Origin of the sequence: Alkalihalobacillus sp. BA299, from assembly GCF_017745675.1 — a bacterium.
Classification (GTDB): Bacteria; Bacillota; Bacilli; order Bacillales; family Bacillaceae_F; genus Alkalihalobacterium.
On record NZ_JAFLJM010000001.1, the window covers coordinates 115,344 to 173,014 of the forward strand.

Consider the following 57,671-nt stretch of genomic DNA (forward strand, 5'->3'; position numbering starts at 1 on the left):
TGTAACCCTGATGAATTACTAGAAAATAAAGATAAATTAAAAGCGTTTCAGAAAGCAATAGAAAATCGTGGATTAATGATCAGTGGGTTAAGTTGTCATGGAAATCCGTTACATCCCAATAAAAAGGTGGCGGTAGATGCACATGATACGTGGCGAAAAACCGTTTTACTAGCTGAGCGACTTGAAATCCCTGTTATTAATGGTTTTACTGGCTGTCCTGGTGATAGCATAAACGCTCAATACCCAAACTGGGTAACGTGTTCGTGGCCACCTGAATATATGGAAGTTCTAAATTGGCAATGGAATGATATCGTCATTCCTTATTGGAAAGAAGAAGCAAGCTTTGCGAAAAGCCATGGAGTAGAGCAAATTGCCTTCGAAATGCACCCTGGATTTGTCGTCTACAATCCCGAAACGTTGTTGAAATTAAGAGAGCATGTCGGGCCAAGTATAGGAGCTAATTTCGACCCTAGTCACCTCGTTTGGCAAGGAATTGATCCAGTCGAAGCGATTAAAAAGCTAGGTAGAGAAAAAGCGATTTACCATTTCCATGCGAAAGATACGTATTTAGATAAAGCTAATATTAATGTAAATGGTGTTCTAGATACGAAACATTACAGTGAAATTCTTGATCGATCATGGACTTTTAGATCGATTGGGTATGGCCATGATGAGAAGATGTGGAAAGACATCATCAGCATGCTTAGAGCTGTAGGATACGATTATGTTCTTTCAATCGAACATGAAGATATGCTTGCTTCAACGGATGAAGGCTTGAAAAAAGCGATTGCATTGTTAAAGCAATCTTTATTTAAAGAAGAAATTACTGAAATGTGGTGGGCATAAGTCCACTACGAACAATGTAGAGAGAGGGAGCTAACCTCTCTCTATTTACATTTAAATCCAAAATCTAAAGTATAATATTCTACGCCATTCACAATATAATACAGACCAAATTTCGCTGGAATTATTAGATTAGTTATATTGAAAATAGGTGATTAGGATGGAAGCAAGCTGGTTTTCGATTATTCCCTTTTTAGTTGTAATCCCAGTAGCAATCTATACAAAACAAGTGTTACCCGCTCTTTTTCTTGGTTTATTGGTTGGCTCTTATATTATGGAACCGGCTATCATTGGTGGTGTAAAAACATTATTCGTCTACATCGTTCAAGCATTAATTGATACGAACAATATCAAAATTATTGTCTTTTTATATGCATTTTCTGGCCTTGTTGGCATGATTAAAATGACTGGTGGAATTAGGGGATTTGTTGAAAAGGCCTCAGAAAAAATACAAACAAGAAAGCAAGCTTTACTTTTAACTTATGTATCAACAATTGGAACATTTGCTGCTCCTACTTTTCGTTTTGTCACTATTGCTCCGATTATGAGAGCGTTACTAAAAAAAGTTAAAATGACAACAGAAGAGCTTGGCTTTGTCATAGAGACAACGGCAACTCCGATTATTGTATTAATTCCTGTTGCCACAGCTTTCGTAGGGTATATGGTTTCCATTATTCAAATCGCCATTGAAAATCAAGGGATTGAACTAGATCCATATTCACTCTTTATTCAAAGCATCCCGTTTAACTTTTTTTCAATCGTTACGATTGTATTGGGTGTCTATTTAAGTTTTTTTCATCATTCCAAAACAAAGTCTCATGCGCCTACATATATCGCTGAGAAACCGGGAGAAGAGGAGGAAGAGGATTGGCATGATTGCCATCCTGCTGTCGCAAAAGAGTTACCGATTAAACCGTGGAATCTCCTTCTTCCATTAGTTTTAGTTATAAGTCTTACACTGTTTCTCACCTGGTGGGACGGTCATGTAAAAGGTTTTGGTTTTTTTCAAGCCTTTATTAAAGCCGATGTCCTTGATGCAATGGTCGTAGCGTTACTTATTACTGTACTTATGTCTATTATTTTTTACTTATTGCAACGCTTTGAACTTCGTAAGCTAATTACTGGGTTTATTGACGGTGGCAACGAATTAATGTCAGTAATTTTATTGTTATCTGTCGTGTGGGGATTGTCGTCTATTACGGATGATTTAGGTTTTTCAAGCTTTGTCACTGCTCATTCAGGTTGGATTCCGCAGTTATTCATCGCACCATTAATATTTGTATTTGGCGCAGCCGTATCGTATTTTATTGGGTCTGCCTGGGGGACATGGGGGATTTTAATGCCTCTTGGTATATCACTTGCGAATGTAGGTGGCGTTTCTCTACCATTAGTTATTGGTGCTGTCTTTGCAAGTGGCTCTTTTGGAGCATTTGCCTCACCTTTAAGTGATGATACAAATACGATTGCAAAAATATTAAAGCTCTCCGTAATCGACTATGCTAAATATAAGTTAAAACCAGCTCTAATTGCGGCTGGTATAACAATTGTATTATATTCGTTGGTGACTTTTTTTTATTAAAAATTTTTAATTGACAATAGGGAAAGACCCACTTATGATGAAGCTACAAACTTTATAATTCTCCTAAAGGGGAGTAGCTTTTACAGCATGGTCGTCATTTCGGAGTGACTACTCTCGGCTATGTTGGCAACCTAAACAGGTTGTTAGCAAGACCTTTACGTCAGAGTAAGGGTCTTTTATATTATTAAGAACCTTTACTACGGTAAAGGTTTTTTAGTTTTTTGAATGGTTCAACAGCAAGATAATTTTTTGAAGAAAGACTTTTAGATTAAATAAGGAGTTTTGTGTGATGGATATTTTTACGCTACTTAAAGCAATTATTCTTGGCATGGTAGAGGGATTAACAGAGTTTGCCCCGGTTTCATCAACTGGACATATGATTATTGTTGATGATATGTGGTTACAGTCAGAACAAATTCTAACAAAATATGTTGCTAATACTTTTAAAATCGTCATTCAGCTGGGCTCGATATTAGCTGTCGTTGTCGTATTTAAAGACCGATTTGTTGATTTATTAGGTTTAAACAAATTCAATAAAAAAACGATTCAACGTACAAAGCGTCTGAAGCTATCACATGTCATTGTTGGACTTATTCCAGCAGGCGTGCTAGGAGTATTTTTTGAGGATTATATTGATGAATATTTATTTTCCTTAACGACTGTGTTAATAGGGTTAGTATTAGGTGCAATATTAATGCTAGTCGCTGATCGATTCAGCCGTAAAAACCCTGTAATACTGACAATTGATCAAATCACATTTAAACAGGCATTTTTGGTGGGATGTATTCAATGTCTGTCACTCTGGCCTGGGTTCTCAAGATCAGGGTCGACCATATCTGGTGGTGTTTTACTAGGGATGAGTCACCGTACAGCTGCTGACTTTACATTTATCATGGCGGTTCCAATCATGTTAGGTGCCAGCAGTATATCACTGTTAAAAAATTGGCAGTACTTTACGTTAGAAGCATTACCTTTCTTCATTGTAGGATTTATAAGTGCATTTATATTTGCATTAATATCCATCCGGTTTTTCTTAAAGCTAATTAATCGAATAAAGCTAGTTCCATTTGCTATCTATCGAATAGTATTGGCATTTACGATTTATTTAATATATTATTAACTCGTTTCTATTTTGAATTCACTAGAATAATCAAAAGCTTGACATTTACAAGCTATATAAATAAAAAGAAAAAAATACATCAATTACCTTGATGATTGAATATGCCCTTTTTTTGTTTTACGATAAACTAGAAAAATATAAGGAGTATTTTTTTATAAGTCACTCTGATTTAAAGGAATTACAGGATGTTTATCATCCCTTAATGGAAGCATGGAATAATTGTTTCAAAATACTCCAGCTCAATTTTACGGGAGACCAGAGTTAGTGGAGCAAATGACTGAAGAGTTACGACAGCTGTTGTAGTAGTGCTTATAGTATAATAAAGTGTGAAAGGAGTTTGATAATAAGTGGAATATCGTACAGTAGGAAAGAGTGGATTGTTAGTATCCAACCTTTGTTTAGGAACAATGACTTTTGGGAAAGCGACAAGTGAAGAAGAATCGATCTCCATGATTCACCGTTTCCTTGATTATGGGGGAAATTTCATTGATACAGCGGATGTATACGTGGAAGGAGCTTCAGAAGAAATTGTCGGTAAAGCGATTCAAGACAGGCGTTCCGAGGTCGTATTAGCGACAAAGGTTAGAATGAAAGTTGGGCCGCATCCAAATGATGTTGGTTATTCTAGAAAACGGATCATGGAAGGTGTTGAACAAAGTCTTCGTCGCTTGAAAACAGATTACATCGACTTATATCAGTTACATGTTTGGGATCACCTTACTCCTATAGAAGAGACATTAAGAACTTTAGATGATCTCATCGCATCCGGCAAAGTGCGTTACATAGGCTGTTCTAATTTTTTAGCTTGGCAATTAATGAAATCATTATCCATTAGTGAATTTAGAGGCTATGCCCGATTTATTTCCATTCAACCTCAATATAGTCTAGTAAGTCGTGAAATGGATCGAGAAGTGCTATCGTTATGTTTAGAGGAAAACGTGGGGGTACTCCCTTGGGCTCCACTCGGAGGGGGCTTTTTATCAGGAAAATATAAATCGGTGGCTGAGCCTTCTTTCGGTCGTTTTTCCCAAGGCTTAACTGGAGAATATGAATGGAAGAATAAAGCTCTTGATAAAAATTTTAACATCGTGGCAAAAGTTGAAGAAATTGCTCAAGAAATCGATAAAACACCTGCGCAAGTTTCTTTAAATTGGCTTCTATGTAAAGAAGGTATTACGTCTCCAATCTTTGGAGCACGTACTCTTGAACAGTTTGAAGAAAACATGGGAAGCATTGGGTGGCATTTAAGTGCTGAACATATACAAGCTTTAGATGAAGTGAGTGCACTTCCTGTTGAATATCCAAATCGTTTTATTGAAAAATTCCGTCGTTCGATTTAAGGGTGATTTTGATTAAGTTTTTTTATTAGCGATATTTTAGTAAAAACCTTTTCAATCTTATTTCATAGGAGATGAATGTATCTTGCAAAAACTACCGATAAGTTACAACGGGCTAGATGCCAGTCAATTAATTTTTGGCTGCATGGGGCTAGGCGGCGGATGGGACCGTAATGCGATACAACCAGAACATGTAAAGGAAGCGCATGAAGCAGTAGAAGCAGCATTGTCTTCAAATATAAATATGTTCGACCATGCAGATATTTATGCTTTCGGTAAAGCTGAATCTGTTTTTGGGCAAGTATTAAAGGAGAGACCGACGCTTCGTGAAAATATCATTATTCAATCAAAATGTGGGATTCGTTTTGCAGATGAAGAGTTAGGAATTCCTACGCGTTATGATTTTTCTAAATCGTATATTATCGCGAGTGTTGATGGAATACTTTCAAGACTAGGAATTGAATATTTAGATATCCTAGTGCTACATCGTCCGGATGCATTAATGGATTCTCGCGAAGTTGGTGAGGCATTCCATCAATTAAAGGCTTCAGGAAAGGTTCGGTACTTTGGTGTATCCAATATGAGTGCTGGTCAAATTCGATTACTGCAACAGCATTGTCATGAAAAGATCATTGTTAATCAATTAGAAATGAGTTTACAAATAATAGGATGGCTTGAAACTGGTGTTCACGTAAACCAATTGGCAGCTCGTGATAATATTTTTCCTGAAGGTACGCTTGAATATTGCCAAATGGAGAACATTCAACTTCAAGCGTGGGGTTCACTCGCACAAGGCTTGTATTCTGGCCGAAATATTGATAACGAAAGCGAGCAAGTGAAAGCAACTGCTCAACTTGTACAAAAATTAGCAGAAGAGAAACAAACGTCAACTGAAGCTATAGTTCTATCATGGCTCATGCGCCATCCAGCAGCGATTCAACCCGTGATTGGAACAATAAACCCAACTCGAATTAAGGCATGTGCTGAGGCTACAAATCTAACACTAAGCCGTGATGAATGGTACTCTCTATATGTTAGTTCTCGAGGAGTTTCATTACCTTAAGTTAAGTTTTTGATGTTCGTCATTAAAAATTGAAGGAAAAGAATAGAAGTACCAGTTTCTGTCCAAAACTGTAATCCACACAGAATTGAGCAGGAACTGGTTTTTATTATTGATGAAATTGGAAGAAATGGCAGTGCTGATTATGATTATAAAGTGATTTTTCTTCCTTCTTTTGCAGACACGCGTATCGCATCCAAAATGAGTTGCGCCTCGTGACCATTTTCAAACGTTGGAACATGCGGATGAAGGGTATTCTCACGAATCGTTTGCGACATTGCGTCTAACATCGGGTAAAAGGGTTGGTAATACGCTAATGCTCGATCTGAAAGGTTTGTTGGTTCCTTGAGTTTTTCAGCGAGTTTGACTTTAGTGAGTTTGCCATCCTCAATCGCAATTTCTACACGCTGATCATCAGTCATAACGAGCGTTCCGTTTGTGCCAAATATTTCTAAACGCCACTGATTGGTTCGATGAAGTGTGGCAGACGTTAACTCAACGGTAAAAGAAGTTCCCGTTTCTAAAGTACCTATTGTTTGAAATGAATCTTCAGCTGTGCGTACTTCGGTTTCACCATCCTTTGTGATCGAAGGAATATGAATTGGAAGTTGCCCATAAATGTCTTTCACGGATTGTCCTGTCCACCATAAAAGCGAATCAAACATATGCGAACCAATCGCACCAAGCATGCCACCACCGAATTGTTCTTGACCAAGCCAACCACGTTTATTATTTTTAAGCCTCTTGTATCCATTGAAGTTACTTTTATAATGTATGTGTAAAATTTCTCCGAGTTGACCGCTTGCTAAGATTTCTTTAATCTTTTGTCTAGCGGGCAAAAAACGAAATTCAAAATTAATGAAGCCAAACAAACCTGCCTGATTTTTGAACTCAAGCATTTCTTTCGATTGATTTGCATCAAAGGCCATTGGCTTTTCACAATAAATATGTAGGTTGCGTTTCAATCCTTCCATCACCATATCAAAATGTAAATAAGGTGCCGATGCAACAGAGAGAAGATCTAAAGATTCTCGTTCGAGCATCTTTCTCCAGTCATCATAAACCGCATTAATACCTGTTTCACCTTTTACTTCGTTTAGACTGCCACGATGAACACTTGATATTGATACCACTTCAAAATCGGGATGGTTTTGCATGATCGGCGCATGCACCTTTGCCCCAAAGCCTGTTCCAATAATTCCAACTCTGATTTTATCGTTTTTCATGAAATGCCTCCTCTTTTTTTTTAGAAACCTCTTTTTAATAATATTAGTAGAAGTGTTCTTTTTGTCCAAATAATGCCAGTTTGCAATAAAGAACGATAGCTTTAGAATAGCATAAGTTGTAGGAGGAATATAAATGATTGGTTTTAAAGTTAATAAAGTTGTAGGATAGTACCATAGATTTAAAACTGATTTTAAAATAGCAGCAATCTGCAATAAGTAAAAGCGTTTTATGATACTGATATCAAACTATACAAAACATAAAGTGATTTATAAAAGGACTATATCTTTTGGTAGTGTGAAAACACTATTAATTCTGTTATTATAGAAAAAAGTATGTAAACGCTTTCAAACGAATAGAAACAGTACATAAATCTTCTCTTTACTCTATTAAAATTTAAATTTTACAAAGGAGATGATGAAACTGGAGATGAAAGCACACCATCTACTTTTTCAAAATTCCATCGATGTTAATCCGAGAATGGGGACGATTAAACTCAATGAAAAAAGAATGGCATTAATGTCAGTTGAGGCGCTTGGTTTCTTGCGTAGAGACTTAGTGGCGACTTTAGGTATGGAACGTGCTAAAGGTTTCTTGCTCCGCTATGGTTGGACAAGTGGTTACAATGATGGAGAGTCAATAGAAAAAATGTATGATTGGAAGTCAAAAAAGGAACTGATTCTAGCGGGCCCAGCCATTCATACGTTAGAAGGTGTTGTTACTGCAGAACCAGATGAACTGGAGTTTAGTGATGATCAATTGTATATGTCTGGTTACTGGCGTTATTCATTTGAAGCAGAGGAACATATTCGTCATTTCGGGTTTAGTGATGAAACGGTTTGTTGGATGTTAGTAGGATACGCAACAGGGTTTTTAGAAAGAGTTTTTGGAAAGAAAGTCGTCATATATGAAAAAAGTTGTATAGGAAGAGGAGATGAAAGCTGCTATTTTGTAGCTCAAACCGTCGAACACTGTCAACCAGAATATCGTGAAATATTACGTTATTATGAAGAAGAGTCACTTGTTACTGAATTAGATAAAATGTATAAAGAAGTTAATTCATTAAACCATGCAATCATTCGTTCACAACAATTTAATAAACATTTAACAAGTTTATTATTAGAAGGTAAAGACCTATCCTATTTAATCGATGTTATAGCTAATGCTTTAGAAAAAAGTGTAGTGATTGATAGAGAAGGAATAAACAATCCACTTGAATCAACGTTTATTAATGAGGCTGATTTTCTGAATTATCAAAAATGCAAGAGAAAAGAAAGCTTCTCCCATGAATACATGCATATATTTAAAATTATGTCTAATGATATTTGTCTTGGTAGATTAATAGTAATCAGTTCAGAACCGATTACTAAAGAAGAGCGAATGATTATTGAAAGCGCGTTGTCTGTACTGTCTATTCAGATGTATACACAACGATCTATTGCTCAGTCACTATGGCAGAAAAAAGTAAACTTTTTTGAAGAACTAATTGATAATAAATACGATACGAAACAGCAATTACAAAAAGCAAACCATCTATTTGAATTTAATTTTGAAAAGAAAAATCGTGTCATTGTGATTAGAAGTGTACATGAATATAATAATGAAGATATCCGTCGGTTATTGACAAAAGCTTATCCTCACTTTGAAATTTTTATGAAAGCAGAATACGTCGTTATGATGTTTCAACAGAATTCAGAGGATGATTTGTCTGTGACTCAGTTTTTGTATAAAATTAAAAATTTAATTGAGAAGAATATAAATCATATTCATTTTTATATGGGGGCAGGGAGAGTTTCAGATTCTATTAATGAGATAGGAGACAGTTATAAAGATGCATTTCATATAAGTAACTTTTTAAATCTTGCCTATCCAATGAAAAATAAAGTAGCAGCTTATGAACAGCTAGATCCGATCATGTTATTTTTAAACAGTATGGAACCGAAGGAATTGTTAAACTTTTGCAGAAAAACACTCGGAAGATTAATAGAGTATGACAAAAATAGTGATTCAAATTTAATTCAGACCTTAAAAAGTTATTTAGATAATAATGGTAATTTAAATCAAACCGCAAACGAATTAAATTTATCTATACCTGGTCTTCGCTATCGGTTAGATAAAATAAAGTCATTGTGCGATATAGATTTTAAGACAGGGCAAGGCAGTTTTCATGGTCAGATTGCGATTCAAACTTTTTATGCTATTGAGGCGCTGAATTCATAAGTTGGTTGAAATAGAGATAAACAAAAAATAGAGCAACTCAATGAAAAAACGAGATGATTTCTCGTTTTTTTTTGCTTTTAAAAAATGGAACTCAATATAGGGTTAGTATTTAATGGATGCTCACCATTCTTGGCATTGTTCAATTACTTTCTAGTTTTGATAGTAAAAAAGTAAAACTCCATATTTTTAGATAATTATAAATATTCAATCAAAAATGTATTATTGAAAACAAGGAACGAGACATCGAATGTTTGTAAGCGCTTTAAATGAGGTTCCATATTTATTATTTAAAAAGTTGAAGGAGGTAGTTGATTTGGCGGTAGAACAAAAATTGAGGAGACCATTAACGGGGGAAGAATATTTAGAAAGTATAAGAGATGGTAGAGAAATTTGGCTCCATGGAGAAAAGGTAAATGATGTTACGACTCATCCAGCGTTCCGAAATGCGGCCAGGTCGATTGCTAGATTGTATGACGCACTTCATGACGATGAGACGAAAGCGGTGTTAACAACAAAGACAGATACAGGAACAGGCTCTTACACACACAAGTTTTTTCGTGCACCTAAGACTCCACAAGATTTAATTGAGGATCGCGATGCCATTGCAGCTTGGGCAAAATTAACGTATGGCCAAATGGGGCGAACACCTGATTACAAAGCATCATTTCTTGGGACATTAGGTTCACATATTGATTTTTATGCTCCTTATGAAAATAATGCAGCGTTCTGGTATAAGGAAGCACAAGAGAGAAATTGGTTTTTCAACCATGCGATTGTAAATCCTCCAATTGATCGAAATAAACCTGTTCATGAGGCAGGAGACGTGTTTATAAAAGTCGAGAGAGAGACGGACAAAGGCATAATTGTTAGTGGTTCGAAAATGGTTGCGACCAGCTCAGCGCTTACACACTATAATTTTGTCGGTCATTATGGAGTTCCAATACAGAAAGAAGAATTTGCGGTTGTATTTATTGCAGCAATGAATTCGCCGGGCATCAAGTTGATCAGTCGTAGCTCCTATGAAATGAATGCAGCTGTGATGGGAAGTCCATTTGATTATCCTTTAAGCAGTCGATTTGATGAAAATGATGCGGTACTCGTGTTCGAGAATGTTTTCATTCCGTGGGAGAATGTCCTAATTTACAAAAATATTGAGAAAGTAAATCAATTTTTCAATGTGAGTGGCTTTGTCAATCGCTTTACATTTCATGGCGCTACAAGGCTCTCAGTAAAACTAGATTTAGTTGCTGGAATTATGCTTAAAGCGATAAAAACGGCAGGTACAGATACTTTTAGAGGAGTGCAGGCAAACGTTGGGGAGATTATCGCTTGGAGAAATTTATTTTGGGCATTAACAGATGCCATGGCCCTTAATCCTGAAGAGGGACCAAATAATACTGTAATCCCAAGACTAGAGGGCGGAATGGCCTATAGAGTATTTATGACAGAAGCTTGGCCGCGAATCAAAGGCATTATTGAACAAATAGTAGGGGGCAACTTGATCGTACAACCTTCTAGTGCACTCGATTTTAAAAATGAAGAACTGAGGCCAACGATCGATAAGTTCTATCGTGGCTCCTATGGAATAAGTGCACTTGAAAAAATTAAAGTCGTTAAATTGCTATGGGATGCCATTGGAACCGAGTATGGTGGAAGACATGAACTATATGAACGAAATTATGCAGGAAACCATGAAGGAATCAGGTTAGAGACATTGTTTGCTGCCCAAGGATCAGGGAAAGCGGCTGAATTTGAAGCGTTTGCAGAACAATGTATGAATGACTACGATTTGGACGGCTGGACAAATCCGACTTGGATCAACCCTGACGATGTGAACTTTATTAATAGTAGTAAGTTTAAATCACTTTAAATTTGAATTTGTTCAACCTACTAAATATCCTTAATCGATGATTACCTTTAAGCAATCTATTAAAGGTTAGAAAACTAAAAAATATAAAAATATCGTTTATAAACAGGAGGTTTTCAATATGTCCAATTTTGATGTAGCGCAATTAGCCCATGTAGAGTTATATACGCCTAAACCAGAAGAAACGTTAAAGTTCTTTACTCAGTTTCTAGGTTTACAAGAAACAACGAGAGTGGGGCAGTCTGTATACCTCAGAGCGTATGAAGACTTTTACCACCATACGTTAAAAATTACAGAAGCGAAAGAAGCAGGTATGGCACATACGGCTTGGAGAGCAAGTTCAGAATCAGCACTTTATCAAAGAGTTCAATCATTAGAAAAGAGTGGTTATGGCAAGGGCTGGATCGAAGGTGACCTGGGTCACGGTCAAGCGTACCAGTACCAAACACCAGACGGTCATAACATGGAAATTCTTTGGGAGGTGGATTATTATCAAGCCCCAGCCGATCAGAAGACACTCTTAAAGAGCCGTCCACAAAAACGGCCAAATGTTGGAATTCCGGCACGGCGCTTAGATCATATCAACTTAATGTGTAGTGATGTTACGAAAAATAAGCAATTTATGCACGATGAATTAGGGTTTAAACTTCGCGAAAACATCATTATGAATGATGGGACAGAAATCGGTGCATGGATGAGTGTAAGTCCACTCGTTCACGAAGTGGCACTTATGGGAGATCAGACGGGTCAAAAAGGTCGTTTCCATCACATTGCTTACTGGTACGGCTACCCACAACATTTAATGGATGTTGCCGACTTACTTGTTGAAAATGGTATTCAAATTGAAGCAGGTCCTGGAAAGCATGGTGTGAGCCAAGCGTACTTTATGTATGTGTTCGAGCCAGGTGGAAATCGTGTCGAGTTATTCGGGGATGCAGGCTATCTTATTTTTGATCCAGATTGGAAACCAATAACTTGGAGAGAGGATGAGCTTGAGAAAGGGATTATTTGGTACGGCTCTCCACTTCCTGAAGAATATTTCTTATATGGAACGCCACACAAAGCACCTGTTAAAGGTTAAACAATAAACTTCAGGTATGAAAGAACACTAGGAAAACAGGTGGGGGGCTCTCCACCTAAGTTAGAAACTTGAAAGGCCCAACAACTATTTAATGGAAAGTAGGTGAAATTCGTGCACATCCATCAAGCTGGAACACTTTCATTGAGTGCATCCATTATAGCTATTGGTGCTTTTGATGGTGTTCATCTTGGTCACCAAACGATTATCCGTGAAATGGTTGAGCAAAGTAAACACCTAAACGTTCCTAGTGTTATCTATACTTTTGACCCACCTCCACGGGTTTATTTTAAAAACGCTACACCACTAAGTTCAATAGAAGAAAAGTTCGATAAAATCGTGAAGCTTGGAGTTGACCATGTCATTGTGGCCAATTTCAATGCGCAATATTTAAACCGAAGTGTACAACATTTTATGGAAGAGCTCTCTTCTTTAAACCCTCAAGAAATAATCGTAGGTAACGATTTTCGTTTTGGAAACAATCGAAGCGGTAGTATTGAACATTTAAAGCGTTCGTTTACGGTGCGGGTCATTGAAAAAATTTGTTGTGATAAAGGAAGAGTCATCTCATCGACTCGAATTAGGGAGCTGTTATTAAATGGAGAAAACGAAGAAGTGCACACGCTATTAAATGGGTAGAAAGCGTATTCCTATCAACTTTATAAGCAAGCTTAGTAAGTGCTAGCAAGATGGTAAGGATGAGAATTCAGTTGTATTTTTAACGAGGGTAAATTAAGGAGGATGATCATGGAGGATAAACAGTTTAGGAATGCAATGGGAAAGTTTGCGACTGGTGTCACGATTATTACGACAGAAGTGGATGGTGAGGTTCATGGCATGACAGCAAACGCGTTTATGTCTGTCTCACTCCAACCGAAGCTTGTCGTGATTTCTATTGATGAAAGAGCAATGATGTTAGAAAAAGTTAGAAAGAGTAAAACGTACGCAGTGAACATTTTGTCTTCTGGCCAACAAGATTTATCAATGATCTTTGCTGGACAAATAAAAGAGAAACGAGAAGTGAATTTTTCAACATTAAATGGTTTACCGGTACTAGATGGAGCACTCGTACAATTATCGTGTGAGGTAGTGAATGAACATACAGAAGGAGACCATACACTTTTTATTGGAAAAGTGACAAACCTTCAATTAGTAGATGGTGAACCCCTTCTATATTATAGCGGCAAGTATCGGACGTTACCTGTTCAAGAGGAAGTACGATAAATCAAAATGGACGAATGGAATTGGAAGAAGGTGAAGAAGTGAACACAAAAGAGATAGCTAGTCGCTTATTAGACGCAGAAGAAAACAAAACACCGATCGAGCCATTAACTGAGACTTTCCCGGAAATCACTGTCGACGAAGCCTACGATATTCAACTACAACAAATTGAAGAGAAAGTAAAAAGGGGCGCCATTATTGTTGGTAAAAAGATAGGACTAACAAGTAAAGTGATGCAAAAGATGTTTAATGTGAGTGAGCCAGATTACGGACATTTACTAGACGATATGGTGTATGTAGAAGGAGATACGGTTCGGTTAGATGAACTGCTTCAACCGAAACTAGAGTTTGAAATTGCATTTGTTTTGAAAAAAGATTTAAAAGGACCTGACGTCACGTTCCTTGATGTAGTGGAGGCAACGGATTATATCGTACCTGCTTTCGAAGTGATTGACAGTAGAATAAAAGATTGGAAGATTCAGTTTGAAGATACGGTTGCTGATAATGGATCTTCTTCGAAAATGATTATTGGTGGGAAGCCAACCCGACTAGAAGATGTCGATCTTCAGCACATTGGCATGGTTGTTTATAAGAACGGGGAATATTTAGATTCGGCTGCAGGCGCTGCTGTTATGGGGAATCCGATTCGCGCAGTTGCATGGCTTGCTAACGCACTTGCGAAATATGACATTTCGTTAAAAGCAGGTGAAATCGTTTTATCAGGAGCGTTATCAGCAGCTGTACCGATTGAAGACGGTGACACGTTTACAGCTGAATTTGCTCATATTGGCTCGGTCTCCGCCTCATTTGAATACAAGGAGGATTAAATAGTGGGGAAATGTAAAGTAGGAATTATTGGTTCAGGAAATATTGGAACAGACTTAATGTATAAAATCGAACGTAGTGAACATTTAGAAATGAAGATGATGGTAGGAATTGACCCACATTCAGAAGGCTTATTACGTGCGAAAGATCGAAGCTATGAAATTACCGATCGAGGTATCGATGGATTATTGGAAATGCAGGAAATGGTAGATATTGTATTTGATGCAACAACAGCGAAGGCACACATTCGTCATAATGAACTGCTTGTCCCTTTAGGAAAAAAAGTCATTGATTTGACACCAGCTGCGATCGGTCCTTTTGTTGTCCCATCGGTAAACTTAGGGGAACATTTAGACGCTGAAAATGTAAATATGGTGACTTGTGGAGGTCAAGCAACGATACCGATCGTTCATGCAATCGATCAAGCTTGCTCTGTTGAGTATGCAGAAATCGTTGCGACAGTAGCGAGTAAAAGTGCAGGACCTGGAACAAGAGCCAATATTGATGAGTTCACGAGAACAACTTCCCGAGCGATTGAAAAAATTGGCGGTGCAAAGAAGGGAAAAGCAATTATAATATTAAACCCTGCCGAACCACCAATCATTATGAGGGATACCATTCACGTGCTAGTACAAGAACGCGGTAGGGAAGATCAAATTATTGCATCGATTGAAAAGATGGTCGAGTCCGTGCAAGAATACGTGCCAGGTTATCGGATGCGCGGAACACCTGTATTTGATGGAAACAAAGTATCTGTTTTTATTGAAGTGGAAGGTGCAGGAGACTTCTTTCCTCCGTACTCAGGAAACCTAGACATTATGACAGCAGCTGCTGCAAAAGTAGGAAATGAGATCGCAAAAATGCAAAATCAATCTAGTTTTGTTCCACCTTTCATGAAATAAAGCTGCTGCAAAGGACTAGTAAATATGACATCAATTTTTTAGCAAACCATGCTGTGTTTCTATCAAAATCGTAAAGTGAGGAGTAGAGCAATGAAACGTGATCTTCAAATTCTTGATGTGACCTTACGAGACGGGAGTCATTCGATGAGGCACGCGTTTACAGAAGAACAAGTACGTCAAGTAGCGAAAGGATTAGACAATGCAGGGGTGGAATACTTTGAGGTTTCCCATGGTGACGGTTTGGGTGGGTCCTCCTTGCAATATGGTTTTTCAAAAGTGAATGAGTTAAAACTCATTGAAGCGGCAACAGAAGAATGCAGCCAGGCAAAAGTATCAGTTCTCTTGCTTCCAGGAATTGGGATCAAAGAAGATCTTGAAGATGCAAAAAAAGCAGGCGCAAAAATGGTTCGTGTCGCTACGCATGTAACGGAGGCCGATGTAGCGAAACAACATGTGGAGCTTGGAAGGAATCTAGGATTGAAAACGGTCGGTTTCCTCATGATGGCTCATATGGCTCCGATTGAGAAATTAGTTGAACAAGCGAAATTGTTCGAGAGTTATGGAGCAGAAGTCGTCTATATGACTGATTCTGCGGGTGCTTTTCTACCTCACGAAGTAAAAGAGAGAATCCGTGCGCTTAAAGAAAACTTATCATGTGAGATCGGTTTTCATGGTCATAACAATTTATCACTAGCAATGGCCAATACGATTACCGCCGTTGAAGCAGGGGCAACGTATATCGATGGAAGCTTACGCTGTCTTGGAGCAGGAAGTGGAAACACGCAAACCGAAGTGATGGCAGCTGTATTTGATCGAATGGGGTTTAATACAGGAATCCAGTTGTTTTCAATCATGGATGTAGCCAATGATGTCGTTGCAAAATTCATGCCTCGCCCACAAGAAATTACAGGCTCGAGTTTAATTATGGGTTACTCAGGCGTATATTCTAGCTTCTTATTATTTACTCAAGATGCAGCTGAAAAGTTCAATGTCGATGAACGAGATATTTTAATAGAACTAGGTAGAATGAAAGCGGTTGGTGGTCAAGAAGATCTCATTTACGATGTAGCGAGACAAATCTCTGAAAAGAAAATCTCGGTTTAGATATACGATGAAGAGGTGATGTTAACGATGATAAAAACGGATGTCATTAATCAAATAGCGGATGAACTGTACAAAGCGGAAAGAGATCGTTTTGAAGTAGATAAGTTCGTTGATCGTTTTTCAGAGCTTGATATTGAATTAGCCTATCAAGTACAAGAAAGATTAATTGAAATCAAGTGTCAGGAAGAAAAAACGAAAATTGCAGGGAGAAAATTAGGTTTAACAAGCCGGGCGAAACAGGAAATGATGGGGGTCCATGAACCGACATACGGCGTCCTGCTTGAAAATATGCAATTATTCGAAGGTGAGCAAGTTACATTAGAGTCTTTTATTCATCCAAAAATCGAACCCGAAATTGCCTTTATTTTTGATAAAGAAGTAAAGGGACCGATCATTACGGTAGCTGACATTTTAGCGGCAACAGCATTTATCACTCCGGCAATGGAAATCATTGATAGTCGCTATCGTAACTTTCGCTTCACCCTTCCAGATGTAGTAGCGGACAACTCGTCTTCATCACGTTACTTGATTTCAGAAAAACTAATCCCTGTCGATCATATTGATTTACGTTTAATGGGAATGGTGTTTAAAAAGAACGGAGAGATTGTCGCTACAAGTGCAGGTGCATCTGTCATGGGTCATCCCGCAAGAGCGGTTGCCTGGATGGCTAATCAATTAGTTAAAAAAGGTCAAAGTATAAAGGCAGGTGAAGTCGTTTTAAGTGGGGCTCTTTCTGAAGCGTTTACGATTACAAGTGGAGATCATTTCTCAGTAAGCTTTGATAGAATGGGTTCACTAAAAGCAAGCTTTACAAATTAGGAACAACATCCATGAGCGTTTACTCTCAACCAAGGATGGATATGGACATGATGCGTTAAAGCTACACAAAGCTTAATGAAGGCGGTATAGACGTAGGGACTTCGTGGGTTTTTCCTCTTTGTTCCGAAGCTCTGTCCCCCTTTCCACAGAAATAAGAGGCAGAAAGGAGTTTTGCAGATGCCATTTATCCAAATTAATATTCTCGAAGGGCGCACCCCGGAGAAAAAAGAGCAATTAATTCAAGAAGTGAGTCATTTAGTTGCCGATGTATTAGATGCACCGATTGAAAATGTCCGTGTCCTCATTCAAGAAATGTCGAGTGACCATTGGGGAATAGCAGGAGAATCAGTTACAAAACGAAAGCAAAACATGAGGAAGGGGTGAACGTGATGCAAGACATACAAACGAACATAAAGGAAGTAAAGCTTTTTATTGATGGAAAATACATGGAATCTAGCACAAATTCAACCTATGAAGTCAAAAACCCGGCAACACAACAGGTCATCGCCCGTGTGCATGAAGCTTCGTATGAAGATGTGGACGCTGCTTGCCGTGCTGCTAGGAGAGCATTTGAACATGGTCCGTGGCGGACGATGTCATTAGCAGAGCGTTGCTCGAAAATACGCCGAATGGCTGAGATTATTTTAGAACGGAAAGAAGAACTAGCACGCTTAGAAGCGATGGATGTCGGAAAACCGTACCCTGTTGCCCTTGAAAAAGAAATTCCAAGAGCTGCCCACAATTTAAAGTTTTTTGCAGACTTCATGGAAAAACAAGGTGGCGAAGTTTACCCAATGGGAGAGGAATTTTTAAATTACACACGATATGAACCTGTTGGCGTTGCTGCATTAATTACCCCTTGGAATTTACCATTTATGCTGACCACTTGGAAGCTCGGGCCGTGCCTTGCAACTGGTAATACCGCTGTTATTAAACCAGCCGAGATCACGCCATTAACCGTATCATTACTTGGAGAAATTGCAAAAGAAGCAGGGATTCCAGACGGAGTCGTTAATATTGTCCAAGGATTTGGTCCGAATTCAACTGGCGAATATATGACGAGTCATCCAGATGTCGATCTCATTTCGTTTACGGGGGAGACATCAACTGGAAAGGCGATTATGAAAAATGGTGCAGATACGTTAAAGAAAGTGGCCTTTGAGTTAGGTGGAAAAGCCGCCAATATTGTTTTTGAAGATGCGAATCTCGATAAAGCGATTCCCGTTTCGATTCAAGCCGCTTTTCTAAATTCAGGGCAAGTATGTCTAGCAGGTTCACGTATATTGGTCCAACGCTCTATTATGAATGAGTTTGTTGAGCGCTTTAAGAAAGCGGCTGCTGAACTTAAAGTAGGAGACCCGCAAGACATCTCTACGAGTATGGGGCCAGTGGTGAGTGCTGAACATTATAAAAAAGTGACGAGCTATATAGAAATTGCAAAAGAAGAAAATTCTACGCTAGTCTATGGTGGAAAGCGACCAGTGCTTCCTGCTCACTTAGAAAAAGGCTACTATTTAGAACCAACAATTTATCTCCAAGCGAATCCCAATGCTCGTATTTGCCAAGAAGAAATCTTTGGTCCGATTGTCACGCTTATTCCTTTTGACACAGAAGAAGAAGCATTAGAAATAGCCAACAATACCGATTACGGGTTAAACGGGGTTGTTTGGACAGATAATTTACAACGAGCTCATCGCATTTCGCACCATGTGCGTGCAGGAACGATTTGGGTAAATTGTTGGTTTGTTCGTGACCTCCGCGCCCCATTTGGTGGTTTCAAAAAGAGTGGAATTGGTAGAGAAGGAGGACATCATAGTCTAGAATTCTTTACCGAAGCGAAAAACATTTGTATTGCTTTAACTTAATTCTTATTAATAATAAAAGGCACAAAATCCGTAATGGGGGATTTTGTGCCCTTCATTTTTCAAAATCACTTCTGTTTCCTCAAAAAGTTGCAGCTTTAATGATTCGTCTCATTAACCTAGTAAATATCAAATATGTAAAGGTATTGAAAATTACATAAATTACTAGATATTTCTAGCAATCTATTCCTTATCATGAGAAAATAAAAGTATTAGTCTTGTAAATAACCTTGCTGGAGGAAAGAGATATGTGGCACTGGTTACGAAAATCATTTTTTGTTCTCATCACAATTTTAACGTTAGGAACTGTTGTACCGCCTTCCCATCTTAACTCGAATGCATCGGATACAAAGTCACCTTCAGACTCAGAAATTAGGCAAGATGATCAAGAGTCAGATGAAGCACAAATAGAAGCTAAGCTAGAAGAAGATATAAATTCCAATAGTTCGGTACAGCTTCCGTGGCAAGAAATTGCAAGGGAAACCGAAAGTGAAGTGCTTTTATCCAAGTGGGTGGATTACACACTTTATCAAGCTGATATACAAATGATGAATAAATTCGGTACGAGGATTAAATCAAAAGTAGAAGAGGAATATCGTCAAGTGATTTTTCCTAAGCTTGAAGAAACCATTACAACTATAAGTATGAACGCTGATGTAGAGACTCTTAGAAATTTTTCGATAACGAGTGACCCTGCAGCAGGTCTTGGGGAAAAGGTCTTTCATGTATTCGATATTAGAAATGGAGAGGAATTATACCGTTTCCATGTCCGTCGCGATCACCCACCAAACCAAGGATATTGGTTTGACTTTCATTACCATACTTATAAGGATAATTTTGAAACCCATCATGACCTTGGTAAAATTTATTGGGATAAAAATACGCCACCCAATTGGATGTCTTCCTAAGTTTCATATTTAATAAATTGGACGAGCAGTCATATTCCTGATTAGGGAAAACTTTTTTTCTACATTAAGAAGCGGCAATTACTCTAAAATTATATAAAATATTCATAATTTGGCTGTTGAACATTAATGGAGAATTTGTTAAGATAAGATCAAATCTAAAGGCTATGTGTAACTGGCGAAACGCGGATAACCGTGAGGGAGCACATAGTGTCGTAGCCGTTCGCCTGGGCAGAGGTAAGGGATTAAAAGCTCCCTTACCTCTTTCTGCTTCTAGGAGGGGATATTCTAGTATTTTACTTTTAATCCATTATTATAGTAATAGCGATTTCGTAAACTGAAATAGTGGCAAGTTCCCTTAATGAAATGTGTAAATCATAAAAATTAAAAACTCTCATAAAAAAAGGAGAAATGAAAATGAGCACAATTACTTTAGATAAAATCAAAACTATTAAAACTTTAAATAATATTGCAGAGCGTGGGTTAAACGTTTTTGATAAAGAAAACTTTAAGATTGACAATGATAGTGAAAATCCAGATGCTTTTGTTCTTCGAAGTTTTAACATGCATACTATGGAATTTGGTGATAATTTAAAAGCCATTGCACGAGCTGGAGCAGGAGTTAATAATATTCCAGTTGACAAATGCACGGAGCAAGGAATTGTTGTTTTTAATACTCCAGGTGCTAATGCGAATGCTGTAAAAGAAATGGTACTTACTTCATTGATGGCTTCATCTCGAAATCTTTTTGCTGGTGTCACATGGACAAAGTCATTAGAAGGTGAAGGCGATCAAATCCCGAAGCTTGTAGAAGCAGGTAAAAAGCAATTTGTCGGAAAAGAAATTAAGGGCAAAACGTTAGGAGTTATCGGTTTAGGTGCCATCGGTGCGCTTGTAGCAAATGATGCGCTTGATTTAGATATGGATGTTATCGGTTTTGACCCGTTCATTTCTGTTGATACAGCATGGAGTTTGTCTCGCAATGTGCAGCGTGCGATGTCAATAGAAGAATTGTTTGCTAACTCTGATTATATTACAGTTCACGTTCCTTTAACTGATGACACAAGAGGCATGTTTAATCAACAAACGTTTAGTATCATGAAGCCAGGCGTGCATATTTTGAATTTCTCACGTGGTGAGCTTGTGAATGAAGCGGATATGGAAGTTGCACTTGAAAATGGAACAGTAGGGAAATACATTACTGACTTCCCGAATGAAAAGGTGTTAAAAATGAAAAACACAGTTCCAATTCCACACCTTGGTGCATCTACTAAAGAATCTGAGGAAAACTGTGCGATAATGGCAGCTCGTCAAGTGAAAGAATTTTTAGAAACAGGAAACATCAAAAATTCAGTGAACTTTCCAAATGCTTCTCTTCCTTATACAGGAAAGAAACGGGTAGCAGCGTTCCACAAAAACGTTCCTAACATGGTTGGACAAATCACAATGGCAATTTCTAACTATGATTTAAATATCGCAGACATGGTAAACAGAAGCCGTGGAGAATACGCATATACGATGGTCGATATTGATAATAAAGTAAACGGTGATATTATTCCTGGATTAGAGGAAAAACTTAAACAAATTGAAGGTATGGTTACAACTCGTATTATTTAATTAATATTCGTTAATGGAATAACGGAAAGGTTAGAAGGTTGCTGTTAAATAGAGACAGCAACCTTTTATATTTTTGATATGAAATTTTAGAAGGATATAAAACTACGACGTTTAGGTAGATTAGAACAGGGTCAAAGATTATAACGCAGCAGAAAATTGTTGAATATCGTCATTTGATGTCGAGAAATCGATAAATACGGCAAAGTTGAAAATAAATGGGCAGAAGTTGAAAATAGAAGTCCCATAGTTGAAAATAATTGCGGCAAAGTTGAAAATAAAAGGCCAGAAGTTAAAAATAAAGGCTGTCACACTCAAAAGAAAAAGCCCAAACTTTAAAATAAAGACTCAAAACATCAAAATAAAACAGCTAACTATAAAATTAACTGCCTCATTCCCACCAATTGACGGTGAAATGTACATAAACTTACAAGCTTAAGTCAGGAATAATAGAAAGTTCATTAAATAAATAAACGAAATAAAGAATTGCGGAGCAGTATCTACTCGAAATCACTAATAATTGTAGAGAATTATCACTAGTGTATAATTTTTACTATTATGTTGTTGCTCAGGAGTGTTTTTTCAAGTTAATTATTTATTTATTTTTTATTATTAGACAAAATGTAAAATAGAATCGGAAAAAAATTTACTATTATGTCTAAATGGTTTCTCTAGTTTTAGTAGAATGTTATATATTAACAATATTTTGTAAAAGGAGATGGATTATGAATAAAATCGATCAAAATGATCCAAGATTTAAGATTGCTAATCGTGAAGCGTTAATTGGTGTTGGACTAGTTATTTTTAATTTTCTTTGGTGGTTTGGCTTTGCCTACGGTATGGGTTCTTCTCCAGTTGAAGAATATTCTTATGTGTTTGGTATGCCTGCTTGGTTCTTCTATAGCTGTGTTCTAGGGTTTCTAATCATGGCAGTCATCGTGATCGTCATGGTAAAAACATATTTTGTGGAAGTAGACTTTGAGGATGAACAGGAGGGATCTGAATGAACTGGCCTGTGATTATACCACTTATCATTTTCTTAATTGCGATATTTATTGTTGGTTTTTGGTCATCTGGACATTTAAAAAAATCAAATGATTTTTTACAAGAGTACTTTTTAGGTAGCCGTGAGCTTGGAGGCTTTATATTAGCAATGACAATGATCGCAACCTATGGAAGTGCTAGTAGTTTTATAGGTGGACCAGGTGTTGCTTATACACAAGGTTTAGGCTGGGTTCTACTAGCTATGGCGCAAGTCGCTACAGGTTATTTTGTATTGATGGTTCTTGGGAAGAAGTTTGCGATTTATGCACGGAAATATAAAGCGATCACCCTCATTGATTTTTTACGTAAACGATATGACAACAGTAAATGGGTCGTATTATTATCCGCTTTTAGTATCATTATTTTCCTTTTTGCCGCCATGGCTGCTCAATGGGTCGGTGGAGCACGGCTAATTTCTTCATTAACAGGCTTAAATTACACGTCGGCTTTATTCATTTTTGCTGTCGCTGTTCTTATGTACGTTATTATCGGTGGTTTTAGAGCTGTAGCCGTTACAGACTTACTGCAAGGAGTGGTCATGTTTGTCGGTACATTAGTTATCTTAATCGGTACGATCATCGCGGGTGGCGGGATTTCTAATATTATGGCTGATCTCGTTGCCGAAAATCCAAATCTAGTAACACCGTATGGTCATGATGGTGGTTTAACACCAGCATATGTTTCCTCATTCTGGATCCTAGTAGGTGTTGGGGTTTTGGCCTTGCCACAAGTAGCGGTTCGTGCGATGTCCTATAAAAACTCAAAGGCTATGCACCGTGCCTTGATTACAGGAACAATTGTTGTTGGCTTTATTATGCTTGGAATGCATTTAACAGGGGTATTTGCAAGAGCTGTTATGCCAGGAATCGAAGTAGGCGATACGGTCATGCCAATGATTGCGATGGAAGTGTTACCTCCTTGGCTTGCTGGGATTGTATTAGCGGCGCCAATGGCAGCGATCATGTCAACCGTTGACTCGTTATTACTACTAGTAAGTTCGGCAGTCGTTAAAGATGTTTACTTAAACTATGTCAAGCCAAATGCGACGATGCAGCAAGTAAAACGCGTTAGTTTTGGTGTAACAACGGTTTTAGGAATACTCGTTTTTACAATGGCTTTAAGTCCTCCTGATCTATTAATTTGGTTAAATCTATTCTCGTTCGGCGGGCTCCAAGCAACATTTATTTGGCCTGTAATCATGGGACTTTATTGGCAGAATGGGAATAAGAACGGGGCTATTGCTTCTATGATCGTTGGGATAAGTGCGTATATTATTATTCATACTTACTTTCCGAATGTATTTGGTGTTCATACCGTTGTCTTCCCGATCATCTTTTCATTAATTGCTTTTGTAGCTGTTAGTTTATTAACAAAAAAAGCATCCATCTCTAGTTCTAATGTAAGTGAATTTCGAGCTTAATAAAAAATCGAGGAGGTTCTAAATGCCACAATCATTAGAAAATGTAGAAAAAAGAAGATTAAGAGACCGTCAAGAAGTCATCGAGTTGACACAAAAACTAGTTCAGATTCCTAGTGTCTATCGCCCGGGTGTGGAAGGGGGCAATGAAGAAAAGGTAGCTTATTTTGTTGCTAATTACTTACAAGATTTAGGGATTGAAGCTCATGTTCAAGAAGTGGAGCCTGGTCGCCCTAATGTGATTGGAATTATAGATTCAGGTAAACCTGGTCCAACGCTTCTTTTTGAAGGTCATACAGATGTCGTAACAGAAGGAGACCCGGACGCATGGGATTATGATCCATTTGGAGCAGTCATCGAAAATGGACGAATGTATGGCAGAGGAACGAATGATACGAAAGGAAACTTAGCCTGCATGATAACGGCTGTTCATTCAATTTTAAGAGATCAAGAAGAGTGGACGGGGAAAATTATCCTTTGCATTCCTTGTGATGAGGAAGGATTGATGATTGGAATCAAACACTTTATTGACCAAGGCTGGGCAAAGGATGTGGATGGTGCGATCATTTGCGAGCCAGAAGAGAACCAGCTTTGTATTACCCAAAAAGGTGCAATGCGAGTTGTTATCCGCGTTCATGGGAAAATGGCCCATGGCGCGATGCCACTTAGCGGTATTAATCCGAACACTCGTATGGCTAAAATTATTTGTGAATTGGATGAATACGAGAAACGTGAAAAAAGAAGGTTAGGACGTCACGAACAGCTCGGGTGGCCAAGCATTACACCTACGATACTTCAAGCGCCAGTAAAAGGTGACCCGCAAATCAATGTCGTTCCCGATCAATGTATGACGACATTAGATATTCGAACGATTCCCGGACAATATCATGATGAAATTGAAAGAGAAATTCAAGCGATATTGGATGAGCTAGCAAAGGATGACCCTGACTTTTCCGCTGAATTTGAAGTCATTGAAGATCGACCTTGGACAGAAACAAACAAAGAGGAACCGGTTGTAAAAGCGCTAGCTGAAGCTTATAAAAATGTGACGGGAAAAGAACCGATTTATAATGGTGTTCCAGGAGCAACAGATGGGACGTTTCTTCACTTAGCAGGTGTACCAATCGTTACGATTGGAGCTGGAGATCGTGAAGTTCCACATCAAATCAATGAATATGTCGATATAGAAGAATTAGCAGAAACAACGGAAATCTATCGTACAGCAGCACTCATCTTTTTAAATGGAAACCAAAAATAGAGAAGATTAGACGCTATATTGAAGATTAGATAAACCAATATTCTTAAATGAAAGAGGGGACGAAATGAGATTAAACGGAAAAACCTTTCTCGTTACTGGAGCAGCTGGGGGGATGGGGCAAGCGACCGTAAAGCGTTTTCTAGAAGAAGGAGCCAATGTCGTTGGTTTAGATATAGAAATGACTTCTTTACCAGAGCAAAATGAAACGTTTTTGCCTGTAAAGTGTAATATCACAAATGAGGCCGAGATCGTTGCAGCAGCAGAGCACGCATATGAAATGTTTAATAAAATAGATGGGCTTGTGAACATCGCTGGAATTGCCCAAAAGTCTACTTCTGTTGTTGAATTATCCTTATCCGACTGGGAACGATTGATGGCTATCAATTCAACCTCTTTATTTTTAACGACAAAAACGATTATCCCATATTTAAAAAATCAAAACGGTGTCATCGTCAATGTGGCTTCAATTTCAGCAGTGCGGCCACGCCCAGGCTTGAGTGCTTACATCGCATCAAAGGGTGCAGCTGTTGCTTTTTCACAAGCTTTAGCGATCGAGTTAGCGGCTGACCAAATTAGAGTCAATGTCATCCACCCAGGGCCGAGTGATACGAAGATGCTTGGCCAATTTACGGGAGATGGTGCTGATGTGGAGCAGATGAAAGATACAGTATTTAAGAACAGCGTTCCCCTTGGTGAGCTTATTCAACCAATAGACATTGCTAATGCAGCAGTTTATCTTTGTTCTGACGAAGCGAGAATGATCACAGGTGAAATTCTTCATGTAGACGGTGGAAGAGGGTTATAGGAGGTGTAAAGGTTGGAAAAACTACAGATGTATATTAACGGGAGCTGGGTAAGTGGAAGTTCAAATGAATCAATGCTGGTGATTAATCCGGCGAATGGTGACGTACTTGCAGAAGTCCCAAGAGGTTCTGAAAAAGATATTAATCTAGCAGTACAGTCTGCACGAACTGCATTTGAGTCAGATGAGTGGCAACAGTTTAAACCGTATGAACGCGGAAAGCTGATTTACAACATGGCAGAGAAGATTAGAGAAAATAAAGATGAATTAGCTAGACTAGAAACGTTAGATGTTGGAAAGCCGTTGACACAAGCTCATGCGGATGTTGAAGCAGCTGCAAGATATTTTGAATATTACGCAGGAGTGGCCGATAAAATTTTAGGCGAAACGATCCCAATCGAGTATGGAATACTAGATTATACCGTACGGGAGCCAGTAGGAGTAACCGCCCATATTATTCCATGGAATTATCCAATTCAAATTACATCGCGGAGCGTTGCTGCAGCAATCGTAACTGGGAATGCCGTTGTTGTCAAACCTGCAGAAGATACACCATTGACAGCACTTAAATTAGCTGAATTATTTGACGAAACTTCGTTACCGAAAGGGATACTTAATATAGTAATAGGTTATGGATATGATGCTGGCGCCTATTTGAGCTCTCACCCTGATATCGATCATATTACTTTTACAGGGTCAGTCGATACAGGAACAAAAGTCATGGCAGCGGCCGCAAAAAATGCTGTACCCGTAACACTTGAATTAGGTGGGAAATCACCGAATATTGTGTTTGCTGATTGTGATCAGGATCTTGCTTTAACTTGGGTCGTAAAATCGATCATCCAAAACGCAGGACAAACCTGCTCGGCTGGATCACGCCTTTTAATTGAAGAAGAAATTAAAGAGCAGTTCCTTGATAAGGTCGTAATAAGAATGAGCGAATTAAAAGTAGGACCAGGTATGGATGATCCCGATATTGGTCCGATCTTATCCAAAAAGCAGTTTGATAGAATTTGTACCTTTATGAAGCTAGCTGAAAAAGAGGGAGTGTCGATCTTAACAGGTGGAAAGGGTGTCGCCATTCCAGGTCATGAAGGTGGTTATTACTTTTCTCCGACTGTTTTGGATCATGTTGATGTGACTAGCGAACTTGCACAAGAAGAACTATTTGGCCCCGTTTTATCCGTTTTTCCATTTCAAACTGAACAAGAAGCTATCCAGCTAGCCAATAATACAAATTATGGTCTTGTCACAGGGGTTTGGACGAAGGATGTCAGTCGAGCACACCGTGTGGCGAGTAAAGTTCGGTCTGGACAAGTATTTATTAATAACTACGGTGCAGGTGGGGGAATTCAAATGCCGTTTGGCGGGTATAAAAAGAGCGGTTTCGGACGAGAAAAAGGCCTTGAAGCACTCCGCAATTATACTCAGTTGAAAAATATTGCGTTAAAGTATGATGGGTAAAAGAAATATCATTGTGTAAGTAAGTCACTAGCAAGATGCTACAGTCTTGCTAGCTAAAGGATATCATCCTTTTCCAGCTTGGTTCTGTCTATTGTTGTCGAGAGATCGATATTTTACCCAAAGTTGAAAATAAAACTCTTCAACTTAAAATAATAAAACAATAAATCAACTTTAAATAAATACACAAAATAAAAAACGCGCTTCATTTTCCGAAATGAAGCGCGTTTTTTGCAGGACATAAGAAGAAGGAAGAGTTAGACGAACTACTAATTTATTTAGATATATATTTCTTCTAAAATTTCGTATTCCGTAGTATGATAAATCTATTGTTTGGAAGTCTTCTTAGGGAGGTTTTTTGTGTGCATTATGGTTGGGTTGTTGTTTGGATTACATTTATTGCAGTACTTGTAGCTGCTGGAGTTCGCTCGATTACTGGTGTTATCATGGTGCCGCTCGAGCAGGAGTTTGAATGGAGTCGCTCTACGATTTCTTTTGCATTTGCTATTAATCTCGTATTGTATGGATTTTCGGGGCCGTTTATCGCGGCTGGAATGATTCGGTTTGGGATTCGAAAAATGATGACTTATGCGATGGGACTTTTGGTCTTTGGAATGGTTGTCAGTTTGTTCATGACCAAGATCTGGCAGTTACATATTATTTGGGGAATTATTATTGGAGTAGGCTGCGGAGTGTTCCTGACTGTCCTTTCAGCCCAAGTAGCGAATAACTGGTTTGAGAAACGAAGAGGATTTGTTCTCGGACTGCTAATGGCAAGTACCGCAGCGGGACAAGTCATTTTTTTACCCTTACTCTCCTACTTAACAGAGACGTATACATGGAGAATTGGGATGTCTGTATTCATTGTCTTAGGTATCGTGATGGTCCCGTTGATTTTCATTTTAATGAAGGATAAACCAGCAGATAAGGGAGTTCTTCCATTTGGAGCTTTACAAAAGGTAGAAAATTCTTCTGTGAACCGAAAAAATCCAATTGCGTCAAGTTTTGAGGCCCTCTGGCTTGGTTTACGTTCGCTCCCATTTTGGTTATTATCGATTAGTTTTTTTATTTGTGGATTATCTACGGTTGGACTTATTAGTACCCATTTTATTCCTGCATCGGCTCATCATGGAATACCAGAAGTTCATGCAGCGAGCTTGTTAGCTTTTATGGGTGTTTTTAATATTATCGGGACGATGTTTTCTGGTTGGCTTTCTGACCGTTTTGATAATCGCTGGCTTTTATTTTGGTACTATGGATTACGTGGACTCTCATTGTTGATTTTACCGTACGCCTTAGAAATGAATTCGTACGTGATGCTCATTGGCTTTGCGGTTTTTTACGGACTAGATTGGATTGCGACTGTACCTCCTACAATTCGATTAGCATCAGATTACTTTGGGAAAGAAAGAGGCGTCATTATTTATGGCTGGGTTTTCGCTGCGCATCAAGTCGGGGCAGGGGTAGCCGCATTTCTCGGTGGCTACTTCTATGAAGTTTATCACAGCTATACGCTTACATTTATCACAGCAGGAGTTCTCTGTATCGTTGCGACATTATTTGTACTTAGTGTTAAGAAAAAGCCAGACGTCATTCCCGTTAAAGAAGGGAATGTTGGATAAATTAAGAGGCTTAAAAGGGGCTAGGGTCGGCACTTAATGTAGGATCTAGTTTTAGTTTTACAGATAGGTAAATTCTTTCAGCTTTTAGGGGTTTAAAACATACTACATCTGGGTACATTAAACTGGTATGATCTTTAGAGTAGAGTGCTACCAATAAAAGGGATTAAGAGCACCTAAATGGCTTTTTTGTACAGAAACTTACCTTAAACTGGTAAAAAAACCTTGCATAGTAGCTCACTAGGCTATATCCTATTCCTATAAACATGGATTCAATATCAAACATTTTAAATCCTACTAAAACCGTTTAATAAGAGGAGGCTTTTCAATGGCGTTAACGTTTAAACAAATGTTAGCTGAAGCTCGCGAACATGTATCAGGAATTTCTTCAGCTGACGCAAAAGAAAAGATCAAGGAAGATCCAAATACTCTCGTAATCGATGTTCAAGATGCAGCTGATGCAGGTGCTTGTGGATTAATACCGAGTAGCATGAATATTTCACTTGGGATGTTACCTATTCGAGCAGACCTTGAATTGCCAGAACATTTAAGAGCACCAGAACTAGCAGATCGGAACCGTCCTGTACTAGTAACGTGTGGAGCAGGAGGGCAAGCAACACTTGGCGCATATTTGCTAAAAAAAATGGGCTTTACAGATGTGGCATATATTGAAGGTGGTACGACAGCTTGGAAGAATGCCGGCTATGACGTAGAAACACCTTAAGTTCTTCAGCTTCATTAGAACTGTTCATTTTTTACGATAAAAAAGGAGTAGATTCCATCTGGCTGATTTATGTTCAAAGGCTTCACGCCAAAGCGTGAAGAACCAAGCTTTCGCTTGGTTAACGGTTCAATAGCTAAAAGCAACAATCTTTTAGAAAAGAGCCTTTCTTTTACAGTAACAAAGCTAAACCTCTAAAAACCGTTCAGATTTTATTCTGACGGTTTTTTTGCTATTTCCACTAATTACTTTATTTTTCAGAAATTTCTCTCGATGTGATACTGGTCACGGAAATGAAAACCATTTCCAGCTAAGATGAAATTAAGAAAAGAGAAAGAGGTGATTTCAGGTGAGACCAACAAACGTTGAAAGTAAAAAAAGGGAGCAAATAGTAAAAGATTCAAAAGTTGGCACTTGGTTTTCATTGGGTGTTGTTGGAGCCGTACTTCTACTAACGTATTTTATCGTTTTTGGCTTATATTTGGCGAGAGTATAAGGGGGAAGAGAAATGAAGATGCATTTTGATGAAAAAATATGGTTAACGATAAGTTTTGGTATCATTATGGGCTTCATGTTAATAACAGGATATCAAGCATTCGCTTTAAATATGGGCCCACCCAGTCACTCAGAAACGATAGACCCGCAAAAAGTGGATCAAACAGCACCATTTGACGAGCCTGGGATTAAACAAATCGGAGAAAATGAATATGAAGTCGTAATGACCTTACAATTATTTAATTTTACCCCGATGGAGATTGAAGTACCAGCTGGGGCTACAGTACATTTTACGTTAACTTCAAAAGATGTGATTCATGGCTTCCAAGTTGTGAATACGAACATTAATGCAATGGTGATGCCGGGTCATATTCAAAAAATTTCGCAAACATTTGACCAACCTGGTGAATTTTTAGTGATTTGTAATGAATATTGCGGTGCTGGTCACCAAGTGATGAGCACTGTTATTAAGGTGAAATAAAGGGGGGAAGTAAATTGGAAATCGGATTAGGATCTGCGTTAAAACAAAAAGCAAATCAAGCGTTGGGGATCGGGGTAGAAGATGCTAAATTAACGAAATCATACTTATCTGTTGCATTTATCGCATTATTACTTGGTGGTATTTTGGGTTTAATTCAAGGATTAAATCGTGCAGGACTTTTAGAACTACCTTCATGGTTTACCTATTATCAAGTTCTAACCGCACATGGGATCCTGTTAGTTGTTGTACTATCCGCCTTTTTTACAATTGGATATTTTTATGCAGGCCTTTCTCATACACTAGGAGGCATTCTTCCGAAAGTAAGAAGGATGGCATGGATTGGTTTTTGGATGAAGATCGTTGGTATCGTCATTGCGGTTATACCGATTTTGTTAAATCAAGCATCCGTAATGTTTACTTTTTATCCACCAATGGCAGCATCACCCTATTTTTATATTGGGTTAGTGTTTATCGTACTCGGTATATGGATGTGTGCATTCGGTGCATTTATCAATGTTGCACATTGGAGAAAAAATCATAAAGGAGAGCACCTACCAATTCTTGCTTTTTTTGCTACTGGCGTATTTGTTCTATTATTTTTCGGTAGTCTTCCTGTAACAGCTGAAGTGCTAATGATTATTCCTTGGGCGTTTGGCTGGGTGGAAACAATCAATGTAATGCTTTCTCGTACCTTATTCTGGGCCTTTGGACATACGCTCGTAAATATATGGTATTTGACAGCGGTTTCTGCTTGGTATGTAGTTGTTCCTAAAATTATTGGTGGAAGACGCTTTAGTGATACATTAACTCGTGTCGTAATTATTGCCTTAGTAGTCATGAACATTACAGGTGGATTTCACCATCAGATCATTGACCCTGGAATCTCAGAATCTGTGAAATTCATGCACGTATTTATGAGTTTAGCAATTGGTTTTCCTTCATTAATGACGGCTTATGCCATGTTTCGGGTATTCGAACGTACAGCAAGAGCAACAGGAGGGACCGGTTTCCTAGGGTGGTATAAAAAATTACCATGGGGCGATGTTCGATTCCTAGCTCCATTCATTGCAATGGTAGCCTTTATTCCAGGTGGAATCGGTGGAATTGTTCAAAGTACAAACCAATTAAACCAAGTCGTGCATAACACGATGTGGGTCGTCGGCCATTTTCACTTAACTGTCGGGGTGTCAGTCGTTTTAACCTTCTTTGGAATTAGTTACTGGCTCATTCCTTATGTTTCAAAACGTGTTCTAACACCGGCCATCAATAAATTAGGGATTGTCATGACGTGGATTTGGACAGTCGGGATGATCTTTATGTCAGGGGCTATGCATTATGTTGGACTATTAGGTTCACCGAGAAGAACATCGTACACAACTTACGGTGATCATGCAACAGCATTAAGCTGGGATCCTTATTTGTTTTTCTTAGCTATCGGTGGAACGCTCCTAATGATTGGTGTCATTATTCAAGTGTATGCAGCCTTCCATTTGATGTTCCTGGCACCTATTGGTGAAACCGAATTTCCGATTGCCAAAGAGGAAGATGATGCAAGTAAAACACCGTACTGGACAGAGCGTTGGGGCGTTTGGATTGTCATTATGTTAGTTCTCGTCTCTATGGCGTATGTCTTACCTATTGTTGACTTTATCGTAAATGCACCGCCGGGTTCTCCGCCAATCAGATCATGGTAATGATTTTTGAAAAAGGCTGTTTTCGTAAACTTTGTTGCTTTTGGACCGTTTTTTTGAAAATAAAATAGTCTTTTCAAGACAAATTCATTTGTCTGAACGGCTATTTTATTTTAAAAGCTTCACGCGTAGCGTGAAGAGCCAAGCATCCGCTTGGCTTACGGTCCAAAAGCAAAGAACAACAATCTTTGAAAAAAGAGCCTTGAAAAAAGAGGTAGCTCATGTGTGTTGAGTCTATCTCTTTATACTACTAGTAACTAATAGAAACAACACCAACCTTATAAGATATGGAAGTGATCTCCATGAGTAATAAAGGTCATAATAGGATTGCCTGTCTTCTCATTTTACTGTTTGGATTTCTATTATTTTATATTGGTACAGATGGATTTCGTGCCTATACGGCAGAAACAGCACGTGTTAATCAACTGAAAGGGACGCAGCCTGAATTCCCTTACGCTTTATTAGAAGATAGCAATGAACGGACTTATTCAATTTCTGAGTTTGAGGGTAAGTATGTCTTAATTACATTTATGTATACATCATGTAATACGGTTTGCCTTCAATTAGAATTTAATATGGGTCAAGTATACGATTTAATACCTAGTCAATATATCGGAGAAGACATTGTTTTTTTAAGTATAAGCTTTGATCCAGAAAGAGATGACCCTGCTACGTTAAATACGTACAAAGAATATTTTAATAGTGACGGAGAAACATGGAGGATGGCAACCGTACCGGACCCGTCTGAACTACAAATTTTGATAGAAGCATTTGGGGTCATTGTCATTCCAGATGGAAACGGTAACTTTGTACACAATTCAGCCTTTTATTTAGTAGATAGAGAAGGTAAATTAGTGGATGTTATGGATTATCAAGAGGTTGAGACGGCAGCAACCACAATTATCAGTGTGCTTGAAAGCGAAGAGGGGGAGTAGTCGATGAATCAATTTTTATTTGGGTTATTAATTTTTATCGTACTTATTCTCCCTCCTGTTGCCGACTTTATGGAATCTGTGATGATTTTACACATGCATATGCAAATGCCTCTGCTTGTGATCGCTGGGTTTTTAATGGCACGTTTGTTTCAAGTTCGCTTTTCACAGTTTTTTGCAAAGTGGAATGATAGTGGTATACCTGGAATGCTTCTATTTATTATCATTATGGTTTACTGGATGATCCCACGAACGATGGATGAAGCTTTAACCGTACAAACGATAGAAATCTTTAAATACATCAGCTTGCCCTTTTTAGCTGGCATCCCATTGCGTGATAGTTGGAAAAAATTGAGTGCGACCGTTAAAAATATCATTATTATTAGTTTTACAATTATGTTTTCGGGCATGGGATGGTTATACATTAAGACTCCTACGCAATTATGTAATAATTATTTACTTATTGATCAAATCACACTTGGCTGGGGATTTATAACAATGGCGATCTGTATGGCTATTTATTTAGCCTATTATTATTTGGTGGACCATTCACAGTATCATTAAAGAGATCAAATTAACATAAAATGATTAAGTAGAAAAATGGAATAGTTATGAAGCCAACCAATCTCAATCCTCTGAAAAAAACTTTAGAGGATTGATTCATTTTCCTCGACTCTTCACGCTAAAAAAAGGCTATGGTAAACTTTTGATATATACACATAAAAAGGAAGGCGGATAAAATGTGACTTTAGGTCCTCGGATATTAAAGACTGGCTTTGCAGTAATTTTAGCTTTATACATATGCTCTGCATTGGAGCTTGAGCCTGCTATATTTGCAGGGGTGGCTGCTATACTTGCTGTCCAACCTTCCATTTATCGTACATGGAAGCAAATGTTAGATCAATTTATTACAAATACGTTAGGTGCTGCCGTAGCTCTTTTCTTCATTCACTTTTTAGGCGACAATCCGATAACAATTGGTCTAGTAATCATGTTAGTGATTTCATTAAGTTTGAAGTTGAAAATGGAAAGTACCATTCCCTTAACACTTGTTACGGTTTTAGCGATCATGAGTGCTCCAGGTAATGAAGATCTACTTTTTACGTTAAACCGCTTTCTAATTATATTAATTGGTACTAGTTCAGCGATGCTGGTGAATGTTGTCATTTTACCACCGAAATACAAAAAAACATACACCGAAAACGTCCAATCTTCATTTCAAAACTTGTCAATATTACTACGTACAGCGATTTCAAATGAACTGTCAGAGAAATCTTTTCAGGAGCAGAGTAAAGCATTAAGGAAGAGCATTGAAAAATTAGAGGAGCAATATAAGTTGTTTGATGAAGAACGAGAAAAGATAGGAAAAATTAATAAAACGAATGCAAGAGAAGTGGTTGTTTTCAAACAGATGCTTAAAGCATTACAAGAAGGAGAACACCTATTAGAAAATATTGAAGAGCACTATTTCCAAAGTAAAACAACAGAGGAAGAAAACCAATTGTTCGATGAGCACCTTGAACAGTTAATAAAATGTCATGAATTTTTGTTATTAAAATATCAAGGGAAAATGAAGGAGCATGAGTACGGCGTAAATGATGTTCTCGCACAAAGTGGGACTTTTTTCGAGCGAGTTTTAGAAATATATAATCAAAATAAAGAACAAAAATTACGTTTAATGATCACAACGTCTTCAATTATCGATTATACGTTTCACTTGAACCGATTAAACAAGTTAATAGACCAATTTTTAAAACAGAAGTAGACAAAAAAAATGTCTGATCATTTTAAAATTAGTTAGTGACAAAGAAAAGAACGTGATGGCTGTTTTAATGAACAGGGAAGTGTTTGCAGGACTTAACGGTAAGCTAAATAAACTTTTACAAACTTGACTTACAAAAATAATCAAATTTCTTCATCATAGGACAAATTGAAACGACATAAAAGTTACTAATTGCTAAAAAGTGTAAAACACACAGTGAATTGAACAATTCTACATATAGAAAGGAGGGAGGGAATTTTAACTTGGGGAAATTCACCGAGGATAAATTCAACAAGAGGTTAGAAGATGAATCTAATTTTTTTTCTAAAGTAAAGAAAGAGCTAGGAGAAAAATATATTACTATACCGATTACAGAAAATATGTTACTTAAGGCCGTAAATAAGAAAAAGATGAATGGCATTTCAGATCTTTCCGTCCGTTTAATAGAAGATAAGATCGTGATCAGTGGGGCGGCAAGAAAACTCCGTATAACGATTAATTTTCGTCTCGAATTAAAGCCATTAGTGGCTCGTAATCGTGAACTCTCCCTTAAGGTCGTCGGTTTGAAGCCAATTCATCAACATTGGATAACAAATAAAATCCTTAATAAGCCGCCCTTTCTTCTCTATCAGAAAGGAATCATTCATATTGATTTAAGTCAAATTGAGCAGGCAAAATCGATTCGAATTGGGAATTTAAAGTATTTCGAGGTTAAAGATGAAAAGCTTTGGATTGGTGTTGGTATATAAATTAATTCAATGAGTGTATTTTCCCTACTCCTTGTAAGGTAGTAGGGGTATTTTCGCATGCTGGAGACTGCCATTTATCTTGTAATATTCAAATATTCAACACAGGTTAATATTTGTGAACGAAATGTTATTCTATGAATGAACGTAGCTTAATCCTCGTCGAAAATATGGGTAATACGCTTAGCAAATTCGATCTCGTCCATCACTTCTTCATAATAGCGTACGAATGTGTCAAAGTGAATCCCTTCAGGAAGGATGGTTTGCCAGAAATGGCTTCCAGATAAGATCATTTCTTCGGACAGGTGACTGGCAATACTACCATCGAATTTTTCGCCTTCACCCTTTGGATTATAAGCAGTCGAAAAATATACTTTTGTTTGAGAATAATTCGTATGACAATAATGAGTGAAGAGTTTTCGAGCATTGGCATTTGCGTTTTTACTATCTAAATTTCCGCCTGATTTAATTTCGTGAATATGGAGCGTTGGCATCATATGATTATAGGTGGAAGGTTCAAAGTAACCCAAATCTACAGGAACAAAGTGAATTGAGGGATACGGGTTTTTATCCGTTAATAAGCTCTTCATACTATCATGCGACGGATTGTTACGTGACATGAATAAATCAACGGTATGGTCGGCATTAATGATATTTGAAATAACCACTTGCCGTTCAGAGGCTTGAATCAACTCCTCAATCCTTTTTTTCGACTTGTTTTGACCGAGAGCCCGTTTAAGTTTTTCTTTAATTAATTCATCGTCGAGATCAAAGGGAAGGTTATTCGGGTTGATAATGGTTGGAACGTTGGACTGGCCAAAGGTAGTGATTGCAATGTTCCGTGCACATTTTTGAATTGCAATTCCAATGGAAGACTCAAGACTGCGAGTCATCGTCATAAATGGAGCCATTTTTTCAAAATCAGGAATGGATTGGATGAAGAAATTATTTTTTCGGCCCTTTTGGTTTTTGGCAAAATTTGCTTTTACATTTTTGGCTACTTGTAAAAATGGACCGCGAATCGCTTGTTTAATGGCTTCTTCATATGGTTGACTTTTCCTTTTTGTGGTTGAGTTATACAAATAAATCATCTCCTTTTAGTTAGTTTGAATCGTCCAGACAATACACACTGTTTTTTTGATGAGTGGTTGAGCCGGTATCTTTGTTGGATTATAGAAATATTTATAGCTAGGAGAATGAGTATCATCAACGTTGGCAAGAAAAACAATATAATAATCTTGATATACATCGGCCATTTTCCATTCTTGGTTTGTGAATTGAATGGAATCATTTTCTCGATTAAAGTGCTTTATAACAAATTTGTAGGGTCCAGCTTCAAAGTCAAAGCCTATATTTTCGTACCTTCTGTCATGCAGCTCTTCTTTGTTCCATTCAAATTTTTCAGAAGCAAACACTTGTAAAAACAATGCTGCTGCTTCGTTTTCATATAGAGATTTTGTTGAACTAACTCGTTGTTGCTTTTCGTTGTTCTCAGCATGAATCAGCTCTTCAATTTGCTCACTCTCGATCGTTTCTAAAATTTGTTGAATACCTTCAATTTTTAGATCGTTAAGATTGATCATGCCTTGCTTCAATACATAGTGAATGCCTTTAGGTGTTAATTGCCAAAAATCACCATTATGAATAGCGTAACCTGTATTCTCTAAGGTGTTATGTGATTTTAGATTTCGAACCTTTTGAGAAAAATGAGTATCCTTTCTATTTTTTAATTTTTCAAGATCTCGACCTGCTGGCTTTAATTCAATCGATAAAGCATCGATTAGCTCCGATGTCGTCATTTTTCCAGCTAGAAAGATGTGCTTTAATGCGGGTAAAATTAAGTCTTTCTCTGAATAAACTCTTAGTTCCTTTAAGGAGCGATCGATTTCGTTTAAATGCTCCAAGGTCAAGGTCTCCTGTTGGGCTAAGGATAAAATATTATTCATTATTCCTTGAAGAGCCTCTTTTTGAAATTCAGTAATATCTTGTTGATCAAGCTGAATCGATACGCTGTTTGGTTGTTTAAATAGCCCGTAAATCGCTTTTTTGATGGAGGCATTGTCTTGAGTGCTTGAGTTAGCATAAATATGAATAGTTATGAGATCTTCAATCGGGATCGTAAGCTTGTAGCTAATATCAGAAATGTATTCAATCGATGGGTTTTTTTGCTCTGACTTTGGCAGATCCTTTAATAACTGTGAAAAATAAGGAACCCCTTTTTCAAGCCTTTTAGCTAAAGCTGTTGTACTAAGCTTATAATCTTTCTGATATTGGATAATTCGGTTCTTTTCAAGAATGACTTCACATGATATTCCCAACTCCATCGCCTGATTTTCAATGTCTACAAATGTGCTTTTTCGAGTTAAATTTTCAAACAAAATAATCACCTTCTTTATCTGGGTAATAAAATTTTACGGAAATTAATTATCTAAGTTATATACAATGTAACTGATTTGGGTGTTATCTGTCAAATGAAAATTAACGAAATAATGTTATCTGGAGAATGTTTGTGTGTTCGATTTTATCTTTTAGCTATCGCGGACAATAGTTGATGCTTGAGTATGTATTAGAAAAAGATGTAGAGTTTGGGAAATTTAGGACCTCGATTCTCCATCTAATCATAAAACGGGGTACATTACTTGGAGAATTTTACTTTACATTAATTCGTCAGTATCCGTTAAAAATATTCATGAAGTGTTACTTTATAACAAGGGGTGAAATGAATCGATGAGTAAACGGTCAAGATCAAAACGGAATATCATTAAAGGAAAAGATGCAGTCCAACCAAGCACTGGAGAAGAAAGAATTACGATCTCAAAAGTAAGTAGAGAGTTAGAAGATAAACGAGAGTAAGGTTATACGTCCCTCCAAGTGAGGGATTCAGATTCAAAAGTATACACCAAAAATAAATTCGCAAGCGATAATTTTTTATTTGTGCACTCAGGTGGAACGCCTGCGGTTTACGCATATTCGTCTATTTTAATGAACAATGATAATGTTGATTACATATGAACTAAATCAGAAGAAAATAGTTGTCCTAATTGGAACAAGAGAGTAACGCTTTGATTAGAAGTGTTACTCTCTTGTTCTGTTAGAAATATATAAATCACCAACGCATAGCAATAGTTAATTTGCAGCAATCGATGGTCTGTATTTGTGATTTGAATTCTAATCGTAAACCATCAGGGTTAAAATGAATATCCACTTCAGATGTTACTCCAATAGAATGAATTAACCACTTAACCTCTTCGATATCTGAAGCTTGGGCAGCATACATTAACTCAGCGTCAAATTCTTTTGACTCAGATAATTTGTCGAGTACCATACTCGCATCCTTCATGAGTTTTTTTGTTTCATTTGCGGATTGATACAAAAGATTAGGATCAACGGGTGGAAATTGTCTAGTGTTTAAATAGTAACTATGTTGATAAACAGGAAGGTAATAATAATTCGGCGGATAATAATAATACACAAATGAGATCTCCCTTCAAAAATATATACTATAAACTATATGTATCAGCCCTTGTACAAGTGAAGAAGAGTCACCTTAATGTACTGACGTAGAGAGGGACTACACCTTTTATAGAAAAACACTTATTTGTGAAATATCTTGTTGAATGTAGAAGGTTACCATGGCATTGCAATTGATGGTACTAATTTAAAAATTGATGGTGATGGAACAGCAACAATAAGCTTGGAGCCAGGGGAATATACGATTTATTGCTCAGTCGCTTGTGGCGGTGATCATGAAGAAATGACAGCAAAGCTTATCATAAATTAAAAATGTAACAAGAAAGTATATGGAATATTATTCAGAAAATCAATGGTCTGCCTTCTATTAGGAGACAGACCATTTTCGTTATTTTTAGACCAGCAACTTTCTTCAAGGAAGTAGATACTTACTATCTTCGAGGTTATGAAATTGAATCATTGAAGGGTGAGGAGTATGATCGGCATATTGGATTAACGATTGGAGCAAATGTATCAGGTTAATTTTGCGTAAAGAAACAGTCCTTTATATACGATTCACTTTAATTAGAGTGTCGAAATTTCTCTTTTTCAACAATATCCTTAACAATTTCTTCAATGGTTACATTTGCAAGTATCTTTTCCATTGCTAATTGAGCTGCTGACAATACAGGAGTGATAGAATCTTGAATGTTTCTGCCCACAAGGCAATTAGGGTGTGGGTTTTCATGCATACTAAATAAATCTTTTTCCTGCACAACATCGACCGCCTTATAAACATCAAGTAATGTTATATTAGATAGGTCCTTTGCTAGTTTTGCCCCTGCAATCCCAGGTTTTACTTCGATTAACCCTTCTTTTTTTAGCATACCCATAATTTTTCTTATAAAGGTAGGGTTCGTGTTTACGCTCCCTGCTAAAAATTCCGATGAGCTTATCCCATCTTTATTTAATTCAATTAGAGCTAATATATGAATTCCAACGGAGAAGCGGCTGCTGATAGACATATCATTCACCTACTTTATATTTGATTACAAAATTTATTACATAGAATAATCATGTATTTAATTTGTTTACAACGTATTATACCTTAAAATTTGTAAAAAATGAAAAAGGTTTATACATTCTGTTGACAAAACAAAAGGAAGTATCTATTATGAATACAAGTATTCGTTATGAATACATAATAAATGTGAATGTTTATTAAAAATATATAGTGGAGGAATATTCAAATGAAAATGTTAGTAACAGGAGCAACAGGAAAATTAGGAACAAAAGTGGTAGAAACTTTAATGAAAACCGTTTCAGCAAATCAACTAGCTGTAAGTGTTCGTAACCCAGAGAAAGCTGAAGGATTACAGGCTCGAGGAGTAGAAGTTCGCCAAGGAGATTTTGATCGTCCAGAAACATTGGATTCTGCTTTCGTAGGGATTGACCGGCTTTTAATTATTTCTGCGGATGGGGATAATGAAACAAGAATTAGGAAGCACACTAATGCGGTAGCTGCGGCAGAACGTGCTAGCGTTCAATTTATTGCTTATACTAGCATTGCGAACGCAAAGGAAAGTAAAAACTTCCTTGCTCCTACTCATAAGGCAACAGAGGACGCTATTTTAAAAACAGGCATTCCTTATTCTTTCTTACGTAACAATTGGTACTTGGAGAATGAAAGTTCAAGCATACAGGGTGTACTAGCAGGAGCCCCTTGGGTGACTTCTGCAGGAACTGGAAAAGTAGGTTGGGCATTACAACAAGATTATGCAGAGGCTGCGGCAGTGGTGCTATCTAGTAGCGGGCATGAAAACACAATCTACGAGCTTTCTGGCAAGTTATTGACTCAGGAAGAACTTGTATCTACACTTAGCACTGTATTAGGTAAAGAAGTACCTGTACAACAAGTTGATGATACTACTTATGCTGACGTTATGAATAGTGCTGGTGTACCAGATTTCCTCATTCCATTTCTGGTTGACATCCAAAAAGGCATACGAGAGGGTACATTAGAAATCGAAAGTAATGATTTCGAAAAACTTCTTGGACGTCCAGCTACACCAATTAGTGTGGGGTTAACACAAATCGTAAATAGTATCTCTTAAACCATAAAAAGAATGGGCACCAAACCTTTACAATAGGTTTGGTGCTTATTTATTGCCCTTCATACTTAATAATAATCATCTAATTTATTTCTAATAGTAAAATTTAGTATTATTTTCAAAATTATGTAACCATCCAAATGGATCCCGCGTTCCATTGTTGAAAGGTAAAAAATAACAGGAGATGGTTTCTTTGAAAAAATGGAAAATGATTTCGGCAACTGTTGTAACAGCTTCAGTATTATTATTAGGTATACCTGTAGGAATTGGTGCTCAAGAAGGTAATAATTATTCGATTTTTGATTTAGCATCATCGGAAGTCTTAAAAGAAGGTTCACGAGGGCAAAACGTAAAGATCATGCAGCGGGCCTTAAATAAGGCTATGGGTGCTGAACTATCAGAGGATGGAATTTTTGGTCCTAATACAAAAACAGCAGTTCTTGCTTTTCAAAAGTCACAAAAACAATTAGTTAATGATGGGATATATGGTCCAAGGACCCATGCGATGCTTTCAAAACAAGTAAATTCATTTGGGTTTGCTGACACTGTATTAAAAATGGGTAGTCGGGGAGAAGCAGTGAAGACCCTCCAAAAAGGGTTAAATGATATGAGTTATAATTTGACGGTGGATGGTGTATTCGGACCTAAAACAAAGGATGCAGTAATAAAATTTCAAAAGCGCTTTCCAGAGTTAGCGAACGATGGAATTTTTGGGCCAAAAACAAAAGCCGTAATGGATAAGGTGTTAAATGATTAACGAGTATTTCAGGAGCTAATTATAATAATTGTATACGAAGATGAACAGTTACTTTCAAAAAGGAGTCTTGGACACAATTTAGACACAGTTTGGACAATAAAACTTGAAATCTGGACCATATATTTGAAATTTGGATCATAAAACTAAGAATCTGGATCATAAAATCATAATAATGCCCGGGGGGGTACCATAACTGAAAGGTATCTCGATTTCTTGCTCTAGCACAGCGTGGTTGAGGTGCCTAACTCTTTGCTTTTGTGTACAAGGTTTTCCAGATAATTATCATTCCTTTGATGATCAGGTTGAAGCTTTAAACGTACAGAACTTGTCCAAAAAAATGCACACTTATTTTATTTTGTAGATGAACTGTTGAGTTGAACGATTCGAAGGTTTATAGATCATCTATGAATTTTTAAACCACAAGCACAACCCAAAAGGATTGTGCTTTTTAATACGTAAAAGACTGAAAAAAACACGTAGGTAACTTATTTTTTCTTCTTTTTTGAAATATCAATTGTAGGTTTAGTTGTAGGTTTGGTCTTATTAACGTTTTCAAAGATAACTTCAACATAAAATTTTTCATCAATACTATTAACACTAGCAACTTTACTCTTACGACCTTTAATAGTTAAATGATCACCTATGGATGGAACGGTTTGAAGCAATTGACATAATAATAGATCCCTTTTGTTTAAAAAATAAACATTAAACATTTTATTATCACCTATTTCATTTGATATGTGTTATGTATTATGTATAAAATCTTCATGTTGCTTCCTACAAATAATTTATTTGGTAATAGTCAAATTTAGAACAAAAAACGATTATAAATATTCAATTAAGATAATATTTTAGGAAGAATATGGTGTTATTTTACTAGTTTTGTTAATGTCCAAAGTTCTTGGAATACGAAGTACGAAGAGCTTATAGGAAAAAAATAAATAAAGTATTAGTATGTTATAGGAGTGGAGTTGATTGATAAGTCTATTTTTATTCACACATATAATTACTGGGGTAATTTGTTTAGTCAGTGGTGTTTTTGCTATGTCCTCGAGGAAAAAGAAAGGCATACATACGGTATCAGGTGAAATATACCATTGGTCATACGTCTTCGTGTTTGTTACTGCTGTCGTTCTATCTATGCTTCATTGGGATGAAAGCGCATATCTTTTTTATATTGGTGTATTTTCTTATGCTCTTGCTATGCTTGGTTATTTATCAGCAAAAATGAAATGGAAGAACTGGTTAGGTTCACACATTGGGGGAATGCTAGGTTCTTACATCGGGATCGTTACAGCTACTATCGTTGTAAATGTCCCTAAAATTCCTATTTTAAATGAACTTCCAACACTTTTATTTTGGTTTTTACCAACACTTATTGGAACACCTTTTATATTCAAGGTTGGGCAAAAATATAAATCTATAAAGAAGTAAGGTATGCTAAGCTTCTTTAAATGCGTTCAAGTTGACGTGTTTTATCATTTCGGTATATTCCGACATATTTCAGGGAGGTGCAGTGAAGGATCCCATTGAAAATTCAGTTGAATTGTAATAGTCTAAAAATACAACACGTCTAACACACATTTAACCAAAATTTATAAATGATAAAGGAGAATATTATGTCCGTATATTCATTTCACGCAAATCTATCAAATGGTGAAGAAATTAGCCTAGAGAAATACAAAGGAGACGTGATGTTAATCATAAACACAGCTAGCAAATGTGGATTAACACCACAATACGAAGGATTAGAAAACTTATATAACAAGTACAAAAATGAGGGATTTACAATACTTGCTTTTCCATGTAACCAATTTGGGGGACAAGAGCCAGGTACTGATGACGAAATTAAAAATTTTTGCTCAGTAAATTACAATGTAACTTTTCCGCTTTTTCAAAAAGTAGAGGTTAATGGTGAAAATGCTCATCCTTTATATAAGTATTTACGGGAGCAAAAGCCGCAAGATGTGGGTATGGATGAAAGCAGCAGATTGTATAAGCATTTAAAAAATAAGGTGCCAGAATTGTTGGAAGAATCAAACATAAGGTGGAATTTCACGAAATTTCTCATTGATCAAAATGGTGAAGTCGTAACACGCTTTGCTCCAACTACAAGTCCAGAAGAAATAGAAGGTACCATTAAAGAATTATTATTCACGTATAAATAATGAGTAACATTCGCGAATTTAATTGAAGTAGGATTAAAGTTTGTAATAAAAGTTTTCAGAATAATCTTCCAATAGTGAGGAATAATTAGTAAAATATTGGTTATAGTACTATTGATGGAGGTGAAATTATTCATGGAAACTAAACCATTACATTATGATGGAAGTGTTCAAAACAGTGAAAGTCTAGAAAGTGAAGCCAACAATGAAACATTTGAATTAACAGATGAAATCCGGAAAAATATAAGTGGAAATCCATATATGAATAATTAAATGGAATAATACCTAAAGGGTGGCTTTTAAAAAAGTACATCCTTTTTTGATTTTTATAAGCAATATATTTGCAATATCATTTAGACTTATATAAAATTTATCTTGAATTAAATATATATTGTTTCAAGATAAAGTGTATATTTAAACATTTCACACAAATTATATTGAACAACAAGGAAGATAGGATGTTAAAAATGGCAAAAGTATTGTACATCACTGCTCATCCACACGATGATACACAATCTTACAGTATGGCAGTAGGAAAGGCTTTTATTGATACTTACAAAGAAGCAAATCCAAACGATGAAATTGTGAACGTTGACCTTTATAAGAAGAATATTCCACAGATTGATGTAGATGTTTTTAGTGGTTGGGGTAAGCTCCAGTCTGGGAAGGGATTTGAAGAACTTTCATCCGATGAGAAAGCAAAAGTAGGAAGATTATCGGAACTATGTGAACAATTTATATCAGCTGATAAATATGTTTTTGTCACACCTTTGTGGAATTTTTCATTCCCACCTGTATTAAAAGCATATATTGATGCAGTGTCTGTGGCAGGTAAAACCTTTAAATATACTGAACAAGGTCCAGTAGGTCTCCTAACTGATAAAAAAGCTTTACATATACAAGCTCGTGGAGGAATTTATTCAGAAGGACCGGCTGCTCAAATGGAAATGGGACATCGTTATTTGAATATTATTATGCAATTCTATGGAGTACCTTCATTTGAAGGCTTATTTGTAGAAGGTCATGCAGCAATGCCAGATAAGGCACAAGAAATAAAAGAAAACGCAATGGCAAGAGCTAAGGATTTAGCTCATACTTTTTAACTTTACTAAAGAAGCCAACACTTGTTGGCTTCTTAATTTGCAACTTATGAGTGCGAGAATTCAACAGAACAACGCTTTAGACTGAATGTAAAGAATAGGGAAACAAAAAGCGAACAAGAGTAAAAGTGCCTGACCCAAAATAAAATGTACCCTTTGTAAAAGACATTTTAACAGGGATAGGGCACTTTTTTGCTGTCGGGCATGGAATTCGTTATTTAGTAAACCAAATAGATGAGCAGCTACCGCATCTTCGAGATGAGACATTTTCGTAGCCCCAATGATTGGAGAAGTAATAGGTTCCCTTTTGCAAGCGGACTCCACGGAAATACACCGATTTTTTCTTCTGTACAAAGCGGCAGCATCTCCCTCTCCTCCTCAAGATATAAGAGGTTTAAATGTTTTTGCATCGATATGAACCGAGTCCATCCATTATTCTACGCTATATGTAATGCCTTAAGAAACTGTCATGCGTACATGGAAGAAGCGCCAATATATCTCGCTTTTCCCGTCTTAACAACATCATGCAATGCTTTCATTCATAATGGCCTTTCGGGAAAGCCCGACACCATTTGGACCTTCATGCATGCGGAAATATATCCAAGTTTCACATATTCCATTTTAATCAGTCCTCATTCTCTAAAATATGGGAAAACTAAGCATGTAATGAAAAGTACCCCTATTCCTTAGTTATTTTCTCTTTATTCAAATGCTTTTCTATTGATTGTAAAGCCTGATGCTCGTCAATTCCGTCAGCCCTTATATTAAATTGAGCACCAGGTCTAATTCCTAACGACATAACATCCATTATGGACTTGGGTGAGTTTTTTAGGTCAACAGATTTCCCTTGATATTCAAGATATATTTTAGATGTAAACTTGCAGGCAACTTTTATTAACAAGGTTGCTGGACGAGCAAATCCAGTACTCATAATGATTTTAAATTGTTTTTCTATCATTCTTCAAATACTCCTCTACCTATATTTTGATAACTTTGCAATCATAGAAATAATGTTATGTAAAAAGCTTTAGTATCCTTATTATGAAACAAATGAAAGCACTACCGTTATCTCATTCGTCCCAAATGATTGCCTAATCTTCTCATAACCACTAACGTAACAGAGAATATGCGTTATAATGGAACTATCAAGGATGAAGGAACAAGGAGGGTTTTATGTCTGAATGTATATATAAACAGCAGGATGAGCTAGCCAAGCTAATTGAGCGTAATTCAGAGCAGGATGGTGTTCACATAACTGCTATTCCGTCTTTATTTTTTATTAGTGAATCTCATGTTACCGAACCAGTTTATGGAGTTTACAAACCCTCCTTATGCATTATCGTTCAAGGTGAAAAGGAGGTATTGCTGGCACAGGATCGCTTTAGGTACGGCCCTGGCGATTACATTGTTGCATCGGTTAACTTGCCGATTACCGGACAAGTTATAGAAGCCTCTTCTGATGCTCCATATTTGGCACTCAAAATTGAATTTACACCGAGTCAAATTTTAGAGGTTTTGAGTGCTTCTAAAATTCGAGTTGGACCAAAAAAAGATGCGAAACGAGCTATGTTTGTCAGCAAAACAGAGCCATCTCTGTTGGATGCAGTAGTCAGGCTAGCTCACTTGCTAGATAATCCGGAAGATATCCCGGTACTTGCTCTTTTATTCACGAAGGAAATTCTCTATAGGCTTCTGCAAGGACCAAATGGAGGAGCTCTCGAACAAATGGCAATAGAAGGTAGCTATACCTACCGAATCGGAGGCGTTATCGAACATATTATGAAAAATTTTGATAGGACTTTTCGAATTGAGGAGCTTGTGGAAATAGCAAATATGAGTGTTTCTTCACTTCATAGGCACTTTAAAGACGTAACCGCTATGAGCCCTATTCAGTTCCAAAAACAACTGAGATTGCAGGAAGCCAGGCGCCTGTTATTATCCGAGTCAACAGATGCAGCTGATGTCGCATTCCGGGTAGGCTATGAAAGTCCATCGCAATTCAGCCGTGAATATTCCCGAATGTTTGGTTTTCCACCTAGAGAAGATATAAAGCGCTTGAGGGAGAAATATGACCAAAGGATAAACGTATAAGCTGCTTGATTAAGTGAGGATCGCTTTTCTTCTTTGCTGACGAACAGGACTGTTGCACAATAGTTTGTAACCTTATGAAATTTTTGTACGTTTATTTATAAGGAGGTGACTTTTATAAATGAGAAAACTAATTATTTTAGGAACTATAATATTGCCAATTTTTCTAGCCAGTTGTGGTTCAGAACAAGAAAATAATAACCTTACAGCAGAATTAGATGAATTCAAAGTATTAAATACGACAGTCGAGGAAACAGAGGGAGATTTTATTTATCGTATTGTAACTGAAAAAGAAGAGTATCGTAAAAATGAAACAGTAAATATATATTCTGAATTAGAGTATATTGGTGATAAAGAAGAGGTGACGATTTTTCACGCTGCTTCACCATTTAATTTCCCTATGTTTGAAAAAACGCGAGGGTTTGAGATTGGTTATCCGATGGAGGAGCCGTTGATAAGGACAACTCTTAAGAAAGGTCAGCCAATTCGGGAAGAATATAGGAGAAGCGGTGGGTATGGTTCTCAAGATGAAAGCGATTATGTTGACTTTATGAAAAGCTTTATAAAAGACGGTTTCCTTCCTGGCTATTATGTTGTTAATGGGTATGTTGATTTTTATGTTGAAAACAATGATAACAGTAGAAAAGATTATATGATAAAAGGAAAAATTGACTTTAAAGTTATAGAGAACAAGTAACATTCTTCGATTAAAGAAAAGTGATCGAAGCCGTTTGTAAGCGTATGAAAGTAAAATCAACGCGGATTATGATTGAATTTAAAAATCCGTTAAAATAGCTTTACCAATCTGAAAATGAGAAAACATTTCCTAATCTTTTGATGATTGGAATTAATCCAGATGAAGGCGTTTCATTACAACTAAATAGTAAAAACCCATTAAAAGACGGAAAAATTCAACCAATCCATGTAGATTTCTCTACATAAGGAAGAATTAGTTTGTTAAAGAATAAGAGTTTAAATTTCGAGGATGTCTAGCTACAGCGCCCAGCGTCTAGTGGACTTCGCTCCCCCTCCTTACGATAAGTCAACATCGCATCGCTTTCGCTCTGCGTGTTTCCTTTATCTCATACGGTGGGGCTCCAGTCCATACGCCGCTAAACGGGCGCTTGCGCTTTTCATGTCTAGCTACAGCGCCCACCGACTAGCGAGACTTCCCTCACCGCCGTACGATAAGTCAACATCGGCTCGTTAGCACTCGCCGTGTCTCCTTTATCTCCTGCGGTTCAGTCCAGTCCGTACGTCGGTAAACGGCGCGCTTGCGCTTTTCTTGTTGTACAATCTATTTCTTCTCCTTTTTTATAATACGGGTGCTTTGGTTTAATAAAATGGTTAAAGCCAACGTCGATGTCGGATAGAAAGTGACAGATGCGTACGAGGCAAACTTTCAAGGTTACTAAGAATACCCGAATGACGTACAGATAAGCTCCTTTTGTTTGGATCCATGGCAATTATTTTCTAGAACCATATACTTGTTGAAACCATTCAGGTGGGATCATCTGTGATGAAGGCCCTTCTTGATATGGCCCGTAAACTAAAAGTTCACTAGGACTAGGATACGGTATTTGATTTTGATGATATCCCAATGGTTGATATGGTGCTTGGTTAGGATATCCGTTACAAAAATAAGCTTTATTTTTGTAACCATAATAAGGTAAAGGTTGGTAAGGGTTATAGAAATAAGGATACAATTTTTAAATTCCTCCCGTTTTAAAAATGTTTCTAAATAGAGTATGTTAATTACTCATAAAAAGTGAGCGTTAGCTAGATGGAACCAAATAAAAAATACCCAGCCTTATTTCTCATGCGTGGGATCGGTAAAGGAGATTTATTTATGCAAAAAATTAACCCCTGTTTGTGGTATGACAATAATGCGGAAGAGGCAGTGAATTTTTATATTTCTATTTTTACTAATTCAAAGATTGGACGTATTACTCGCCATAACAAAGCTACAGTAGAAGCGTCAGGGTAGTCTGAAGGCAGTGCAATGACAGTGGAATTTGAACTTAACGGCCAGAAATTCTTGGCATTAAATGGGGGATCCCATTTTAAATTTACACCTGCCATATCATTCATTGTAAACTGCACTACGAAAGATGAGATAGATGAGCTTTGGACGAAGTTGTTGGACGGCGGTAATGTGTTGATGCCGCTTGATAAATATCCATTTAGTGAAAGATATGGTTGGATAGAGGATAAGTTTGGTGTATCGTGGCAGCTGATTTTAGCTGATTACATAGTGGAGCAAACGATTGTCCCGAAACTGATGTTTGTCGGTGACATATGTGGCAAAGCCGAAGATGCTATTAATTTCTACCAATCCATATTCGAAGATTCAAAGGTTGGAACTATTTTTCGTTATGGTGCAGGACAAAAACCTGACAAGGAAGGGACTATTATGTTCGCGGATTTCACGCTTGGAGGACACTATTTTGCGGCGATGGACAGTGCTCATAATCATAATTTTACTTTCAATGAAGCAATTTCTTTTATTATCAATTGTGAGACGAAAGAAGAAGTTGACCACTATTGGGAAAAACTTTCAGCAGTCCCTGAAGCAGAGCAATGCGGTTGGTTAAAGGATAAGTATGGTTTATCATGGCAAGTTGTACCAACAGCTTTATCAGAAATGTTGAATGCCCCTGACAAAGAAAAATCAGCACGAGTTAGCAAAAATTAAAGAATCAGTTAGTTTAACTGATTGGCTTTTAATAATAAAAGTTGAGTGATGATAGCAAGAACAGGTAATTCTAATAATGGACCAATAACTAATGTAAGAGCTATTAAAGGTTGGTTTGGAAATGCTGTCATAGCGATTGCTAAAGCGATGGGTGAATTTCGAGCTAAAGTAGTTAAACTTAGGCTTGCTCTGTCTTTATATGGGAACTTCAATACCTTACCAACCTTTTGTCCAACAATAAAATTCACCACAAAAAATAATAGGATAGGAGCCGTTATTTGCCACATTAAATTTAAGTTATCAAGTAGCAATTTCCCTTGTGATGCAAACATAGCTACAATTGCAAGGCTTAGGAAAATAATCGGTAAAACACTAAGATTAGATATAAGCTTTCCTCTTAACTGTTGTTTATTTCTCAAAAATATTTTGGTTAGAAATGCTAGAAATAATGGTGCGAACAGCACAATAATAATACTTTCCACTAAAAACGTAAGTTCAATAACTCCTGTCCTCCCACCAAAAATAAGTAAGTAAATAGGTAATAGAATGACTTGTAGTATTAAATTTAATGGTAAGATTGCCATTGATAAAGCTACATTCCCTTTCGCGATCCCGGTGAAAATTAAGTACCAATCAGTACAAGGTGTAACCATTAACATAATAAATCCTATATATAACGCTGGATTGTCAGCTAAAAATATGAAAGCTAAAAGCCACGCTAATATCGGTGTCCAGACAAAATTAATGATGACCGATGTGTATGTAAACTTGATGTTCTTAAAAGCTTTCTTTATTTCTTCAATAGGGATTTGGAAGAAAGTAATATATAGCATGGCTACTAATAAAGGAACAATAAAGCTTTCCACATTAGCTCGTATTGCCTCAATTTGTCCTATACTTATTCCAATAATAACTGATAATAAAATGATAAATGAATACAACTTTTCGATTAATCTCATTCACATAGTCACACCTTACGATAACAAATTTTACCCAATTGTAATTTTATCATAATTAAAGTGTACTATAAGCAATTCCTGATTGAAGAACGGGTATATGAGTTTAAAGTTAATATTAAGAAAGAGTGTTATTGGGGCTAATGCAGCAGATAAGTGCAATAACAATATTGTTAATTCATCCTTCACGATTATCAAGTGTCATACTGTATGAACTATTAAATAAAGATGAACGAACTTAACTCCATTTCTAGGCATAAGTTAATAAATAATACCTAGAGAGGAGAAGAAAAATAGAACAGCAACAATACGTGATAAAAACAGAAAAGATACCTGTTCAATTCCCACCACAACATCAGCCATTTCATCCGGGGCTTGAATGGTTGATGGTACCAAGACCTATTTCAGAAACCGACGCTTATCGCCCAACAGGTAAATTACAGGGGAAAGTAGCTATCATTTCAGGTGGAGATAGCGGTATTGGAAGAGCAATTGTGTATTTAAATGAACATATTGATGCTTTGGAAACGAAGCACCGTGTTGAGCAACTAGGACAACATTGCCTTGTCCTTGCTGGAGATTTAGGACAAGAAAAGACAAGTCAACAAGTGGTACAGCAAACCTTACATGCCTTTGGTAAAATAGATATCATTGTAAATAATTGTGCGGAATCTTACCCAAAAGAACGATTAACGGAAATAACGACGGAGCAACTTCTACGAGTTTTTCAATCGAATGTTTTTTCTTATTTTTACTAGACGCTATCCATAAATAAGGATAGCGTTTTATCAAATGTGTACCAGCACTTTTTCATCTAGTACATACTCAGTTCATATTCACCTGATATATTTACACTTAAATATATAAAAAGAAAGGCAATCATCTGCGTTTTTAAAGTGCTGCGCCTTTTCCGCCATCAATGTTTATTGAAGTGCCTGTTACATATGAAGCAGCATCTGACGAAAGGAAAGTGATGACTTTTGCAGCTTCTTCTGTATTACCGATCCGTCCTAATGGAATCCCGTGGCTAGGATCAGCAGAAAACTCTTCCCATGTCTTTTCAGGAGCACGTTTTTTCCACATTTTTTCAATTTGATCACTTCGAATTAAACCGATACATACTGTGTTTACCCTAATTTGGTCAGAGGCAAGATCATTACTCATGGCTTTTGTCAAAGCCAAACCAGCTGCGCGACTTACATTTGTTGGCAAGCCTGATGCGGGCGGAGTTTTGGCGGATGAAGTTGTAATGTTAACAATTGAACCACCTCCAACTTTTTTCATAAAAGGAAGCGCATATCGTGAGCAATAGATTGCTCCGAATAATTTTAAATCTAAGTCTTCTTTCCATAGAGCCGTATCAACTAGTTCAAATGGTTTCGCATTAGCTGTTCCAGCATTATTAATGAGAATATCTAAACGTCCAAAGTGTTCAGCTGCTTTCTCCACAGCATGCTTACAATCGTCTTCTTTTGATACATCGGCTTGGATTGGTAAGACTTCAGCACCTGTTCTTTCTGTAATATCATTTGCAGCCTTATGTAGATTGTTTTCGTTTCGTGCAATAATGGCAATCTTAGTTCCTTCATACGCTAATTGAAGAGCGGTTTCTAAACCGATTCCTTTACTGCCTCCTGTTATCATCGCGACTTTTCCGGATAATCCTAAATCCAATGTTCGCTACCCTCTTTCTAACTTTATATTTATTGTTGTACATACGCTTATTATAAATAAAAAAAGAAGTGCCTGAAACCGATCTTTCCTAATATTTAAACTACATTAATATAAATCTGTAAACTTTGTACAAACCTTAGTATTATGAAATTTTTACGTTATTATTTCGTATTCTTCAACAGGCGCTCTTTCTTAAAGAATAAAAAAGTTTAAATTTCGAGAATGTCTAGCTACAGGTGTCATCGGCTCGAGGTCGCTTCGGTCCATCAAACGTGTCTAAAAGTCAAGACACTAATTGCTGGCCCTCCAGCGCTTGTCGCCGATAAGCAGACACCTTCCGTTTTTCTTAATAAGGAGCGCCTATTTACATTAGGTTATAGTTTATTAAGCATTTTAATAAATCAGTTGATATATTATATCGATTATAAATTATGTTAAGATAAGAGAATATAACGATTTTCGGAGAGGTGATACAAAAAATGGAAAAACTCTGTGGGAGTTGTTCGAAAAATAAGGGGATCTCAAAGGAAGAAAGAATGAAAATTGCGATGTCTCGTTTGCCCGGAACGGTATATATTTGTCCAGAATGTAACGAGGAACACATGCTGCAACATGCGCAAAAGGTCGTTGATGGAAAAAGTATGGAGATAGAGGAGCTACTTATTGTTCCAGAGGAAGAAAAGTCAAATAAAAAGAAAAATAACTCTCCTCATGAACAGTTGAGCTTATTTTAAAGAACAACTTTCTATATAATAATATCGAATATTATAAATAATAGAATACGAGATTATCGCTAGAATAGTAATATCTTCTTTTGTAAGATTTCGGAGCGGAAGGTGAATTTATTGAGTAAATATCTATTTAAATGGAAAGCGGATTTATTTGATATAAATACTCTAGAAATGGATAAAGGTCTTGTCCGATTTTTTGAAGACATAGAAAGTTTAGATGAGCCCTTAGAATTTACTAATGAAGAAAACACAATATGGAAGTTCAAGGTGAATTTGACGGAGAAGACAATAAGCGGTCGGGGTTTGAAAGGTTTTTTTAAGTCTTATGAATCAAATTGTTTATTCATTGAAAGAAGCAGCGATAAAAAAATCAAAGTTTCTTCGTTGCCAATTGCAAACACTAATGTTGTAAAAAATTTAATCAGTAATCCTGAAGCAGCAGAGCGTACAGAAGATGTACTAAAAGCAATGAATAATATGAAACAAAGTTCGGAAATTTGGTATCAATTATACGATTTAGCACAAGATTTTCAGTTTGATATACATCGTGGCACCCTCATTTGTCTACCACACCTGCGAGAACTAGAAGTATATGACTATCAAGTAAAAACAGTTAAATCCGTTATGCATCGTTTAAAGGGACGAGCCTTTTATGTGATGAAGTAGGTCTAGGGAAAACCATTGAAGCTGGTATGACCATGCAAGAATATATCATTCGTGGATTAGCCCGTAAAATTCTTATTCTTTGTCCCCCTTCGCTTGTACAGCAATGGGAAAATGAGATGAAACGAAAATTTAATCAAGACTTCATAAGGTCTGATGATTCTGGATTTAAAAAAATGGGGAAAGAGGCATGGGCACACTATCCTAAAGTAATCGCCTCAATCGCAATGGCTAAACGAAAAGAACATCGTGAAATAATTTGTGATCAACATTATGATCTCATTATCGTTGATGAAGCCCATCATATAAAAAATAGAAACACACAGGCTTGGAAGAAAAAACTAGGCTTTAAAGTTGCTGAGTTTCATGGCGGACTTAGGAGGAAAGAAAAAGAGGATCAAGTAACTTATTTTAGAGAAGAGGCAGATGTTCTCGTAAGTACTGAAGTCGGTGGTGAAGGTCGTAACCTACAATTTTGTCATGGGATGATAAACTACGATATTCCTTGGAATCCAATGGCAATTGAACAAAGAATAGGTCGGATACACCGAATAGGGCAGGAAAAAGATGTTTATGTTTATAATTTAGTTGCCAAACAAACAATAGAACACCATATTTTAAATCTTTTGGATCGAAAAATAAACATGTTTGAGCTTGTAGTAGGGGAAGTAGACATGATCCTTGGAGATATTGAAGAAAAAAACGATTTTGCAGATTTAGTTATGGATGCTTGGGTAAAATCAGATACAGCGAAGAGTTAGCGTCTAGTACGAATGATTAAAAAAATATAAAAACAATTTAATAAATTGTTCAAGCTAACCTGTTAGATGATGAAGAAGGAAATGTTGTTCATATTACACATACGAGCTAATCGTCTTTCGATTGTTTATAAGAGATGACAAAATCCAGTAGCACAATGAGCTACTGGATTTCATAATTTATGAAGGAAAGTCATCGTTCCTGACGGATGAAGGAAAATAGATAAGAGAGTCGTCGTTGCTCTTACGATTATCAATATGAAATAAATTCTCGAAGTCAGACCATTTGATTTTTCGCTTCAAATAGTCACGAAAGGAAAAGCAGTCTTTTGTTTGACGTTGATTGTACAGTGGCGAAATAAACATTTGCAAGCGAGCTTGAATCATGAAAAAATGGCGATGACTACGTGCAACAACAGGGATGTCCACGACTTTTAACTTCTGGCCTACGACATTTTGAAATTCTACGGTCTTATATAACAAACTATCAGCCTCTTTTTATTCGTTTGTTTCATTATACCATAAAAAACCAGACTCTACGTTTAGAATCTGGTTATTGTGTGTACTTTTCTGAATATTTTCTATGACTCTCTTATGCGAGTCTCATTTTAAAGTCTTGATAGCCAAATTCGCGTACGACTTTACAATCGCCATTTTTTTCTTTCACGGCGATGGCTGGTAACGGCATTCCGTTAAACGTCGTCGTTTTGACCATCGTATAAATGGCCATATCGCCGAATACTAAGCGGTCGCCGCTTTTCAATGGCGTATCGAACGAATAATCGCCGATGACATCTCCTGCTAAACATGTTTGCCCGCCAAGTCGATAGGTATATGGCTTTTCACCAGCTTCTCCAGAACCAAATAGGGGAGGGCGGTACGGCATTTCCAAAACATCCGGCATATGACAGGTTGCTGACGTGTCAAGAATCGCGATGTCCATTCCGTTTTGATGCGTATCAAGAACCGAAGTAACGAAGTAGCCTGCATTTAAGGCAACGGCTTCTCCTGGCTCCAAATATACTTTTAAGCCATATTTCTCTTGCATTCTTTTAATACAATCTTCCAGTAATGGAATATCATAGTCTTCTCTTGTAATATGGTGGCCGCCTCCGAAGTTAATCCATTCCATTTGCGGCAGCCACTGGCCGAATTTTTCCTCTATTGCTCGAAGTGTCGTATCTAAATCATCCGAGTTTTGCTGACAAAGAGTGTGGAAGTGTAACCCTGTTACACCTTCTAGCAAGTCAGGACGAAACTGCTCTGTTGAAGCACCGAACCTTGAACCTGGGGAACAAGGGTCATAGATAGCATGTCCAACCTGTGTAGAACATTGCGGATTAATGCGCAAGCCGACTTTTTTTCCTGCTTGAAGTGCTTTATGTTTGAACTTGTCTAGCTGCGAGAAGGAATTGAAGATGATATGATCGCAAATCGATACAATTTCATCTATTTCGTCGTCACGATAGGCAGGGGCAAAGACATGATTTTCTTTGCCCATTTCTTCGTGGCCTAGGCGAGCTTCGTATAAGCCGCTAGCTGTCGTCCCGCTTAAATACTCTCCAATGAGAGGATAAAAGTAAGACATGGAAAATGCTTTTTGTGCTAAAACAATTTTACATCCTGTACGCTCTATGACCCCATTTAGGATTTGTAAATTTCTTTCTAGTAGTGCTTCATCTATTACGTAGCATGGTGTCGGTAGTTCTTCAAATTTCATTTTAGCGAACAAGCTCCGGCTCTTTTTGTTCTACAGGCTTTCCATCGACAAGCTCAGGATCGAAGCTTTCTTTCCATGGTAATCCCCATTTGTTTAATGCTTCCATAAATGGATCTGGATCAAATTCTTCAATGTTGTATACGCCTGGTTTGTTCCATTTGCCAGTCATCAGCATCATCGCACCAATCATGGCAGGCACGCCAGTTGTATAAGATACTGCTTGTGAGCCTACTTCTTTAAAGCACGCTTCGTGGTCACAAACATTGTATACATAATACGTTTTATCTTTTCCGTCTTTTTTCCCTTGGAAAATACAACCGATGTTTGTTTTTCCTTTTGTACGTGGACCAAGAGTAGCAGGATCCGGTAACAACGCTTTTAAGAACTGAAGCGGCACGATTTGTTTTCCTTCGTATTCAATTGGCTCAATTGACGTTAAGCCAACATTTTCTAAGCACTTTAAGTGAGTTAAATAGCTCTCACCAAACGTCATGAAAAAGCGGATTCGTTTTAAGCCAGGAATGTTTACTGCAAGTGATTCAAGTTCTTCATGATATAATAAATACATATCTTTTTCGCCAACTTCAGGGAAGTTGTATACGCGCTTAATTTCCATCGGTTTCGTTTCTACCCATTCACCATTTTCCCAGTAACGACCATTCGCAGACACTTCACGAATGTTGATTTCCGGATTGAAGTTAGTTGCAAATGGATAGCCATGGTCTCCTGCATTACAATCGAGAATATCGATATATTCGATTTCATCAAAATGATGCTTTAGAGCATGCGCAGAG

General features: G+C 37.2%; 61 protein-coding genes, 4 pseudogenes and 1 riboswitch (2 of these 66 cut by a window edge). Of the genes and pseudogenes, 51 read left to right on the forward strand and 14 right to left on the reverse strand.

What is annotated here, in order from left to right; all coding sequences use genetic code 11:
• The 6 genes and pseudogenes from J0N78_RS00525 to J0N78_RS00545 all read left to right on the forward strand — a co-directional run.
• Positions 1–846 carry the 3' portion of a sugar phosphate isomerase/epimerase family protein gene (locus tag J0N78_RS00525; protein WP_209121056.1) on the forward strand. 126 nt of this gene lie to the left of the window's left edge, so 846 of the gene's 972 nt are visible here — the last part of the coding sequence; its start codon lies beyond the left edge, outside the window; the stop codon is at positions 844–846.
• Positions 847–1,003: 157 nt separating this feature from the next.
• Positions 1,004–2,422 (forward strand): Na+/H+ antiporter NhaC family protein, encoded by a 1,419-nt coding sequence (locus J0N78_RS00530; RefSeq protein WP_209121057.1) that lies wholly within the window; start codon positions 1,004–1,006, stop codon positions 2,420–2,422.
• A 289-nt stretch (positions 2,423–2,711) separates the two neighbouring features.
• The gene (locus J0N78_RS00535) at positions 2,712–3,542 is read left to right on the forward strand and encodes an undecaprenyl-diphosphate phosphatase (protein ID WP_209121058.1); all 831 of its coding nucleotides are present in this window, start codon (positions 2,712–2,714) and stop codon (positions 3,540–3,542) included.
• 219 nt (positions 3,543–3,761) lie between these two features.
• Positions 3,762–3,845, forward strand: a pseudogene (locus tag J0N78_RS25565) (SgcJ/EcaC family oxidoreductase); the annotation flags it as partial.
• Positions 3,846–3,889: 44 nt separating this feature from the next.
• Entirely contained in the window at positions 3,890–4,882 is a 993-nt protein-coding gene (locus J0N78_RS00540; RefSeq protein ID WP_209121059.1) for an aldo/keto reductase, read from the forward strand.
• Between the two features lie 79 nt (positions 4,883–4,961).
• Positions 4,962–5,942 (forward strand): aldo/keto reductase, encoded by a 981-nt coding sequence (locus tag J0N78_RS00545; RefSeq protein WP_209121386.1) that lies wholly within the window; start codon positions 4,962–4,964, stop codon positions 5,940–5,942.
• Positions 5,943–6,088: 146 nt separating this feature from the next.
• On the opposite strand, the gene J0N78_RS00550 is transcribed toward J0N78_RS00545, so the two are convergent.
• Positions 6,089–7,165, reverse strand: coding sequence for a Gfo/Idh/MocA family protein (locus J0N78_RS00550; RefSeq protein ID WP_209121060.1), 1,077 nt, complete (start codon positions 7,163–7,165; stop codon positions 6,089–6,091).
• 415 nt (positions 7,166–7,580) lie between these two features.
• On the opposite strand from J0N78_RS00550, the gene J0N78_RS00555 reads away from it, so the two are divergent.
• The 28 genes from J0N78_RS00555 to J0N78_RS00690 all read left to right on the forward strand — a co-directional run bounded on the left by J0N78_RS00555 (position 7,581) and on the right by J0N78_RS00690 (position 36,012).
• A complete protein-coding gene (locus J0N78_RS00555) occupies positions 7,581–9,383 on the forward strand; it encodes a XylR N-terminal domain-containing protein (RefSeq protein WP_209121061.1) in 1,803 nt (600 codons plus the stop codon).
• 313 nt (positions 9,384–9,696) lie between these two features.
• Positions 9,697–11,253 carry a 4-hydroxyphenylacetate 3-hydroxylase N-terminal domain-containing protein gene (locus J0N78_RS00560; protein WP_247747039.1) on the forward strand — a complete coding sequence of 519 codons (1,557 nt, stop codon included), beginning with the start codon at positions 9,697–9,699 and terminating at the stop codon, positions 11,251–11,253.
• 118 nt (positions 11,254–11,371) lie between these two features.
• Positions 11,372–12,331 (forward strand): catechol 2,3-dioxygenase, encoded by a 960-nt coding sequence (locus J0N78_RS00565; RefSeq protein WP_209121063.1) that lies wholly within the window; start codon positions 11,372–11,374, stop codon positions 12,329–12,331.
• Positions 12,332–12,442: 111 nt separating this feature from the next.
• A complete protein-coding gene (locus tag J0N78_RS00570) occupies positions 12,443–12,967 on the forward strand; it encodes an FAD synthetase family protein (RefSeq protein ID WP_209121064.1) in 525 nt (174 codons plus the stop codon).
• Positions 12,968–13,075: 108 nt separating this feature from the next.
• Entirely contained in the window at positions 13,076–13,552 is a 477-nt protein-coding gene (locus J0N78_RS00575) for a flavin reductase family protein (protein WP_209121065.1), read from the forward strand.
• A gap of 38 nt (positions 13,553–13,590) precedes the next feature.
• Complete coding sequence (locus J0N78_RS00580) at positions 13,591–14,376, forward strand: 2-keto-4-pentenoate hydratase (protein WP_209121387.1); 786 nt, start codon at positions 13,591–13,593, stop codon at positions 14,374–14,376.
• A gap of 3 nt (positions 14,377–14,379) precedes the next feature.
• On the forward strand, positions 14,380–15,276 hold the full coding sequence (locus tag J0N78_RS00585; protein WP_209121066.1) for an acetaldehyde dehydrogenase (acetylating): 897 nt from the start codon (positions 14,380–14,382) through the stop codon (positions 15,274–15,276).
• A gap of 90 nt (positions 15,277–15,366) precedes the next feature.
• Positions 15,367–16,380 carry a 4-hydroxy-2-oxovalerate aldolase gene (dmpG, locus tag J0N78_RS00590; protein WP_209121067.1) on the forward strand — a complete coding sequence of 338 codons (1,014 nt, stop codon included), beginning with the start codon at positions 15,367–15,369 and terminating at the stop codon, positions 16,378–16,380.
• 27 nt (positions 16,381–16,407) lie between these two features.
• On the forward strand, positions 16,408–17,199 hold the full coding sequence (locus J0N78_RS00595) for a 2-keto-4-pentenoate hydratase (protein ID WP_209121068.1): 792 nt from the start codon (positions 16,408–16,410) through the stop codon (positions 17,197–17,199).
• Between the two features lie 177 nt (positions 17,200–17,376).
• Positions 17,377–17,583, forward strand: a complete 207-nt coding sequence (locus J0N78_RS00600; RefSeq protein WP_209121069.1) for a 4-oxalocrotonate tautomerase — start codon at positions 17,377–17,379, stop codon at positions 17,581–17,583.
• Positions 17,584–17,588: 5 nt separating this feature from the next.
• Positions 17,589–19,064 (forward strand): aldehyde dehydrogenase, encoded by a 1,476-nt coding sequence (locus tag J0N78_RS00605; RefSeq protein WP_209121070.1) that lies wholly within the window; start codon positions 17,589–17,591, stop codon positions 19,062–19,064.
• A gap of 245 nt (positions 19,065–19,309) precedes the next feature.
• Positions 19,310–19,969 carry a YpjP family protein gene (locus J0N78_RS00610; RefSeq protein WP_209121071.1) on the forward strand — a complete coding sequence of 220 codons (660 nt, stop codon included), beginning with the start codon at positions 19,310–19,312 and terminating at the stop codon, positions 19,967–19,969.
• A gap of 158 nt (positions 19,970–20,127) precedes the next feature.
• Positions 20,128–20,206: riboswitch (ZMP/ZTP riboswitch) on the forward strand.
• Positions 20,207–20,383: 177 nt separating this feature from the next.
• Entirely contained in the window at positions 20,384–21,583 is a 1,200-nt protein-coding gene (locus J0N78_RS00615; protein WP_209121072.1) for a phosphoglycerate dehydrogenase, read from the forward strand.
• A gap of 247 nt (positions 21,584–21,830) precedes the next feature.
• Positions 21,831–22,019, forward strand: a complete 189-nt coding sequence (locus tag J0N78_RS00620) for a hypothetical protein (protein ID WP_209121073.1) — start codon at positions 21,831–21,833, stop codon at positions 22,017–22,019.
• 286 nt (positions 22,020–22,305) lie between these two features.
• On the forward strand, positions 22,306–22,587 hold the full coding sequence (locus J0N78_RS00625; RefSeq protein ID WP_209121074.1) for a YhdT family protein: 282 nt from the start codon (positions 22,306–22,308) through the stop codon (positions 22,585–22,587).
• The gene (gene panF / locus J0N78_RS00630; RefSeq protein ID WP_209121075.1) at positions 22,584–24,044 is read left to right on the forward strand and encodes a sodium/pantothenate symporter; all 1,461 of its coding nucleotides are present in this window, start codon (positions 22,584–22,586) and stop codon (positions 24,042–24,044) included. The genes J0N78_RS00625 and panF overlap by 4 nt, the downstream gene beginning before the upstream one ends.
• A gap of 22 nt (positions 24,045–24,066) precedes the next feature.
• Positions 24,067–25,299, forward strand: a complete 1,233-nt coding sequence (locus J0N78_RS00635) for a M20 family metallopeptidase (RefSeq protein ID WP_209121076.1) — start codon at positions 24,067–24,069, stop codon at positions 25,297–25,299.
• Positions 25,300–25,363: 64 nt separating this feature from the next.
• Positions 25,364–26,104, forward strand: a complete 741-nt coding sequence (locus tag J0N78_RS00640; RefSeq protein WP_209121077.1) for an SDR family NAD(P)-dependent oxidoreductase — start codon at positions 25,364–25,366, stop codon at positions 26,102–26,104.
• Positions 26,105–26,116: 12 nt separating this feature from the next.
• Positions 26,117–27,565 (forward strand): aldehyde dehydrogenase family protein, encoded by a 1,449-nt coding sequence (locus J0N78_RS00645; RefSeq protein ID WP_209121078.1) that lies wholly within the window; start codon positions 26,117–26,119, stop codon positions 27,563–27,565.
• 359 nt (positions 27,566–27,924) lie between these two features.
• Entirely contained in the window at positions 27,925–29,184 is a 1,260-nt protein-coding gene (locus J0N78_RS00650) for an MFS transporter (protein WP_307794873.1), read from the forward strand.
• Between the two features lie 325 nt (positions 29,185–29,509).
• Entirely contained in the window at positions 29,510–29,905 is a 396-nt protein-coding gene (locus J0N78_RS00655; protein ID WP_209121080.1) for a rhodanese-like domain-containing protein, read from the forward strand.
• 346 nt (positions 29,906–30,251) lie between these two features.
• Positions 30,252–30,398, forward strand: coding sequence for a hypothetical protein (locus J0N78_RS00660; protein ID WP_209121081.1), 147 nt, complete (start codon positions 30,252–30,254; stop codon positions 30,396–30,398).
• A gap of 12 nt (positions 30,399–30,410) precedes the next feature.
• Entirely contained in the window at positions 30,411–30,878 is a 468-nt protein-coding gene (locus J0N78_RS00665; protein WP_209121082.1) for a cytochrome c oxidase subunit II, read from the forward strand.
• Between the two features lie 20 nt (positions 30,879–30,898).
• Complete coding sequence (locus J0N78_RS00670; RefSeq protein WP_374193846.1) at positions 30,899–32,572, forward strand: cbb3-type cytochrome c oxidase subunit I; 1,674 nt, start codon at positions 30,899–30,901, stop codon at positions 32,570–32,572.
• A 299-nt stretch (positions 32,573–32,871) separates the two neighbouring features.
• Positions 32,872–33,504: an SCO family protein gene (locus J0N78_RS00675; RefSeq protein WP_209121084.1), complete on the forward strand. Its 633-nt coding sequence runs from the start codon at positions 32,872–32,874 to the stop codon at positions 33,502–33,504.
• A 3-nt stretch (positions 33,505–33,507) separates the two neighbouring features.
• Positions 33,508–34,065 carry a hypothetical protein gene (locus J0N78_RS00680; protein ID WP_209121085.1) on the forward strand — a complete coding sequence of 186 codons (558 nt, stop codon included), beginning with the start codon at positions 33,508–33,510 and terminating at the stop codon, positions 34,063–34,065.
• A gap of 178 nt (positions 34,066–34,243) precedes the next feature.
• Complete coding sequence (locus J0N78_RS00685; protein ID WP_209121086.1) at positions 34,244–35,266, forward strand: FUSC family protein; 1,023 nt, start codon at positions 34,244–34,246, stop codon at positions 35,264–35,266.
• A 260-nt stretch (positions 35,267–35,526) separates the two neighbouring features.
• Positions 35,527–36,012, forward strand: coding sequence for a hypothetical protein (locus tag J0N78_RS00690; protein WP_209121087.1), 486 nt, complete (start codon positions 35,527–35,529; stop codon positions 36,010–36,012).
• A 149-nt stretch (positions 36,013–36,161) separates the two neighbouring features.
• Here the strand turns inward: J0N78_RS00690 and J0N78_RS00695 are convergent, their stop codons facing one another.
• A complete protein-coding gene (locus J0N78_RS00695) occupies positions 36,162–37,091 on the reverse strand; it encodes a TdeIII family type II restriction endonuclease (RefSeq protein ID WP_209121088.1) in 930 nt (309 codons plus the stop codon).
• Positions 37,092–37,106: 15 nt separating this feature from the next.
• Complete coding sequence (locus tag J0N78_RS00700; protein ID WP_209121089.1) at positions 37,107–38,387, reverse strand: hypothetical protein; 1,281 nt, start codon at positions 38,385–38,387, stop codon at positions 37,107–37,109.
• A 349-nt stretch (positions 38,388–38,736) separates the two neighbouring features.
• Between J0N78_RS00700 and J0N78_RS26045 the strand changes: the two genes are divergently transcribed.
• Positions 38,737–38,862, forward strand: a complete 126-nt coding sequence (locus J0N78_RS26045) for a hypothetical protein (protein WP_280637151.1) — start codon at positions 38,737–38,739, stop codon at positions 38,860–38,862.
• A gap of 253 nt (positions 38,863–39,115) precedes the next feature.
• On the opposite strand, the gene J0N78_RS26655 is transcribed toward J0N78_RS26045, so the two are convergent.
• Entirely contained in the window at positions 39,116–39,481 is a 366-nt protein-coding gene (locus tag J0N78_RS26655; protein ID WP_483860595.1) for a YuzC family spore coat inner layer protein, read from the reverse strand.
• A 138-nt stretch (positions 39,482–39,619) separates the two neighbouring features.
• Here J0N78_RS26655 and J0N78_RS00710 point away from each other — a divergent pair, with 138 nt between their 5' ends.
• Positions 39,620–39,790 (forward strand): cupredoxin domain-containing protein, encoded by a 171-nt coding sequence (locus tag J0N78_RS00710; protein WP_209121091.1) that lies wholly within the window; start codon positions 39,620–39,622, stop codon positions 39,788–39,790.
• Positions 39,791–40,040: 250 nt separating this feature from the next.
• On the opposite strand, the gene J0N78_RS00715 is transcribed toward J0N78_RS00710, so the two are convergent.
• Entirely contained in the window at positions 40,041–40,484 is a 444-nt protein-coding gene (locus tag J0N78_RS00715) for an Rrf2 family transcriptional regulator (protein ID WP_209121092.1), read from the reverse strand.
• Between the two features lie 225 nt (positions 40,485–40,709).
• Between J0N78_RS00715 and J0N78_RS00720 the strand changes: the two genes are divergently transcribed.
• Positions 40,710–41,573 (forward strand): SDR family oxidoreductase, encoded by an 864-nt coding sequence (locus J0N78_RS00720; RefSeq protein ID WP_209121093.1) that lies wholly within the window; start codon positions 40,710–40,712, stop codon positions 41,571–41,573.
• A gap of 190 nt (positions 41,574–41,763) precedes the next feature.
• Positions 41,764–42,327, forward strand: a complete 564-nt coding sequence (locus J0N78_RS00725; RefSeq protein WP_209121094.1) for a peptidoglycan-binding domain-containing protein — start codon at positions 41,764–41,766, stop codon at positions 42,325–42,327.
• Between the two features lie 485 nt (positions 42,328–42,812).
• Here the strand turns inward: J0N78_RS00725 and J0N78_RS00730 are convergent, their stop codons facing one another.
• Positions 42,813–43,040 carry a hypothetical protein gene (locus tag J0N78_RS00730; RefSeq protein ID WP_209121095.1) on the reverse strand — a complete coding sequence of 76 codons (228 nt, stop codon included), beginning with the start codon at positions 43,038–43,040 and terminating at the stop codon, positions 42,813–42,815.
• A 262-nt stretch (positions 43,041–43,302) separates the two neighbouring features.
• Between J0N78_RS00730 and J0N78_RS00735 the strand changes: the two genes are divergently transcribed.
• From J0N78_RS00735 to J0N78_RS00750, 4 genes are all read left to right on the forward strand, one after another.
• Positions 43,303–43,761, forward strand: coding sequence for a DUF2306 domain-containing protein (locus tag J0N78_RS00735; protein WP_209121096.1), 459 nt, complete (start codon positions 43,303–43,305; stop codon positions 43,759–43,761).
• 185 nt (positions 43,762–43,946) lie between these two features.
• Positions 43,947–44,495, forward strand: coding sequence for a glutathione peroxidase (locus tag J0N78_RS00740; RefSeq protein WP_209121097.1), 549 nt, complete (start codon positions 43,947–43,949; stop codon positions 44,493–44,495).
• 132 nt (positions 44,496–44,627) lie between these two features.
• Entirely contained in the window at positions 44,628–44,765 is a 138-nt protein-coding gene (locus tag J0N78_RS00745) for a hypothetical protein (RefSeq protein ID WP_209121098.1), read from the forward strand.
• A 194-nt stretch (positions 44,766–44,959) separates the two neighbouring features.
• Positions 44,960–45,595 (forward strand): FMN-dependent NADH-azoreductase, encoded by a 636-nt coding sequence (locus J0N78_RS00750; RefSeq protein ID WP_209121099.1) that lies wholly within the window; start codon positions 44,960–44,962, stop codon positions 45,593–45,595.
• Between the two features lie 293 nt (positions 45,596–45,888).
• Here J0N78_RS00750 and J0N78_RS26310 read toward each other — a convergent pair.
• Positions 45,889–46,131: pseudogene (locus J0N78_RS26310) on the reverse strand (aldo/keto reductase); the annotation flags it as partial.
• A gap of 140 nt (positions 46,132–46,271) precedes the next feature.
• Entirely contained in the window at positions 46,272–46,550 is a 279-nt protein-coding gene (locus tag J0N78_RS00755; RefSeq protein WP_247747041.1) for an HPr family phosphocarrier protein, read from the reverse strand.
• A gap of 215 nt (positions 46,551–46,765) precedes the next feature.
• On the opposite strand from J0N78_RS00755, the gene J0N78_RS00760 reads away from it, so the two are divergent.
• The 3 genes and pseudogenes from J0N78_RS00760 to J0N78_RS00770 form a co-directional block, all read left to right on the forward strand.
• Entirely contained in the window at positions 46,766–47,683 is a 918-nt protein-coding gene (locus J0N78_RS00760) for an AraC family transcriptional regulator (protein WP_209121100.1), read from the forward strand.
• Positions 47,684–47,801: 118 nt separating this feature from the next.
• Positions 47,802–48,377, forward strand: coding sequence for a hypothetical protein (locus J0N78_RS00765; protein ID WP_209121101.1), 576 nt, complete (start codon positions 47,802–47,804; stop codon positions 48,375–48,377).
• Between the two features lie 38 nt (positions 48,378–48,415).
• A pseudogene (locus J0N78_RS00770) lies at positions 48,416–48,616 on the forward strand (glucose-6-phosphate dehydrogenase); the annotation flags it as partial.
• Between the two features lie 530 nt (positions 48,617–49,146).
• Here J0N78_RS00770 and J0N78_RS00775 read toward each other — a convergent pair.
• Positions 49,147–49,386 carry a hypothetical protein gene (locus tag J0N78_RS00775; RefSeq protein WP_209121102.1) on the reverse strand — a complete coding sequence of 80 codons (240 nt, stop codon included), beginning with the start codon at positions 49,384–49,386 and terminating at the stop codon, positions 49,147–49,149.
• A gap of 143 nt (positions 49,387–49,529) precedes the next feature.
• Between J0N78_RS00775 and J0N78_RS25575 the strand changes: the two are divergent.
• Positions 49,530–49,907, forward strand: a pseudogene (locus J0N78_RS25575) (VOC family protein); the annotation flags it as partial.
• A 27-nt stretch (positions 49,908–49,934) separates the two neighbouring features.
• The gene (locus tag J0N78_RS25580; protein ID WP_307794884.1) at positions 49,935–50,375 is read left to right on the forward strand and encodes a VOC family protein; all 441 of its coding nucleotides are present in this window, start codon (positions 49,935–49,937) and stop codon (positions 50,373–50,375) included.
• Positions 50,376–50,383: 8 nt separating this feature from the next.
• Here the strand turns inward: J0N78_RS25580 and J0N78_RS00785 are convergent, their stop codons facing one another.
• Positions 50,384–51,334, reverse strand: a complete 951-nt coding sequence (locus J0N78_RS00785; RefSeq protein WP_209121103.1) for an arsenic resistance protein — start codon at positions 51,332–51,334, stop codon at positions 50,384–50,386.
• A 383-nt stretch (positions 51,335–51,717) separates the two neighbouring features.
• Between J0N78_RS00785 and J0N78_RS00790 the strand changes: the two genes are divergently transcribed.
• Positions 51,718–52,089 (forward strand): SDR family NAD(P)-dependent oxidoreductase, encoded by a 372-nt coding sequence (locus J0N78_RS00790; RefSeq protein ID WP_209121389.1) that lies wholly within the window; start codon positions 51,718–51,720, stop codon positions 52,087–52,089.
• A gap of 133 nt (positions 52,090–52,222) precedes the next feature.
• Here J0N78_RS00790 and J0N78_RS00795 read toward each other — a convergent pair whose 3' ends face one another.
• Positions 52,223–53,005: an SDR family NAD(P)-dependent oxidoreductase gene (locus J0N78_RS00795; RefSeq protein WP_209121104.1), complete on the reverse strand. Its 783-nt coding sequence runs from the start codon at positions 53,003–53,005 to the stop codon at positions 52,223–52,225.
• Between the two features lie 479 nt (positions 53,006–53,484).
• On the opposite strand from J0N78_RS00795, the gene J0N78_RS00800 reads away from it, so the two are divergent.
• From J0N78_RS00800 to J0N78_RS25590, 3 genes are all read left to right on the forward strand, one after another.
• Complete coding sequence (locus J0N78_RS00800) at positions 53,485–53,739, forward strand: hypothetical protein (RefSeq protein ID WP_209121105.1); 255 nt, start codon at positions 53,485–53,487, stop codon at positions 53,737–53,739.
• A gap of 111 nt (positions 53,740–53,850) precedes the next feature.
• Positions 53,851–54,402: a hypothetical protein gene (locus J0N78_RS25585; protein WP_247747042.1), complete on the forward strand. Its 552-nt coding sequence runs from the start codon at positions 53,851–53,853 to the stop codon at positions 54,400–54,402.
• A gap of 32 nt (positions 54,403–54,434) precedes the next feature.
• Positions 54,435–55,160: a DEAD/DEAH box helicase gene (locus J0N78_RS25590; RefSeq protein WP_247747043.1), complete on the forward strand. Its 726-nt coding sequence runs from the start codon at positions 54,435–54,437 to the stop codon at positions 55,158–55,160.
• Positions 55,161–55,337: 177 nt separating this feature from the next.
• Here the strand turns inward: J0N78_RS25590 and J0N78_RS00810 are convergent, their stop codons facing one another.
• The 3 genes from J0N78_RS00810 to J0N78_RS00820 all read right to left on the reverse strand — a co-directional run.
• Positions 55,338–55,640 carry a DUF2535 family protein gene (locus J0N78_RS00810; RefSeq protein ID WP_209121106.1) on the reverse strand — a complete coding sequence of 101 codons (303 nt, stop codon included), beginning with the start codon at positions 55,638–55,640 and terminating at the stop codon, positions 55,338–55,340.
• Between the two features lie 109 nt (positions 55,641–55,749).
• Positions 55,750–56,877 carry a carboxynorspermidine decarboxylase gene (nspC, locus tag J0N78_RS00815; RefSeq protein ID WP_209121107.1) on the reverse strand — a complete coding sequence of 376 codons (1,128 nt, stop codon included), beginning with the start codon at positions 56,875–56,877 and terminating at the stop codon, positions 55,750–55,752.
• 1 nt (position 56,878) lies between these two features.
• Positions 56,879–57,671, reverse strand: the 3' portion of a protein-coding gene (locus J0N78_RS00820) for a saccharopine dehydrogenase family protein (RefSeq protein WP_209121108.1). The gene runs 446 nt beyond the window's last position; the window shows 793 of its 1,239 coding nt (coding positions 447–1,239); the start codon falls outside the window, past its right edge; its stop codon occupies positions 56,879–56,881.

Bases quoted from the DNA above. Each gene is read 5' to 3' on its own strand.
- J0N78_RS00655 (WP_209121080.1), top strand. From the start codon at position 29,510: ATGGCGTTAACGTTTAAACAAATGTTAGCTGAAGCTCGCGAACATGTA.
- panF (WP_209121075.1), top strand. From the start codon at position 22,584: ATGAACTGGCCTGTGATTATACCACTTATCATTTTCTTAATTGCGATA.
- J0N78_RS00530 (WP_209121057.1), top strand. From the start codon at position 1,004: ATGGAAGCAAGCTGGTTTTCGATTATTCCCTTTTTAGTTGTAATCCCA.
- J0N78_RS00610 (WP_209121071.1), top strand. From the start codon at position 19,310: ATGTGGCACTGGTTACGAAAATCATTTTTTGTTCTCATCACAATTTTA.
- J0N78_RS00675 (WP_209121084.1), top strand. From the start codon at position 32,872: ATGAGTAATAAAGGTCATAATAGGATTGCCTGTCTTCTCATTTTACTG.
- J0N78_RS00595 (WP_209121068.1), top strand. From the start codon at position 16,408: ATGATAAAAACGGATGTCATTAATCAAATAGCGGATGAACTGTACAAA.
- J0N78_RS26045 (WP_280637151.1), top strand. From the start codon at position 38,737: ATGAGTAAACGGTCAAGATCAAAACGGAATATCATTAAAGGAAAAGAT.
- J0N78_RS00605 (WP_209121070.1), top strand. From the start codon at position 17,589: ATGCAAGACATACAAACGAACATAAAGGAAGTAAAGCTTTTTATTGAT.
- J0N78_RS00535 (WP_209121058.1), top strand. From the start codon at position 2,712: ATGGATATTTTTACGCTACTTAAAGCAATTATTCTTGGCATGGTAGAG.
- J0N78_RS00565 (WP_209121063.1), top strand. From the start codon at position 11,372: ATGTCCAATTTTGATGTAGCGCAATTAGCCCATGTAGAGTTATATACG.
- J0N78_RS00750 (WP_209121099.1), top strand. From the start codon at position 44,960: ATGGCAAAAGTATTGTACATCACTGCTCATCCACACGATGATACACAA.
- nspC (WP_209121107.1), bottom strand. From the start codon at position 56,877: ATGAAATTTGAAGAACTACCGACACCATGCTACGTAATAGATGAAGCA.
- J0N78_RS00600 (WP_209121069.1), top strand. From the start codon at position 17,377: ATGCCATTTATCCAAATTAATATTCTCGAAGGGCGCACCCCGGAGAAA.
- J0N78_RS00800 (WP_209121105.1), top strand. From the start codon at position 53,485: ATGGAAAAACTCTGTGGGAGTTGTTCGAAAAATAAGGGGATCTCAAAG.
- J0N78_RS00555 (WP_209121061.1), top strand. From the start codon at position 7,581: ATGAAACTGGAGATGAAAGCACACCATCTACTTTTTCAAAATTCCATC.
- J0N78_RS00755 (WP_247747041.1), bottom strand. From the start codon at position 46,550: ATGATAGAAAAACAATTTAAAATCATTATGAGTACTGGATTTGCTCGT.
- J0N78_RS00615 (WP_209121072.1), top strand. From the start codon at position 20,384: ATGAGCACAATTACTTTAGATAAAATCAAAACTATTAAAACTTTAAAT.
- J0N78_RS25590 (WP_247747043.1), top strand. From the start codon at position 54,435: ATGCAAGAATATATCATTCGTGGATTAGCCCGTAAAATTCTTATTCTT.
- J0N78_RS00715 (WP_209121092.1), bottom strand. From the start codon at position 40,484: ATGTCTATCAGCAGCCGCTTCTCCGTTGGAATTCATATATTAGCTCTA.
- J0N78_RS00785 (WP_209121103.1), bottom strand. From the start codon at position 51,334: ATGAGATTAATCGAAAAGTTGTATTCATTTATCATTTTATTATCAGTT.
- J0N78_RS00665 (WP_209121082.1), top strand. From the start codon at position 30,411: ATGAAGATGCATTTTGATGAAAAAATATGGTTAACGATAAGTTTTGGT.
- J0N78_RS00765 (WP_209121101.1), top strand. From the start codon at position 47,802: ATGAGAAAACTAATTATTTTAGGAACTATAATATTGCCAATTTTTCTA.
- J0N78_RS00720 (WP_209121093.1), top strand. From the start codon at position 40,710: ATGAAAATGTTAGTAACAGGAGCAACAGGAAAATTAGGAACAAAAGTG.
- J0N78_RS00640 (WP_209121077.1), top strand. From the start codon at position 25,364: ATGAGATTAAACGGAAAAACCTTTCTCGTTACTGGAGCAGCTGGGGGG.
- J0N78_RS00550 (WP_209121060.1), bottom strand. From the start codon at position 7,165: ATGAAAAACGATAAAATCAGAGTTGGAATTATTGGAACAGGCTTTGGG.
- J0N78_RS00625 (WP_209121074.1), top strand. From the start codon at position 22,306: ATGAATAAAATCGATCAAAATGATCCAAGATTTAAGATTGCTAATCGT.
- J0N78_RS00680 (WP_209121085.1), top strand. From the start codon at position 33,508: ATGAATCAATTTTTATTTGGGTTATTAATTTTTATCGTACTTATTCTC.
- J0N78_RS00745 (WP_209121098.1), top strand. From the start codon at position 44,628: ATGGAAACTAAACCATTACATTATGATGGAAGTGTTCAAAACAGTGAA.
- J0N78_RS00730 (WP_209121095.1), bottom strand. From the start codon at position 43,040: ATGTTTAATGTTTATTTTTTAAACAAAAGGGATCTATTATTATGTCAA.
- dmpG (WP_209121067.1), top strand. From the start codon at position 15,367: ATGAAACGTGATCTTCAAATTCTTGATGTGACCTTACGAGACGGGAGT.
- J0N78_RS00790 (WP_209121389.1), top strand. From the start codon at position 51,718: ATGGTACCAAGACCTATTTCAGAAACCGACGCTTATCGCCCAACAGGT.
- J0N78_RS00740 (WP_209121097.1), top strand. From the start codon at position 43,947: ATGTCCGTATATTCATTTCACGCAAATCTATCAAATGGTGAAGAAATT.
- J0N78_RS00575 (WP_209121065.1), top strand. From the start codon at position 13,076: ATGGAGGATAAACAGTTTAGGAATGCAATGGGAAAGTTTGCGACTGGT.
- J0N78_RS00635 (WP_209121076.1), top strand. From the start codon at position 24,067: ATGCCACAATCATTAGAAAATGTAGAAAAAAGAAGATTAAGAGACCGT.
- J0N78_RS00760 (WP_209121100.1), top strand. From the start codon at position 46,766: ATGTCTGAATGTATATATAAACAGCAGGATGAGCTAGCCAAGCTAATT.